The sequence below is a fragment of the Bacteroidales bacterium genome, assembly GCA_016707785.1.
In the GTDB taxonomy this organism is placed as follows: Bacteria; Bacteroidota; Bacteroidia; order Bacteroidales; family UBA4417; genus UBA4417.
Genome location: JADJGZ010000001.1, coordinates 1 through 57,671, shown reverse-complemented (window position 1 = coordinate 57,671; position 57,671 = coordinate 1). Strand labels below are relative to the sequence as shown.

The 57,671-nt window shown below is 41.8% G+C and carries 34 protein-coding genes, 4 tRNA genes and 1 pseudogene (1 of these 39 running past the window's edge); 20 read left to right on the top strand and 19 right to left on the bottom strand.

Features of this window, described 5'->3' with window-relative positions; translation table 11 throughout:
• Together IPH84_00195 and IPH84_00190 are read left to right on the top strand one after the other, a co-directional pair.
• A protein-coding gene (locus IPH84_00195) for an alpha-mannosidase (protein ID MBK7171659.1) crosses the window boundary here: on the top strand, nucleotides 1-849 show its 3' end. Its footprint begins 2,709 nt before the window's first position; only the last 849 of its 3,558 coding nucleotides appear in the window; its start codon lies beyond the left edge, outside the window; it ends in the stop codon at nucleotides 847-849.
• Between the two features lie 109 nt (nucleotides 850-958).
• On the top strand, nucleotides 959-1,456 hold the full coding sequence (locus IPH84_00190; protein ID MBK7171658.1) for a DUF2062 domain-containing protein: 498 nt from the start codon (nucleotides 959-961) through the stop codon (nucleotides 1,454-1,456).
• On the opposite strand, the gene IPH84_00185 is transcribed toward IPH84_00190, so the two are convergent.
• On the bottom strand, nucleotides 1,453-3,990 hold the full coding sequence (locus tag IPH84_00185) for a prolyl oligopeptidase family serine peptidase (protein ID MBK7171657.1): 2,538 nt from the start codon (nucleotides 3,988-3,990) through the stop codon (nucleotides 1,453-1,455). The two genes, IPH84_00190 and IPH84_00185, sit on opposite strands and share 4 nt — an antisense overlap.
• A 406-nt stretch (nucleotides 3,991-4,396) precedes the next feature.
• Between IPH84_00185 and recQ the strand changes: the two genes are divergently transcribed.
• The 3 genes from recQ (at nucleotide 4,397) to IPH84_00170 (ending at nucleotide 7,633) form a co-directional block, all read left to right on the top strand.
• On the top strand, nucleotides 4,397-6,541 hold the full coding sequence (gene recQ / locus IPH84_00180) for a DNA helicase RecQ (protein ID MBK7171656.1): 2,145 nt from the start codon (nucleotides 4,397-4,399) through the stop codon (nucleotides 6,539-6,541).
• 165 nt (nucleotides 6,542-6,706) lie between these two features.
• Entirely contained in the window at nucleotides 6,707-6,964 is a 258-nt protein-coding gene (locus tag IPH84_00175; GenBank protein MBK7171655.1) for a hypothetical protein, read from the top strand.
• 30 nt (nucleotides 6,965-6,994) lie between these two features.
• Nucleotides 6,995-7,633 (top strand): HD domain-containing protein, encoded by a 639-nt coding sequence (locus IPH84_00170; protein ID MBK7171654.1) that lies wholly within the window; start codon nucleotides 6,995-6,997, stop codon nucleotides 7,631-7,633.
• A 91-nt stretch (nucleotides 7,634-7,724) separates the two neighbouring features.
• Here the strand turns inward: IPH84_00170 and IPH84_00165 are convergent, their stop codons facing one another.
• A complete protein-coding gene (locus IPH84_00165; protein ID MBK7171653.1) occupies nucleotides 7,725-7,916 on the bottom strand; it encodes a cold shock domain-containing protein in 192 nt (63 codons plus the stop codon).
• Between the two features lie 373 nt (nucleotides 7,917-8,289).
• Here IPH84_00165 and IPH84_00160 point away from each other — a divergent pair, with 373 nt between their 5' ends.
• On the top strand, nucleotides 8,290-10,479 hold the full coding sequence (locus IPH84_00160) for a glutamine synthetase III (GenBank protein ID MBK7171652.1): 2,190 nt from the start codon (nucleotides 8,290-8,292) through the stop codon (nucleotides 10,477-10,479).
• Nucleotides 10,480-10,560: 81 nt separating this feature from the next.
• Here the strand turns inward: IPH84_00160 and IPH84_00155 are convergent, their stop codons facing one another.
• The gene (locus IPH84_00155; GenBank protein MBK7171651.1) at nucleotides 10,561-11,271 is read right to left on the bottom strand and encodes a YebC/PmpR family DNA-binding transcriptional regulator; all 711 of its coding nucleotides are present in this window, start codon (nucleotides 11,269-11,271) and stop codon (nucleotides 10,561-10,563) included.
• A gap of 150 nt (nucleotides 11,272-11,421) precedes the next feature.
• Between IPH84_00155 and IPH84_00150 the strand changes: the two genes are divergently transcribed.
• Nucleotides 11,422-13,335, top strand: coding sequence for a peptide-N-glycosidase (locus tag IPH84_00150; GenBank protein MBK7171650.1), 1,914 nt, complete (start codon nucleotides 11,422-11,424; stop codon nucleotides 13,333-13,335).
• A gap of 139 nt (nucleotides 13,336-13,474) precedes the next feature.
• Here IPH84_00150 and IPH84_00145 read toward each other — a convergent pair.
• The 8 genes and pseudogenes from IPH84_00145 to sucC form a co-directional block, all read right to left on the bottom strand.
• Nucleotides 13,475-15,884 (bottom strand): annotated as a pseudogene (locus IPH84_00145) (sodium-translocating pyrophosphatase).
• Nucleotides 15,885-16,095: 211 nt separating this feature from the next.
• A complete protein-coding gene (locus tag IPH84_00140; GenBank protein MBK7171649.1) occupies nucleotides 16,096-16,851 on the bottom strand; it encodes a class I SAM-dependent methyltransferase in 756 nt (251 codons plus the stop codon).
• A gap of 130 nt (nucleotides 16,852-16,981) precedes the next feature.
• A complete protein-coding gene (locus tag IPH84_00135; protein MBK7171648.1) occupies nucleotides 16,982-18,487 on the bottom strand; it encodes a T9SS type A sorting domain-containing protein in 1,506 nt (501 codons plus the stop codon).
• Between the two features lie 86 nt (nucleotides 18,488-18,573).
• Nucleotides 18,574-19,488, bottom strand: a complete 915-nt coding sequence (locus tag IPH84_00130; protein MBK7171647.1) for a LamG domain-containing protein — start codon at nucleotides 19,486-19,488, stop codon at nucleotides 18,574-18,576.
• 48 nt (nucleotides 19,489-19,536) lie between these two features.
• The gene (locus IPH84_00125) at nucleotides 19,537-20,598 is read right to left on the bottom strand and encodes a SusD/RagB family nutrient-binding outer membrane lipoprotein (protein MBK7171646.1); all 1,062 of its coding nucleotides are present in this window, start codon (nucleotides 20,596-20,598) and stop codon (nucleotides 19,537-19,539) included.
• Nucleotides 20,598-21,158, bottom strand: a complete 561-nt coding sequence (locus tag IPH84_00120; protein ID MBK7171645.1) for a SusD/RagB family nutrient-binding outer membrane lipoprotein — start codon at nucleotides 21,156-21,158, stop codon at nucleotides 20,598-20,600. The genes IPH84_00125 and IPH84_00120 overlap by 1 nt, the downstream gene beginning before the upstream one ends.
• Nucleotides 21,159-21,203: 45 nt before the next feature.
• Nucleotides 21,204-24,524, bottom strand: coding sequence for a SusC/RagA family TonB-linked outer membrane protein (locus tag IPH84_00115; protein ID MBK7171644.1), 3,321 nt, complete (start codon nucleotides 24,522-24,524; stop codon nucleotides 21,204-21,206).
• A 494-nt stretch (nucleotides 24,525-25,018) separates the two neighbouring features.
• Nucleotides 25,019-26,209 (bottom strand): ADP-forming succinate--CoA ligase subunit beta, encoded by a 1,191-nt coding sequence (gene sucC, locus IPH84_00110; protein ID MBK7171643.1) that lies wholly within the window; start codon nucleotides 26,207-26,209, stop codon nucleotides 25,019-25,021.
• A 145-nt stretch (nucleotides 26,210-26,354) separates the two neighbouring features.
• Between sucC and IPH84_00105 the strand changes: the two genes are divergently transcribed.
• The 5 genes from IPH84_00105 (at nucleotide 26,355) to IPH84_00085 (ending at nucleotide 37,383) form a co-directional block, all read left to right on the top strand.
• On the top strand, nucleotides 26,355-28,790 hold the full coding sequence (locus tag IPH84_00105; protein MBK7171642.1) for a carbohydrate binding family 9 domain-containing protein: 2,436 nt from the start codon (nucleotides 26,355-26,357) through the stop codon (nucleotides 28,788-28,790).
• A gap of 83 nt (nucleotides 28,791-28,873) precedes the next feature.
• Nucleotides 28,874-29,527: an ABC transporter ATP-binding protein gene (locus tag IPH84_00100; GenBank protein ID MBK7171641.1), complete on the top strand. Its 654-nt coding sequence runs from the start codon at nucleotides 28,874-28,876 to the stop codon at nucleotides 29,525-29,527.
• Nucleotides 29,528-29,786: 259 nt separating this feature from the next.
• Complete coding sequence (locus IPH84_00095; GenBank protein ID MBK7171640.1) at nucleotides 29,787-34,502, top strand: hypothetical protein; 4,716 nt, start codon at nucleotides 29,787-29,789, stop codon at nucleotides 34,500-34,502.
• 142 nt (nucleotides 34,503-34,644) lie between these two features.
• Nucleotides 34,645-36,120, top strand: coding sequence for an aminotransferase class V-fold PLP-dependent enzyme (locus IPH84_00090; protein ID MBK7171639.1), 1,476 nt, complete (start codon nucleotides 34,645-34,647; stop codon nucleotides 36,118-36,120).
• 156 nt (nucleotides 36,121-36,276) lie between these two features.
• Nucleotides 36,277-37,383: a cysteine synthase family protein gene (locus IPH84_00085; GenBank protein MBK7171638.1), complete on the top strand. Its 1,107-nt coding sequence runs from the start codon at nucleotides 36,277-36,279 to the stop codon at nucleotides 37,381-37,383.
• Nucleotides 37,384-37,443: 60 nt separating this feature from the next.
• Here the strand turns inward: IPH84_00085 and IPH84_00080 are convergent, their stop codons facing one another.
• The gene (locus tag IPH84_00080; GenBank protein ID MBK7171637.1) at nucleotides 37,444-38,766 is read right to left on the bottom strand and encodes a metallophosphoesterase; all 1,323 of its coding nucleotides are present in this window, start codon (nucleotides 38,764-38,766) and stop codon (nucleotides 37,444-37,446) included.
• A gap of 155 nt (nucleotides 38,767-38,921) precedes the next feature.
• On the opposite strand from IPH84_00080, the gene IPH84_00075 reads away from it, so the two are divergent.
• Entirely contained in the window at nucleotides 38,922-39,320 is a 399-nt protein-coding gene (locus IPH84_00075) for an acyl-CoA thioesterase (protein MBK7171636.1), read from the top strand.
• Between the two features lie 18 nt (nucleotides 39,321-39,338).
• Here IPH84_00075 and IPH84_00070 read toward each other — a convergent pair whose 3' ends face one another.
• The 5 genes from IPH84_00070 to IPH84_00050 form a co-directional block, all read right to left on the bottom strand.
• The gene (locus IPH84_00070) at nucleotides 39,339-41,117 is read right to left on the bottom strand and encodes a 3-isopropylmalate dehydratase large subunit (protein ID MBK7171635.1); all 1,779 of its coding nucleotides are present in this window, start codon (nucleotides 41,115-41,117) and stop codon (nucleotides 39,339-39,341) included.
• Between the two features lie 698 nt (nucleotides 41,118-41,815).
• Nucleotides 41,816-42,226 (bottom strand): hypothetical protein, encoded by a 411-nt coding sequence (locus IPH84_00065; GenBank protein ID MBK7171634.1) that lies wholly within the window; start codon nucleotides 42,224-42,226, stop codon nucleotides 41,816-41,818.
• Between the two features lie 628 nt (nucleotides 42,227-42,854).
• Nucleotides 42,855-42,937, bottom strand: a tRNA-OTHER gene (locus tag IPH84_00060).
• A 554-nt stretch (nucleotides 42,938-43,491) separates the two neighbouring features.
• Nucleotides 43,492-43,566, bottom strand: a tRNA-Pro gene (locus tag IPH84_00055).
• Between the two features lie 27 nt (nucleotides 43,567-43,593).
• A tRNA-Ser gene (locus tag IPH84_00050) sits at nucleotides 43,594-43,683 on the bottom strand.
• Between the two features lie 515 nt (nucleotides 43,684-44,198).
• Between IPH84_00050 and IPH84_00045 the strand changes: the two genes are divergently transcribed.
• Complete coding sequence (locus IPH84_00045) at nucleotides 44,199-44,786, top strand: hypothetical protein (GenBank protein MBK7171633.1); 588 nt, start codon at nucleotides 44,199-44,201, stop codon at nucleotides 44,784-44,786.
• Between the two features lie 306 nt (nucleotides 44,787-45,092).
• On the opposite strand, the gene IPH84_00040 is transcribed toward IPH84_00045, so the two are convergent.
• Both IPH84_00040 and IPH84_00035 read right to left on the bottom strand, forming a co-directional pair.
• Complete coding sequence (locus tag IPH84_00040) at nucleotides 45,093-46,598, bottom strand: response regulator (protein ID MBK7171632.1); 1,506 nt, start codon at nucleotides 46,596-46,598, stop codon at nucleotides 45,093-45,095.
• A complete protein-coding gene (locus tag IPH84_00035) occupies nucleotides 46,595-47,386 on the bottom strand; it encodes a PAS domain-containing protein (protein MBK7171631.1) in 792 nt (263 codons plus the stop codon). Before IPH84_00035 ends, IPH84_00040 begins: the two co-directional genes overlap by 4 nt.
• Before the next feature lie 195 nt (nucleotides 47,387-47,581).
• Between IPH84_00035 and IPH84_00030 the strand changes: the two genes are divergently transcribed.
• The 6 genes from IPH84_00030 to IPH84_00005 form a co-directional block, all read left to right on the top strand.
• Nucleotides 47,582-47,654, top strand: a tRNA-Arg gene (locus tag IPH84_00030).
• A 584-nt stretch (nucleotides 47,655-48,238) separates the two neighbouring features.
• On the top strand, nucleotides 48,239-51,295 hold the full coding sequence (locus tag IPH84_00025; GenBank protein MBK7171630.1) for a fibronectin type III domain-containing protein: 3,057 nt from the start codon (nucleotides 48,239-48,241) through the stop codon (nucleotides 51,293-51,295).
• Nucleotides 51,253-52,350, top strand: coding sequence for a hypothetical protein (locus tag IPH84_00020; protein MBK7171629.1), 1,098 nt, complete (start codon nucleotides 51,253-51,255; stop codon nucleotides 52,348-52,350). The genes IPH84_00025 and IPH84_00020 overlap by 43 nt, the downstream gene beginning before the upstream one ends.
• Nucleotides 52,351-53,620: 1,270 nt before the next feature.
• The gene (locus IPH84_00015; protein MBK7171628.1) at nucleotides 53,621-55,417 is read left to right on the top strand and encodes an exo-alpha-sialidase; all 1,797 of its coding nucleotides are present in this window, start codon (nucleotides 53,621-53,623) and stop codon (nucleotides 55,415-55,417) included.
• Between the two features lie 14 nt (nucleotides 55,418-55,431).
• Complete coding sequence (locus tag IPH84_00010; protein ID MBK7171627.1) at nucleotides 55,432-57,150, top strand: hypothetical protein; 1,719 nt, start codon at nucleotides 55,432-55,434, stop codon at nucleotides 57,148-57,150.
• The coding region (locus IPH84_00005; protein ID MBK7171626.1) for a hypothetical protein at nucleotides 57,084-57,671 on the top strand (588 nt) is incomplete at its 3' end. The genes IPH84_00010 and IPH84_00005, both read left to right, overlap by 67 nt.

Genomic DNA, 57,671 nt, shown 5'->3' with positions numbered 1-57,671 from the left:
GAATTCAGACTCAGGCAACCGATTCAAAATGCTATGATTGAGCAATCCCTCAGGTTTTATCATCAAATAAAACGCATCGATATTAACCTATCACTCTTAAATTATGAAGGAATATTGTACCGGGAGTATAGAATAGCATTCCCATTGAAAATGCAGGAAAATCAATTGAGTTACGAAGTACCTTTTGGAGTTCTGAATGTTGGGCTTGATGAATTCGACGGAGCTGCGGGAGAGCGATATACAACAAAATGCAGTGAAATTCATCCAAGAGGAATTGGTAACTGGATAAGTGCCAGCAATAGCCAATGGGGAGCCAGTTTAAGTTCCAGTGTAGCAGTTGTAGATTATATTGATCCAAGCAATCCAGATTCAAAAAAACTCATTCTTCAGCCTATATTATTATCCTCAAGGCGGAGCTGTCATGAAGAAGGAAATGAATACCTGCAAACAGGTGACCATCATTTCAGTTTCTCCTTGTTCACACATGCTCCCGGCTGGATAAACGGATTCCGGAATGCACAGCAAGCGAATGAAAACCTATATGTAGTAACCGATCCTAATTCCTTTTCTATGGCATCACTGCCTGAAGAGCTTAGCTTTTTCTCCACCCAATCACCCGACTTAATACTTTCTACTGTGAAACAGCAGGAAGATGGGAAGGGTACTACTTTCAGGGTTTACAACATTTCACCTGAACCCACCGAGCTTAATTTCAAAGGATTTCTCCCACTGAAAAAAGCACATCACGCAAATTTGCTTGAATTCCCTGCAAAGGAATTGCTTCCCAAAGAAGGATCCGTAATATTTCCAATCGGAGCCTATGGAATTGAGACCTTTATTGTGGAATAAGAATTTAAGGTTTCATGGATCCAGGTTCCCTCCTATTGAAACCATATCATGATTTAACGCTGGGAATCAGTTATTTATGCAGTAGTATATAAGGGCAGATGACCATCCAATGAAGTTTTTAGATTCGATATATCATAAAATACTACTTCCACTAAGAGTATTGCCAGCCAAAGGTTTTTCAAATGAAAAACTTGCCTTTTCATTGACTATTGGGATACTGGTGGGTTGTTTTCCAATTATTGGAACCACAACTTTACTAGGTGTTTTGTTTGCTGCACTTTTCAGACAGAATCTTGCAATTATACAATCCCTGAACTGGGTACTGGCACCGGTTCAGCTTATACTGATTTTGCCTTTGATACGCTTTGGAGCAATCCTCTTCCAGGCTCAGGATCATAAAATCCAACTCCATTTAATTTTGAATGCTTTTGACCAGGGCATCCTGCATGGGATCGGCTTTCTTGGAATCCTGAGTATTTATGGAATAGTTGCCTGGATGTTGCTTGCTATACCTGCTGGTTTACTATGCTACTATCTGATCCGCTTTCTTCTGAACTCGCGAAAAAAGAAACAGCAATCATCTTCCGATGTCCTTAGTCGCACTTAATTTTTCCCGGCAAATTCACCCTTTTCAACGCTCCAGTCCAGGCCAAAAAATCCGGTTAGAATCACACCCTCTTCACCCCCAGTCATAACCCTGGCATTAAGAACAGTACAATCCGGCAGGCCGATTCCCGGACTTAGGTAGGGTAAACGTGTGCAGATTCTCATACCAGTGAGGCCTGTGCCTGAAACTACCCCGACAAGTGAAATTTCATCTCCATTCCTGGGCCTTACAAACAGGCATGCAAGGTCATTTCCCTTATAGATTTCATCATTCACTTTCACAGATTCTTTTGTAACCTGCACAGGTGAGTTATAGAGCAGCAGATCCCAGGCTTTGTTGGTGTCCCGGTTTCCAAATAGGATGATATTTCTGCCTGCAAAAGCCAGGGTATCAAAATCGGTATCTGCTACTACTTCGATAGACCCATTCCCCTGGTACCAGAACCGTTCTGCATCATACCTTGCTTTATCAAAAGCCCATGTATTTTCTTCAGCATTCCCTCGGGTTCCATATACGAATACCATTCTATTTTTGAAAACATCTTTGAATGTACCATACCGATTAGCATTTTTCAATGCCATGTCAGGTTCACCGACAACATTCCATTTCCCTTTAGACAATTCAAGCCATAATTGTTTTTGTCCCGGCTTCACTATGACTTCAAAAGCTTTGGTCTTATCCAGTTCAATCCAAATCTTTTCTTTACCTGAGACGATATCCAGATCCAATGCCAATCTCGCAATATTCGAGGTTGTACCCGAAAACTTCCCCTGGCCGGGTTCCACCTTAAGATGAGCTTCACTCATTGACAGCTGTTCAGTTTGTGCATCAATCAATAACCAGTGATTTCTGGATGAAACACCGGGATTTGATGTCAGGAAGTCAATATTCAGTACCTGGTCATTGGCAGGAATTGTATGTCGGGTAAAAAAATCAAACATTGGAGGCCAATCTACACAATCTGCACCTGGCTCATCAGATTCATCCCACCAATGCCCTGCCTTAGGCTGATAATGAAACTGATAATCTTTATGACCTATTTCTTCAAGCCTGTTTACCATCATTTTTGCCTGATCAATCAATACATTATCATCATCCTCACCATGAATCACATAGACCCCTAATTGCTTGTAATTTTCAGCAAATAATGGTGTTTCACTTGGGGAAGTAGGTCGGCGAATCATTTTTTTAACAGGAGTAGAATCATTGAGATTGACATCTTTAAATCGGTAGCTCCAGAAACTGATCCATCCTGCGCTGGGCCCAATAGCAGCAAATCGGTCAGGGTACATTGCTCCGAGATGCCATGTACCATGTCCACCCATGGAATGCCCGGTTAAGTAAACTTTGCTCTTATCGATGGGAAACTTTGAAGTAGCAATCTCCAGCACTTCAAGTGCATCCATCCTCCCCCAGTCTTCCCAGTTATACCCATAAGGGCGACGGTTTGTTGGTGAAACAATCATGCCCCAGGTTTTGGGATAATAGGATCCTGACTGATTAATAGCCTCTACAGAAGCACCATGTACTGAAAAGATTAAGGCTGTAGGGCTTTTCCAGTCATAATTTCGTGGAGGATTTACGCTGTAATATTGTACGCTTCCATCTATTTTACTTAGAAATGTCTCCTTATGATTTTCGGATTTGTCCATTACCCTTAATTGAATGCTCACTTCATCCAGTAATTCAAGCCTGTTACCTGTTTTCCTGCTTAACTGCAGTTTAACCGGAACTTCACCTTTCTCCTTATATAAATATTCGGGGAACAGGAATGCACATTTGCGGACTGAAAAAGGCTGAATGACAGGAATTGTCGAAGTCCGGCAACTCCCATTCATATCTATCACTTCCAAAACCAGGTCAGTCCGGGGGTAAGCTGTTGAATTAATGATTTCAATGGCGCCAGGCATTGCAGGTTCTTCTTCAATGAGAAAGTCGGGAAGTGTAAGGTCATTTGGAATAAGTTGGCATAATGAGGAAGGCGCATATAATTTAGCTTTCATCTTTCCCCTGGATACCCTGAAGATAAATTCATTTTTCCCTTTTTTGAGTTTCACCGGTATGGTAACAAAATTCCAGTCTTTTTCCCAGGCAGCGTAGGAATCGCTGGTTCCATAAACATTCCCGGTGCGCGCAGCTCCATTTATATATACCATATCATTGCCCTGAAGACTGATAATCAACACCGTATCTTTCTCCATTTCCAAGGTGGTATACAGGTAATTTACACCCCGGGTGGGAAAATTAAACCACCCCTGACTCCCAGCTTTGACCCTGCTCCATGCATATTTTTTCCCATCCTGTTGCAAAACTTCATCTCCTTCTTTAGGAACTGACCATGTTCCTAATGCCAGGGCAGCTTCAATGGTATTGGTCAGAAGGATGGTTTCCGTTGTCCCCCTGGCCATAGGGAGGGCCAGGCCTTCATTGATCAACAGAGTATCCTTTACGGATGCCCTTAAAAATGAAGCAGGAAACATGAATTGGAAAATGAAAAGAAAATAAAGGAGTGACTTGAAGCTATTCAATTTCATAAGATTACTTTTTAAAGCAGGAAACATGGTTTGCGAGTTGTTCATCATCCACCTTACTTGCTAAGTTAGACATGTTTTTTTAAAATTTTACGTCCTTTTATATGAATCTGATACTTTAAGAGTATGTTTAAAAATTCAATTATTGATAACCATCTTGTGTTTCTTTAATCCAGAAATCAGAATATACGGAATAATCATTCTTCGACAAATAGACAGATATTCAATAAATTCTGAATTCTGACTCCTGAATTCTGAATTCTAAAGAATTAAGAACTAAAGAAATTTAAACAGTCTATAAGATATTAACAATGATATCAATCAGTTTTCAAGTTCTTATCTTTGCAACGGTATTCATTATTATTCAGATAATTTTCAATTATTGGTTACGTTTGCATATCCTTTTATTATGAAAGAAGCTTATCAATTACTCAAACAGTACTACGGGTACGAGCAATTCCGTCCTTTTCAGCTAGAAGCTATTCAGCAATGCCTGAATGGAAATGATGTTGTATTGGTGATGCCTACAGGTGGAGGAAAATCACTCTGTTTCCAGCTACCTTCACTCCTTATGGGGAAACTGGTGGTGGTGATTTCACCGCTCATTGCCCTGATGAAAGACCAGGTTGATAACCTGAGGGCAAATGGATTCGAGGCAGCAAGTCTCAATAGTTCACATTCAGCAACCCAGGAAAGGAATATCCTTGATACCTGCCACGAAGGAAGGATGAACCTTCTTTATATGTCTCCCGAAAGGGCTTTGAATGAGTTATCGATGATCAGCCATTTGAATGTAGGGATGTTTGCCATCGATGAAGCTCATTGTATTTCAGCCTGGGGACATGATTTCAGACCGGAATATACCAGGCTAATCACCTTGAAGGAAAAATTTCCTGATGTTCCGATTATGGCGCTTACAGCCACTGCTGACAAAATAACAAGAAAAGATATCATCAAACAATTGGGGCTAAGCGACCCTTCTACTTTTATTGCTTCCTTCAACAGGCCAAACTTAAGCCTATCAGTGAGGGCAGGTCTTGCATCACGGGATAAGTACAGGGAAATCATCCGTTTCATTGGTGAACATTCCGGACAATCAGGGATTATTTATTGTCTGAGTCGTAAAGAAACAGAGAAAGTCTCTGCATTGGTGCAGGAAACAGGAATAGTGTGCGCTTACTACCATGCAGGGATGGATAATGAAAGCAGGAAGAAGGTACAGGAGGATTTTATTAATGACCGGGTGCAGGTGATATGCGCAACCATTGCTTTTGGACTGGGAATTGATAAGCCTGATGTGAGATGGGTCATTCATAACAATTTACCCAAGAATATTGAAAGCTATTACCAGGAGATTGGAAGATCAGGTCGGGATGGGTTACCGGCAACCACCATTTTATATTACAGCACACAGGATCTGATAATGTTAAGGCAGTTTGCTGAAGAAAGCGGGCAACGTGAGTTACAGCTTGAAAAGCTTCAAAGGATGCAACATTTTGCAGAAGCTGATGTATGCAGACGCCGGATTCTGATCACCTATTTCGGAGAAGCATTTGAAGAAAACTGTGGGAATTGCGACGTATGCCGTGAACCCAGGCAACATATTGATGGTACGACTTTAGCTCAAAAAGCGATTTCTGCTTTATTGCGATTAGAAGAGAAAGTTGGAGTCCACATGCTGATAGATGTTCTGAGAGGCTCCCGCAGAGCTGAAGTACTAGATAATAATTACCATAAACTCAAGACTTATGGGGTCGGAGCCAGTATCAGCTTTTATGATTGGCAGTCGTATATACTACAGATGCTCAACCTCGGAGTATTTGAAATGGCCTATGATGATAACTTTAACTTTAAGGTAACTCCTTATGGGAAGGACATTGTATTTGGGAAGAAGAGCATCGAATTAGTTCAACCTAAACCTATCATTGAAAAATCTATCGGTAAGAGACGCTCTTTTCTTAAAGCCTTTGATATTCAGCTACCTGAGGAAGTCTCACCTGATGATCAATTGAGAGACCGGTTGCGATTACTAAGAAGAAACCTGGCTGTGGAAGAGCAGGTACCACCTTATATTATATTTAATGACACTACCTTAAATGAATTGGTTGAGGAGAAGCCACGAAACCAAATTCAGCTGATGGACATCACAGGAATAAGTACAGTTAAAGCTGATAAATACGGAGAATCAATTCTTTCAATTATCAATCAATCAGCAGGTTCTCATAAAAAAGCCAAAGGTGCTACCTTCATGGAAACCCTTGAAATGCTCAATAAAGGTCTAACTGTTGAAGAAATAGCCTTAGCCCGTCAGCTCAGCACTACAACTATCTTTTCACACCTGGCTGCCATTATTGAGAAAGGAATCAAACTCGATGTCTTCAGATTCATTAGCCTGGAAGAACTTCAAAAAGTTGAGGAGGCCAAGAAAAAGATTGTTCAGACGACTACACTAAAGGAGTACTTCGAATTTTTCAATGGTGAAGTACCTTATGGCACTATTCGTATGGCATTGGCTGAATTAAGAAGAAAGCAAAAAGAAGAAGCATCATTTTAGGATTTCCTGATTTATATAATTTACCTTTCGGTCAATAGTGCACATGAAGCGATAAAGTGTGGTAGAAGCCGTATAGAATGAAGGTCTCTGATTATTTTCACCGGCTAAAATAAGGCGCTCTCATCATTATCATTTATCTTCGTCTTACCTTATCCATAGCTAGCGATGAATCCTGAAATTATTGGTATCACAGCGGGGGTCCTTTCCTGCACTACTTTTCTTCCACAGGTTATAAAGACATGGAAATCAAAATCCATCAAAGATGTCTCCTTATCCATGTTCCTTATTGCTTCATTTGCAACCACACTTTGGTTAATTTATGGAATACAGATTAATAGTATTTCCATTATTTTTACAAATTGTATTGTACTGGCACTATCATTAGTCATGCTCTATTTGTTTTATTTATTCCGTAATCAATAAGGAAAGGTTCTAGTTATGGAAAACCAGGAGATGAACGCCTTACGTCATATGGAGTTAGCACCATGGATACAGAAGGCCACTGCATTAATAGAGCATCACAGGAAAGTGGGTGGAAACCAGTTCAGGCATTGTCTGGCTACCATGACCATACTTATGGATTATCATTTTATTGATAGTGTGCTTCTAAAAGCTGCGATTGTTCATGACTTACTGGAAGATTCAACCCGGGTTACCGAGTATGAGCTCTCCATTATTGATGCAGATGGGCCGGAAGTTGTGAAAGTAGTGAAGGAACTTTCAAGGAATAAGCAACTACAAACAAAAAAGGAATACCTTGAATTTCTACTCAGGAGTGGATCTGCTCAAGCCCGTATCGTTAAACTTGCCGACCGTATCAGTAACCTCACCGACCTTCACCTTTTTGTTTTCAGTAAGGAGAATGCCCAATCCTATATTGAACAGACAGAAATGTATATACTTCCTATGGTAAGTTCCCTTTTGGATGAGCCACTAACTGATTATCAAAAAAATATGGTTATAGAGATGGGAAAAGAACTTCATGACCTGATAGTAATTCGTAAGTTATATGTTCATGAATTCAATAACTATGAATCCATCAGGTTAAAAATCAGGAATAGGTTGAAATCACTTTCTCTCAGAATTTGGTAACAAGTCTCATTATCAGATATCAATTGATTCTGGAGCAAAAAAAAAGCCCTGCGAGAGCAAGGCTTACAAAGAATTATCTTCTAAATATATATTAAATCACTTTAACATTTACTGCGTTTAATCCTTTTTTACCTTCCTGGATATCGAACGATACACGGTCATTTTCCATGATATTGTCAATTAAACCAGATACGTGTACAAAATACTCTTTGTCGTTAGAGTCATCTTTAATAAATCCAAATCCCTTAGAATTGTTAAAGAATTTTACTGTTCCATTACTCATGTTGTGTTTGATTTTAAATTATTATCCGGTAAAGATAAACTTTTATTTACTGCTATCACATTTATTTTTAATTAATTAGCAATTATTATGTTTTTTAGCCTGCTTAAAGCATCTTTTTAAGCCTTTTCACTGCAACTTTTAAGCTTTATAGGGATTAAAAGATAGGGTTTCATTATCCGCAAATGGGATATATATCCAAGAAATTAATATTTCATGAAATACCCTAACATTCTATTTTATTATTCTTTTTTTTTAATACATAGTCTATTTTTTAGGGGTACTAAAGAATATTTATATGTTTTTCTTTAACTTACCCCCTATTATTTTTAATATTTAAAAATTTATTCTATTTTTGCACAAAAATAATTTCATTATGGCAACTTTACGTTTTAAGGCGATTGAAGAATCGTTAAAGAGGAGGCCACTGGAAGTGATTCCTCCTTCTGACAAAATTTCAGATTTTTTCGGTGTATTTGTGTTCGACAAGGTTAAGATGGAAAAATATCTTTCCCAGGATGCGTATGCTGCAGTTATTGAAGCTATAGAACAAGGCAACCGCATTGACCGGAAGATGGCCGACCAGGTAGCGACAGGAATGAAAAATTGGGCAATGAGTCATGGTGTTACCCATTATACTCATTGGTTTCAACCTTTAACAGAAGGCACAGCTGAGAAACATGATACTTTCATGGAGATTTCAGCCAGTGGTCAGGCGATTGAACAATTCTCAGGAAAATTATTGGCTCAGCAGGAGCCTGATGCATCCAGTTTTCCCAGCGGAGGCATAAGAAACACTTTCGAAGCCCGGGGCTATACAGCCTGGGATCCCAGTTCTCCGGCCTTTATCCTGGACAACACCCTGATCATTCCAACTATTTTTATTTCCTATACCGGGGAAGCACTGGATTATAAGACGCCTTTGCTTAAAGCTTTACATACCCTTGATAAGGCAGCTGTTGAAGTTTGCCAGTATTTTGACAAAGATGTTAATAAGGTAATCAGTAACCTGGGATGGGAACAGGAATATTTCCTGGTTGATGAAGCTGTGTATAGTGCCCGTCCTGACCTGATACTTACAGGCCGCACATTAATGGGTCATGCATCTGCCAAAAATCAGCAGCTGGAAGATCAGTATTTTGGACAAATTCCAAGCAGGGTATTGAACTTCATGAAAGAACTTGAGTTTGAAGCTTACAAATTGGGGATCCCGGTAAAGACACGCCATAATGAAGTTGCCCCTAACCAATATGAAGCTGCACCTATTTATGAAGAAACCAACCTTGCCATTGACCACAATCTGCTTATAATGCAGCTTATGCGCACGGTCTCAAGGAAGCATGGGTTCATAGTGCTGTTGCATGAAAAGCCTTTTGCCGGTATCAATGGATCAGGAAAACACAACAACTGGTCAGTGGCTACCAACACGGGGGTTAACCTGCTTTCACCCGGTAAAACCCCTAAATCAAATCTGCAATTCCTTACTTTCCTGGTAAATACACTGGCAGCCGTCCATAAACATAATGCACTTCTGAAGGCATCTATTGCGTCAGCAGGAAATCAGCATCGGTTAGGTGCCAATGAAGCTCCTCCAGCCATTATTTCAGCTTTCCTTGGTCAGCAACTCAACCGGGTACTGGATGAAATTGAGGAACGTGTTTCTGATAAAAAAATGACGCCTGACGAAAAAACGGTAATCAAACTGGACATAGGAAAGATTCCGGAAATTCTCCTGGATAATACCGATAGAAATCGCACTTCACCATTTGCATTTACTGGTAACAAATTTGAATTCCGGGCCGTTGGATCTTCGGCAAACTGTGCTTCGGCAATGACTGCCTTGAATACAGCGCTTGCAGTGCAACTGATGGATTTCAAAACTGAAGTGGATAAACTAATTGAAAAAGGGCTCAAAAAGGATGAAGCTATTCTTCAGATCCTTAGGAAACTCATTAAACAATCAAAGAACATTCGTTTTGAAGGAAATGGTTATAGCGATGAATGGAGAGCTGAAGCAGAAAAACGCGGGCTGGATTTTGAATCGTCCGTTCCATTGATTTATGATGCTTACCTGAGTGAACAATCAAAGAGCCTTTTCAGAAGAGCAAATATTTTCTCTGATATTGAAATGGAGGCTCGTTCAGAGGTACGTCTTGAGTTATTCATCAAAAAGGTTCAGATCGAAGCCCGAGTACTCAGCGACCTGGTAAACAACCACATTCTTCCTACAGCACTTGAATACCAGTCGATGTTAATCGAAAATGTAAACGGGTTGAAAGGATTATTGGGAGAAGTAGAGTTTAAGACGCTCACTGCCAGAAGGCTCGCTCAAATTAAGGATATCTCTGTATCGATTGAAAAAATTGAGCAGTTGATTTCAGAGATGACGGATGAACGCAGGGCAGCCAATAAAATTGAACATGCTCGTGAAAGGGCTATTGCCTATTCTGATAAAGTATTCCCCTATTTTGAGGAAATCAGGTATCATGTAGATAAACTTGAGTTAATAGTGGATAATAAACGTTGGCCACTTCCTAAATACAGGGAGTTATTATTTATCCGATAACTATTTCCCTCAATAAAAAATCCTGCCTTAATTACAAGGGCAGGATTTTTTTTGCTGCTAGCCAGGGGAATACCTGGTTCACTATCGCATATTGTGAAATACATTAATTACATCATCATCTTCTTCAAGTTTTTCGAGTAATTTTTCAACGTCGGCCTGCTGTTCAGGATTAAGTTCCTTTGTGTCATTGGGGATTCGCTCGAAAGCAAAAGCCTTGATCTCAAACTTATTATCTTCAAGATATTTCTGAATGGGACCAAACTTGGTGAATTCAGCATAAATCATGATCTCCCCTTCATCGGTAAATATTTCATCAAGCCCGAAATCAATGAGCTCAAGTTCCAGATCTTCGAGGTCAATCCCTTCTTTTAGTGCTACTTTGAAACTGCATTTCCTGTCAAAGAGAAAATCAGTCATTCCCATAGTTCCGAGGCTTCCTCCCCACTTATTAAAACAACTCCTCACATTGGCAACAGTCCGGGTTGTATTATCCGTAGCTGTTTCAACAACTACTGCAACTCCATGAGGGGCATATCCTTCATAAACAACTTCTTTATAATCACTTGAATCCTTGGAAATAGCTCTTTTAATTGCACGTTCTACATTATCCTTTGGCATGTTTTCACTCCGGGCTGTCTGAATGAGCAGCCTAAGCCTTGCATTCCCTGCAGGGTCCGGTCCACCTGCCTTTACGGCGATTTCGATATCCTTACCCAATTTAGTGAAAACCCGGGACATATTTCCCCAACGTTTAAGTTTCCTTGCCTTGCGAAATTCAAAAGCTCTTCCCATGATGTCAATGTTTGAAATGTCTAAAAGTTATCCTGATATGCCTGAAGCGGGGCAAAATTAGTTTTCTTTGCTGAATATTTAAAAAAAACGGGACAATTTCCATCTGTCTGATAAAAATCGACCTGGAGGGTCCCATTAAAACTCCACCAGATGAAAGTACTACTCATAATTAGCTGTTTATTTCTTTTGCATTCCACCTATGCGATTAGCCCTGATACCATCCGTGTGGTAACCCATAAAAAAGTACTGGTTACTACTGATCCGGCAAAAGGAGAGAAATCTTATCTCTCCTGGGGTTTGTTCCCTGGAAATAAGGAAGATATTCGCAGAATCAGGATGACTGTGACTTTAGGTTGCCCTGATTCCATGCCTTGTGCACACTGGGATTACCTTGACCATATATACCTTCGCCGACAGGGAGGGAAAGATTCCCCTTCTCTGAATTTTGAACTTGGCAGGATGTTAACACCTTACGGAAGTATTTTCGATCGTGGATGGGAATGGGGCTGGAGTGTTGATGTCACTGATTTTTCAAGTGTTTTAAGAGATAGCGTCGAAATTGAATACATGCATTCAGGCTATGAACCTACCACTGTTGGATGGTCGCTTACCATTCATTTTGATGTGATTGGAGGGAGACCTGCTGCAAACCCTTTATCTATTACAAAAATGTGGGAAGGTTCCTTTAGATACGGTGATGCAACCGTAAATATTGAGGATTCTTTATGCCCGAAGTCCTTCAAACCTGAAAGAGGGGCTGGTATTGCCAGGCTGAGGATTCAGCAAACAGGCCACGGAATGGATGAACCAAAAGGATGCAGCGAATTTTGTTCAAGGTACAGGGATATTAAGTTTGACGGTCAATTGATCGACAGGAGAAGTTTATGGAAGGAATGTGGCGATAATCCATTGTTTCCGCAAGGAGGCACATGGATTTTTGACCGTGGAAACTGGTGTCCCGGTGATCTCCAGGAGGCTGATCAATTTGATATGCATATCAGCAAAAAGGAACACAGCTTTGATATTGATATGGAGCCCTACAAGGCAACCGGCAATATTCAAGCCAATGAAAGTATCGCATCATACCTGATTCAGTACAGGAAGCCAAATGAATCACATGATGTCTCAATTGAAGCGATCCTCAGTCCGAATGGTGAAAAAAACCTTCGAAGACTGAACCCTGTCTGCTCTGAACCTCATATTATTATAAGGAATCAAGGCTCAGAAATCCTTAGGTCTTTGGTCATTTATTATGGCACTGAAGGTTACTCCCTGAGGAAACATACCTGGCATGGAAGCCTCAGGTTCAATGAGACCGTTGATGTATGGCTCGAAGGTGCCGTCAGATATAAGAAAGGAACTAACATTTTCATTGCTAAACTGGTTTTGCCCAACGGGAAACGCGATGGCTATGAAGCAGATAATGAGATGAAAGTCTCTTTTCCTTCACCTGTAGTCCTTCCTAATCAGATGATTGTTCAATTCAGGACCAATGCATCTCCGGAAGATAACAAACTGAGTATTATGGATGCCTTTGGTGGTATCCATTATATCCGGGAATCGCATACCATGAAAGCGAATACCCTTTATAATGATACGGTGCAGTTAGTGGAAGGCTGTTATGAATTCAATCTTAGCGACAGTTCAGGAAATGGCCTGGAGTTTTGGTTCGAACCTGAACAGGGACATGGTTTTCTGCGTTTTCTTGATATGCAAGGGCGACTTCTGTATAACTTCGAAAGCGATTGTGGAAGTGGTCAGCACCTGGCTTTCAGCGCTACGCCCTCCTATTCTTATGACACTCTCATCAACCGGTTTGCATTCAGTGTTTATCCATTACGGGTAAAAGAAAAGCTGGAATTTGACTGTGTGGCTTCACGTCCGACCGACATCACAGTGCTGATTAGGGGATCAGAAAATGCTATCCTGGAAAAGCATGAATTCCTGAATCTTCAGAATCGCCTGACAAACCTGGATGTAAGTCATCTGAAACCCGGAAGGTATTTTTTCGAGGTGCAGGTAGATGGAAAAAGGGAATATAAGAAGCGCTTTAATAAAGAATAAGCCTTGTGATCATCAGGCAGGAATGTTGAATAAAGGATTCTTCATAACGAAATAACTCCCTGGAAATCAGCATACCTGGATATATAAAAGTCCCGTTAATCCGAAAGAATTAACGGGACTTTCAAATTTCAGTGAAGGATTAACCTTTTTGTATTCTCATTTTAAAGAAGGATCTGTAAACAAAATACAGGGCAACGATAACGAAGCCTAATCCAACATAAGGTGCTACTGAGAAGAAGTCTTCAGAAATAGCGATCTCCATGGCCAGTAATCCGAATAATGTAGTAAACTTGATAATCGGGTTTAAAGCAACAGATGAAGTATCCTTGAAAGGATCACCTACGGTATCGCCAACAATGGTAGCATCGTGAAGAGGAGTACCTTTTTCTTTCAGGTCAACTTCAACCACCTTTTTAGCGTTATCCCAGGCACCGCCGGCATTAGCCATAAAGATTGCCTGATAGAGTCCGAAAACAGCTATTGAGATCAGGTAACTAACAAAGAAGGAAGTAGCTGCATACATTTGCGCAGGATCAGCAGAGGAAAGATCACGGTAACCTGCCAGGAAAGCAAATCCCAATGCAAAAGAGAAAATCGCCACGAAAATATTGAACATGCCTGTCTGGGCATATTGAGTACAAATTTTCACAACCTCTTTCGAAGTTTCTATTGAAGCGCTCTTACTGGCGGTTTCATCAAGCCTGATATTCTTCTTAATGTACTCAACGGCCCTGTAGGCACCAGTGGTAACAGCCTGTATGGATGCACCGGTGAACCAGTAAACCACAGCACCACCAGCAAGGAATCCAAGTATTGTGAATGGATTGAGGATATTGAGAATCGTTTCAGGCTCAATACCGAACTTGTTTTTGATAACAAGGATCAGGGAGAAAATCATGGTAGTGGCACCCACAACTGCAGTACCAATTAGCACTGGCTTAGCGGTTGCTTTGAAGGTATTTCCCGCACCATCATTGGCTTCAAGGAAGTGTTTAGCTTTCTCAAAATCAATTTTGAACCCAAATTCTTTTTCAAGTTCTACTTTGGCTTCTTTATTCTCCTCGATGAGAGAGAGTTCATAAATACTCTGAGCGTTATCAGTAACCGGGCCATAGCTATCAACTGCAATTGTTACAGGGCCCATTCCAAGGAATCCAAATGCCACCAGGCCAAATGCAAAAATTGATGGATAGATCATCATGGAATCAAGGCCACTTGTGGAAGCAACATACGCGATAAACATAAGGACGATAAATACCATTCCTTTCCAGAAAGCACTGAAATTACCTGCAACGAGGCCTGATAAAATGGTTAATGATGCACCCCCTTCACGTGAAGCAGTTACAATTTCATTAACATGACTTGATTTCGGGCTGGTAAATATCTTGGTAAACTCAGGAATGAGGGCTGCTCCAAGTGTTCCGCAACTAATAATGATGGAAAGGATGAACCAGAGGTTATTCCCCATGGAACCAATCATAAAGTAGCTAACTGCAAAGGTCACAATGATAGAAAGGATAGAGGTAATCCATACCAGTGAAGTTAATGGTTTTTCAAAATCCATATCTTCAGCAGTACGATACTTCATATCACTGAATGCCTTATTGATGTAAAATGCAACAATTGAAGTAATTACCATGAGGATACGCATGGCGAAAATCCAGGTAAGAAGTTGTGTCTGATCAGCGACATTACTAACAGCCAGAACGATAAAGCTAATTAAGGCAACACCGGTAACACCATAAGTTTCAAATCCGTCCGGCGGTAGGTCCTACACTATCACCAGCATTGTCACCTGTACAATCAGCTATAACGCCAGGATTCCTGGGATCATCTTCTTTAATCTTGAAAACAACTTTCATAAGGTCGCTTCCGATATCGGCGATCTTGGTAAAGATCCCCCCTGCAATTCTTAGGGCTGAAGCACCCAGGGATTCCCCGATAGCGAACCCGATGAAACTAGCACCTGCAAATTCCCTGGGGATAAAGAGCAGGATGATAAGCATCATGATAAGCTCAACAGAAACCAATAAAACACCAATACTCATCCCGGCATCCAAAGGAATATTCAGCAATTTGAGCGGCTTTCTTTCAAGGGAAGCAAAGGCCATACGGCTGTTGGCAAGAGTATTCATGCGGATACCAAACCATGCAACACCATAAGAACCTAATATTCCAATAACAGTCCATGAAAGGATCAGCAATACCCCGCCAACACTGGTGTGCTGCAGGTAGCCGAAATAGAAAGCGATACAGGCAGCGATAAATACGAAAAGTATCAGCAGGAATTTACCTTGTTGTATCAGGTATGTCTTGCAGGTCTCAAAGATAATATGGGCAACATCCAGCATACTTTGGTGTGCTTTCAGCTTCTTAACCCTCATAAATTGGTACCATCCGAATACAAGCCCCAGAAGGCATACCATGAAACCTAGCATCAAAAGGTTATTCTGGCTGGCATCGAGTTGAGGAATTTTGAGGTCAGCCTCGCTGGCCATTAATGGAATAGCCACAATAAAAGCAGCTAAAGCAAGTAAAACTCTTTTCATAAATGTGTATAGATTGGTTAATAATATATTCGGTTGGCTCAAATATACATTAGTTTAACCAATAGACAAACCCTGAAAGCCTTTGATAGCCTAAAAACATAAAAACTTTAATCAAACAATTTGATTATCAATATATAAAACAAATAAAAATATTTATATATGTAAATTGAAAGCGAGGGTTAAACCTCTTCTTATCAGTTTACAGACAAAGCTATTTTGTTGCTATTGCAAAAAGGTCAAAACAGCTATCCTGCGCCATATCTAAATAAAAATCAGCAGTTGTTACTTCTTTCACCAGGCTGTTATTATCATCCATTAACCTGCGACGGTTCAGGCGATTCATCAAATCGTAAGGTATTTGCAGGATTTGTCGTGGAAGGAGATATTGGAGGTTCAGAAGATCAAAGCGGGTGATGCGTTTTACTGATGCTTTATTCTGCTCATGGTATTCCATCACTTTTTCTTTCCCATAAACTCCTTTCATTTCGACCCTGGAAAACACTTTCTGCATCATGGCTTTAAGTTCATCAGCAGTATATTCTCTAATATGCCATGGGTTCCGGGTAAGTGACATTTTACGGTTTGGAGTAGTGGCAAGCAGTTTACCTCCGGGTTTGAGCACCCTGTGGATCTCAGCAATAAAAGTTTTGTCGTCTTTGATATGTTCAATTACCTGGAAGGTCACTGCATAATCAAAAGTATTATCAGCAATACCCTTAAGTGAGGGAAGCAGCATTTTCCTGAATTCAACCTTTGAATCATCCGGCAGTTCCGTATCGAATTTATCAATTGCAAGGTAATGGCTTGATTTCGGTGAAAGCACCCTGATCCCATATCCTTCTCCGCTACCCAACTCAATGATACTACCCCCTACAATGGTGGCTGCAGCTTCATATGCGAATAAACAACGATTGTAGATTACATGTTCTGAAGGGTCGTGTCCTGAACTTCTCTCTGCGGTCTGCATGAAAACTGTTTTGGTTAAGGCTGCAAAGTTAAATAAATCCACCTAACTCAAGATACTGTCATAAATGCGTATCGCCCTGGTATAGTCTGAACCTATTACCAGGGCGATATGTGAATAAAACAGTAAATAGTTATTGAAGGATGAGTTTCTTTATTTCACTCCATCCTGGTGTTACAACTTTCATCAGGTATAGTCCTTTGGGATGATTACTCAGATCAATTTGCGAATCGCTCCCATCCCAGGGCATCTGGACAACCAACTTGCCCCTGTTGTCATAAACTGAAACAGAAGAATTCCTGTAAGGCTCACTTGAAGAGGTTTTTATTTCGAACACTGCAGAGGATGGATTTGGTGAAACAGTAAGTAGTCCGAATACCCGCCTGCTTGGTTCAGTCCCCACAACAATAAACGGGCTATCAGCAAATGATACCAGGTTACAGGCTACATCAAGAGTCGGGTTGAAGCCATCCGAGCAATCGGTACAAGTCACACCGGTCACGCAATTGGGATTATTTGGATGGCATTGATCCACATATTGATCATAGAATTTATACATCAGCTCAAGATCACCACCACCTACAAAAGAGGTGAGATCGAAGTCGAACCACTTGGCAATGGAACCCGGGCACCATCCGGCCCTGTCGTAATACCAGGTTCCATTCTGTGGCTGACAAGCGTCAGGATTGGGATTACAATCAGTCCAGTTCACCTGGTTAAAAGTATTCGCTCCATTCACCCAGATTTTATGAGTAGCATTGTAAAACTCCGCGGCATTGCTGGTATTGAGTGTACCCCAGCCATGTCCTGTTGAAACAAGTTTCAGCTTAGAAGCAACCGTATTTGGCGGGAATTGATAAGCAAAAGTATCGACAGGCTGCATATTGGCATAATCACCGAATGGGAAAATTTCCTTCCAGACTTGAGTCAGATAGCTGTATTTATGAGCCGGTGTTCCTTCCCTGTAATTCAGTGTCAGGAAATAGAGATAGCCATTATCAAGTGTTCCGCAGTTGACCCTGAAACTAATTTTTCCCTGTAAGATGGACATATAATCCGTGAGATCAATGGTGTGAGCACAAGGAACGCCGTAGGGAGTAATATAGCGGATTATCTCAAACCATCTGCCATCATGGCCTTTGGCATCCACGCTGGCTACCCTGTCCCATTCACCACATCCACCGGAAGGGCATCTTACCTCAAGAGTAGCTGTAATTTTATCGAATGCTCCCAGGTAGGAAGGCAATTCGGCTTCAACGGTAGCAGTAGCAATATAAGTATTTAGCAGGATATTACTGACAGCTTCCACCTCCATATCGTCAGCAGTAGGAACAATAGCAATATTTACGGTTTTTGAAGATGTTGCGCCATAGTTGTTGGTTGATAAGATCTGCAAGGAGTAGGATCCATATGAAGGGGGTGTCCACCATGCAGTATAATGTGTGTTATAGAAATCCTGAGCCTGGATCGTTTGTCCATTGATTTTAAACTGGAGTCCGGAAACATGGAAGAGATCAGGGTAGGAAATAGAACTGATGGCTGCCAGTTGAATCTGGGAGAGAGAAGGAACATACACATCCCCGGCCAGGGGGCAACGGACTTCAATTTCAGGAACATGCAAATTCGGATCCAGCACCATGAAAGAGTTGATTACAGGATCGGCCGGATCATATTGAGTGTTTCCTGGCTGGGAAGCTTCGATATAAACCCTGCCAGTATCCCCGGTTAGGGTAACAACATTCCCACTGAGGTTGCAGGTCCTGATAACAGTGTATATTCCACATCAAGGCCGGAAGTAGCTGTGGCATCCAATGTGAAAGGAGGATAGCTGATCAGCTTGGCAGGGATTTGCGGGAATGAAATGGCCTGGTACGTTGAATCAAGGGTGCCATTAAAATTGGAAGTGGGGCCGTTCATGGCAAAATTCATCAGGTCACCGTTTCGGTCAGGTGCGTATATCTCTGTAATAAGCTCTGTGATAGAGATATTATTTCCTCCGGGTACTCCCTGGTTGAATTTGTAATACATCTGCAAATCTGTTTCATTGCCAGTAAGTTCATTGTTCATAAGATCCTGGATTTCAGCCTGGGTGAGGCCTTTTTTCCAGACAGATACTTCATCAGACCTTCCTCCAAAAACAAAGTTGAAACCACCGAGAATGCTTTTCCCCACTGCAAAGGGTACTGCTGCGTCTGTCATCACCCCGGATGCAGCTTTTGACCCTTTTAAGGTGCCGTTTACATACAGTTTTATTGCCGTTCCGTCAAATACCCAGGCCAGGTGCTGCCATACCTGTGGAATAATGGTATTAACGGGTCCGACATACTCATAAAACCCTGTCGAACTTTTATATCTGCACTCCAGTTTCCCATCCCCAATCTGAATGATATAAAATTCAGTAGCTCCTCCTCTGAAACCCATCATTCCCTGGCCATAGGAAAGGTCATCAGAATAAAACCATCCGCACATTGAAATGCCCTGGGTTGAGTTCGTAATATAACTGGCTCCATTTTCAATGACTACATAGTCATCCACACGATCGAAATGCAGGTACTGATTCGATTGTGCAAACAACATCATACTGGAAATCAAAGAAAAAGAGATCAGTATGAACCTCAATGATCGGGTAAATGTTTTCATGGGATTGTTATTTAAGTGGTTTGAATAATTGCATTTATTATCACGTATCTATAACGCCCACCAGATTTTAGCCTGTGGGGAATCTCCTCCCTGGTGCGATTTAGCCTGTTCACAATTTTCAGCGTTATACATATTTTCTGAAGGAGGGTAAGGTAAACGGAAATGGTTGATAGCAGGCCCTTCCCGTGGAGTCATCCCTGTACGCCGGGTTTGGGCATATGCTTCCCAGGGTTGACGGAAAGCATCCAGCCAGCTTTGGGTATAAATAAAGGTAAGCTTTTCTTCTTCACTGGCTGCATTCCAGGAACCAAAATGATTCAGGACGGAAGCGGCACTGAGTTGTTGCGGAACAGTAATCATATCAATGAATTTCAATCCCGACAAAGGCAATTTTGAACCCGACATAGTAGCACCCCACCAGTCAATAGAAGCATTGATTCCATTCATATATTCGATATCAGCCATATCCTTGTCGGTTGGCACACCAATACCCCTGAAATAAGCTTCTGCCTTTAGAAAATGTACTTCTGCACCCGTCATCAGAATTATCGGCATAAAATCCTCATCGCGAATCAGGAAATAGTTGAAGGGGGAATAGTTACAATTCTCTCCTTTGAATGAAAAATAAACGCCATCATCCCTGAGTGTGGCATAAGGGATGCCTCCTGAGGATGGAGTGGTTGCTTCCGGCTGCTGAGGGAAAGGTGTCCAAAGATTTTTACCATCAGGCTCAAAGAAATAATAGAGCCTGGGGTCGAATATTCCGCTGCCATCTGGTGAATCAGTGGAAGAGCATTGTTTCCATATATTGGAACCTAACCTCAATCCATTATGTTCCCTGAAGGACCAATTCAGGCTTTCATTTTTAAAACCACTGACGATTGGCCAAAGACAAGCTGATTCAAGCAACGGGCTGGTGAAATCATAACCAATAAGTACCGGACGATTGTTCAAAATAACATCAGCAATCACATCCCCTGCCAGTTCGGGCTCACGGTTCACCATCCTCATTGCATAACGTAATCGCATTGAATTGGCAAGTTTTCTCCATTTCAGCATGTCGCCAGCAAAGAGCTTATCAAAATTCTTAAAACTGAGGAAAGGTTCCACTACATGGTTGTGTCGTTGATCAAAGAATCTGCTATTCTGAGGTTATTGAGGAGAGTCAGGTAAATATCTCTTTGTGTATCATATGCCGGATGAACCAGGTCAAGGTCCTGAAATCCATACCCCGCTTTACTAAATGGCATGTCTCCAAAAACATCCGTCATTTTAAAAGTTTTGTATGCCATTGTGATCATCAGCATCGCTTTCATATTATTCATGGAAGCAGATGGAGTGGCTTCGTCAAATCGTTTTTCCAACTCCCTGAATGAAGGCATGGCCGCGTAATAATTGGTCCACATCTCCTCTGTGCCAATGGTAAAATTTCCCCAGGCATCCTGGGTCAAAGCAGCGAGCTGACACTGTTTGTAGAGGATTTCATTATTGATATAGAATTGTTCATTGCCTGAAAGTACCAATGATTCAATAATACCATTGAAAATTGATCCATCAGAAGCCGTGGTAAAGCCATGAGGATTGGTATTGATATCTTCAAAATCCCGGGAACAGGAAACTAAAAGGTTGATTATTATCAGGAAAAAGAAGTAAAACCTTGCTTTTTTCATTGTTCAGATTTTTTCTGCTATGGTAGGGGTTGATAATAAAGTAAACTAGAAACTGGCTTTTAATCCGAATGTTACTGACTGAACGCCCGGGTAGGAGGCCCATTCAAAACCCTGGGCATTCCCTGACCCCATAATTCCTTCAGGATTCAGATGATCGGGAAGTGTAGTATAGATGTAGAATAAATCCCTTCCAGTTATATTAAGACTGAGTTTCTGGAAGACCTTGGTTTTCTCCAGGAAGTTGGCAGGCAGCTCATAAGCAAGAGATATTTCCCGCATTTTCACCCAGGAATTTTCAAGAATACCGGGTGTAGAAATGATTTTTCCCCAACCTCCTGCATTGGGCAGGTATTTATAATAATAATGAACCACTTTATCATTTTTTCTGCCATCCGCATAAACCCCATCGAGGATCACACCTACATTCCTGACATTTCCTTCAGGATCAGTATAAGGCAAGCCTCCTCCATCGCGTTCCAGCAGTGTTGAGGGACTCTGACCCGATTGAAGTGAAATGACATAGGAGCCGCAATAAATATCGCCTCCCCATTTGGTATCAATCAATGCAAATAGTTTAAAACCATGAAAGCTAATTTCAGCATGGGCTCCTCCCGTAAAATCAGGAGAAGCATTTCCAATAGGCACCCGGGTATCAGTTATGAGGTATTTGGTTCCTTCGTCGTTCAGAATACGTTCCCCATTTTCGTTGTAGACATAATCGTAGCCGGTAATGGTTCCATAATCGTCACCTTCCTGCAAAGTCATGGCCGGGCCATTCAATCCCCAAATATCAGCCAGTTCATATACATCTGAATAATTCCCCAGGCTGATGATTTTATTCCGGTTCCTGGAAAAATTCAATCCAGCTCTCACAATCAGATGCCTGGTATGAACAGGGACTGTATTCAGAATAAATTCAACTCCCCTGTTAGAAAGGATCCCTTCATTAATTCTTATTCCCTGTGCACCTGATGTTGATGGAAGCGGAAGGTCAAGAATCTGGTCAAATGAGTATTTATAATAATAGGTAAAATCTACATCAATCCTGTTTTCAAAAAAGCCCATATTCACGCCTGCTTCATAGGAATTTACCCTTTGAGGTTTAAGGGCATAGGGTGGTATCAGGTTCGGGAAAAATGAGGCTTGTTGTCCGCTGAAGAATCGGGTAGTGTAATAGAAAGCAGTCTGATATGGATCTGTACCAGAGGCTGTTTGGGCAATACCTCCCCTGAGTTTCAGGAAGTTAAACCAGGGCAGGTGATCCTGCAGTTTAAAGGCTTCAGATGCCACAAAGCTTAGGGAAACAGAAGGATAGAAATATGAATTATTGTTAAGTGGAAGCGTTGACGACCAGTCATTGCGTCCTGTCAGATCGAGAAAGAGATAATGATTATAATCAAAGTTCAGGAAGGCATAGACTGAATTATTTCTGATTCTGCTGAGTCCTTCTATTGCAACAATATCAGATACGCTATTTCCCAGTTCATCAATCATGATGTTTCCATCATCATCCACCAGGTAGGTCGATGCAGTATAATTAAAGAAGGTGTACATATTTGGATAGTACCAGTTTCCTGATCGCCCATAGATACTGTAATAATTGTTATCCCAGCGGTTGGCCCCTGCTGTGAGAACTACATTCAACTTCGAATTGAAGATTTCTTCTTTCCTTGCACTAAGTACTACTTCAAAATTGTCGCTATAGTTCCTTGACAAGCTACTGGAATAGGCTCCGTTCATCAATCCCAGCACATCAACAGGTTTACTTTTAGCTACAATATTCTCTATGGTGTAATCTCTTCCGGCTCTTCCAACCAGGTTCATCCAAGGAGTGATATCATAGTTCAGGGAGAGGGCTCCGGAATATTTATCCCTGTTAAGGATGGTATTATTATTAAAATAATTCCACCAGATATAGTGATCAACATATAAGAATGGATATCCTTCCAGTGAATTTCTTGATCCATCCTCCAACTCATAATTATTCATATCGATTCCCTGGTAACTTCTTGGCCAGGAATAAAGGAACCCTTTGCTGAAAGAATTTCCATCTTCACCAAGCACAGGGCTGTTCAATCTGTTAAACTTAACATAAGTCAGTGTGGCATCCGCAGTTAGTTTTTCTGAAACTTTCAGAGTCGTTCCAACTGTGACTGTTGTCCTGTCGAAATTGCTGTTTTTGATAATGGGTTTATGATCCTGCCGTGTCAGGGATATGCGCAGAGATCCTTTCTCATTGCCCCCGTTGGCAGCGATATTGTGAGTTTGTGTGAAGCCATCCTGGAAAGGCATTTTATAATTATCAGGTTGCGGGGAGTAGTTTCTCATTTCGCCATCCCACCATTTTATAAGTTGACCATTCATTTCCGGCCCCCAGGAAACAGCAGAACCATAATAACCAAATTCCTCGGCAGTTGTAGAGGTTGTACCTTCCTGGTTGATAATCAGTTTATCGGTGCCATAAATCCCGGGGTAGCCGGGGTTACCTTCATCATCCAATGGAAATGCGGGTTCAAGGAAAGAGATAGGCCCGCCATGACCATATTTATTCTGTACATCCCGATACCTGTATGGATGCGAGATTTTATGTTCGACATTATATTCAATCCCTAAGCCCTTTTGTTTCTTCCCTCTTTTTGTAGTTATCAGGATCACTCCATTGGCTCCCCTGGCTCCATAAAGAGCTGAAGCAGGACCTCCCTTAAGAATAGTATATTCAGCAATGTCCAGTGCATTCAGGTCAGAAATTCCATTGCCCCAATCTACTCCACGACCCACATTTTCAAGGCCGGGTGTATTTTCCATCGGGACATTATCTACCACTATTAAAGGCTGATTATTCCCATTCAGGTTATTATTTCCGCGAATAGTGATGCGGGTGGACCCCCCTTCTACCCCATCATTCTGCGATACCAATACCCCGGCAGCACGACCTACTATTGCATTGATGACATTGGGAGAACTGGCCCTGGTAATATCATCGGTTTCTATTTTTTCAGTTGAATACCCGATTTCCCGCTTCTGTCGTTTTACTCCGAGAGCAGTTACAACAAATTCATCAAGGCGGGTAACTGATGACTTTAATTGAATTGCAAACTCTGTTTTACCTTGCACAATCACTTCCAACCTGTCAAAACCCAGGCAACTGATAATCAGAGTAGCAGAAGGATCGACCCCTGCCAGTTTAAATTTTCCTGAAATATCCGTTGTAGTTCCCCTGGTAGTACCTTTTATCAGAACAGACACACCAGGTATGGTAGTGCCATCGTCTGATGATATCACTGTGCCACTAATATTGAGCATCTGTGCCTGGGAAAATGACATCTGAAAAAGAAAAACGAAAAAGAGCAGTATAACTCGTCTCATTAGTAAGTTTTTAATATTTGACTCTTACTTTATTCCGGACCTGAATGTTAAGCAGGTTATGATTAATGATGGTTCATTAACTTTTGAAAAGCTTTCTATCTTTAGATTTTATTAACCCCGGACCATTGCAGTATTGCATTCAAGGAGTGAATAATGTAAAATTACATTTTTATGATTAGGATGAAAAAGAAAATAGAAATACTCTTAGAGGTTGATTAAATTTCGAAAAAGACTGTTTAATTTTAAATAGAATTCAAGTCCCACCCCCCCCCCCAACCCCAGCCCCCCCCGGGAAACCAAATCCACCAAGGCTTCCTTGGGAAATAGAATCCAGAAATTGAGTAAATTATTTCTGGATTCTTCGGGAAATAGCATTTTCAGGCAATCTCCATGTCTCTTACTGGTTATAAAAAAATCCCCGGAAGGCAATTTCTTCCGGGGATAGAGTGAAGTAAACAGAATATCTAACTCGTTGAAATTCTGGTTGATAAATTTTAATTAAGCACTTTATTCACAAGGTCAGCAGCTTCCTGAAGGGAAACAGCCGAATACACTGCTAATCCGGATTGACTGATAAGTTCCTTCGCTTCCAGTGCATTGGTTCCTTGCAATCTGACGATAATGGGAACATGAATATCTCCAATGTTTTTATAGGCATCAACGATACCCTGTGCTACGCGGTCGCAGCGGACGATACCACCAAAAATATTCACCAATATGGCTTTCACGCTATGGTCTTTTAAAATAATCCTGAAGGCTTTTTCGACGCGTTCGGCATTGGCAGTACCTCCTACATCAAGGAAATTAGCAGGTTCTCCCCCACTCTGCTTGATGATATCCATTGTAGCCATGGCCAGTCCGGCTCCATTCACCATACAACCTACATTGCCATTCAATTTCACATAATTGAGGTTATACTGTCCGGCTTCCACTTCAGCAAAATCTTCTTCATAGATGTCGCGCATTGCAACATAATCTGCATGTCTGTAAAGTGCATTCTGATCAAGCCGCATTTTGCAATCGACAGCCAGTATTTTATCATCGCTGGTTTTGAGGACCGGGTTTATTTCAAGCATTGCGAGGTCAGCGCCCATATAGGTATCATAAAGGCCTTTGACGAATTTTACCATATTTTTAAAAGCTTCACCGCTTAATCCAAGTGTAAAGGCTATATTCCTGCATTGAAATTGCTGAAGGCCAACTTTACGGTCAATGATTTCCAGAAAAATCTTTTCAGGTTTGGTTTCTGCTACTTCTTCAATATCCATTCCACCTTCAGGAGAGTACATTATCATAACTTTACCTTCCGCCCTGTTAAGGAGCAGACTAATATAAAATTCACGGGTTTCAGAGGCTCCCGGATAATACACATCTTGTTGTATCAGCACTTTTCGTACTAACTTTCCTTCTTTACTGGTTTGAGGAGTAACCAACATCATCCCCAGAATCTGGGAGGCTTTTTCACGGACTTCATCCAAAGATTTAGCCAGCTTTACCCCACCGCCCTTTCCACGGCCACCGGCATGTATCTGTGCTTTTACAACACAGAATTGCGACCCTGATTGCTCCTGGATGATTTTGGCTGCCTCCAGTGCCTGTTCAACTGTTTCAGCCATGATACCATTTGGAACTGGTACACCAAAGCTGGATAGAATTTGTTTTGCCTGATATTCGTGAAGATTCATGATAATTGGTTTTGATTTCCGAAAAAGTAGTAATTTTAGATTTTCAAAAATAATGGTTTTCTGAACAGGCATATATCAATTCCTAAATATATTTACACACCTTAAAGGCAATTCAAAGAGGTAGTTTGACGATAACAGTAGTATTATGAAGGTTTTTTTTATTTTCTTTTTCACATTTATAGTATTTTCAGTAAATGCGCAGGTTGACAGAAAAAAGTCGAATGCTGCCAGATGTGAAGTCCCACCCAGGATTGATGGTGTTCTCAATGATGCTTCATGGGCAAATGCTGACCCTATCATAGATTTTACACAATTTCTTCCACTTTATGGGACAAAACCCAGTCACCCGACTGAAGTCAGGATTTTGTATGATGATTATGCCATCTATATTGGCGCAAAAATGACGGATCTATATCCTGATAGTATCCCTATGCAATTAGGCAATAGAGATGATGAAAATATGAATGCTGATTATTTTGAAATCCAGTTTGATACCTATGACAATCAACTTGATGCCTACACCTTTAGTTTATCGGTTGCAGGGGTGCAGGTTGATTCCAGGGTAACGGATGATACCTATGATGGTGTTTGGCTAAGTGAGGTGAAAGTTGCAGAAGATGGTTGGATAGCTGAAATGAAGATTCCATATTCCGCACTCCGTTTTCCTAAAACATCCTTACAGAATTGGGGTTTACAAATAACCCGGTCCTTCAGGAGAAACAGGGAATTTGATCAATGGTCACTCGAAAAACAGGGAGCCAATAATAAACTCGTCCATTGGGGGACACTTACAAACATTTCAGATATTGAGCCACCGGTCCGTTTATCCCTTACTCCCTATTTTGCAATGGCTGCCGAACATTATCCCAATGATCCGGGAAAAGATATTTCAACTTCTTTTGGTGGAGGAATGGACCTAAAATTTGGACTCAATGAAAGTTTCACCGTTGATATGACTTTATTGCCCGACTTCAGCCAGGTCCAATCGGACAATAAAATCAAGAACCTTACAGCTTTTGAAACAATTTATGATGAGCAGCGGCCATTCTTTAATGAAGCGGTTGACTTGTTTGAAAAAGGGGATATATTCTATTCCCGGAGAATTGGTAAAACACCTTTGAATTTTCTTCATGATTCCAGTCAATTAATGGATGGAGAAAGAATCATCAAAAACCCGGTGCAACAGCGGTTAATTAATGCCACTAAACTTTCCGGCCGAACCAGTTCCGGACTGGCGATTGGTTTACTCAATGCAGTTACAGCAAATACCTATGCCATTGTTGAGGATACCGGGGAACAACAAAGGAAAATCCTTACCGACCCGGCAAGCAATTACAATATGATTGTACTTGCACAAGCACTGAAAAACAACTCAGAAATATTTATTAGCAACACCAACCTGGTAAGGGCAAAAAATTACAGGGATGCTAATGTAACCGCTGCCGGTATTAAGCTTAATGATAAATCAAATACTTATTCTCTCAATATCAACGGAGGGGTCAGTCAAATTTTCACCCCTTCCGAAACAGGAGAAAACAAGAATGAGGTAGGATATAAATTCTATACCGGGCTCGGAAAATATAACGGAAACTTCCTCTTTTCCATCATAAAAGGAATGATGAATGACACCTATAATGCTAATGACATGGGGGTGAACTGGTATAATAATTACCATATGAACTATGCCAGTATTTCCTACAATATTTACCAACCCTGGTGGCGCCTGAGAGATTTGCACAACTCTCTGGTCCTTCAGAATGAAAACAATTTCACTACATCTAAGGTACAAAAGGCATCAATAGATTTGAAATCATATGGTTCAACAATGAAATACCTGACTATTTGGGTAAATGCTTCCTATGAATTCCTTTCCACCTATGATTATTATGAGCCCAGGGTTAGTGGCAGATTTTACCGTAAACCGACTTCCTTAAGTGGTAATATTGGGTTTTCAAGCGATTATAGAAAGCCCTTTGCCCTGGATGGTACTTTAGAAGTCTCAAATACAGCCATTAACCACACTTTCCAGCGAGCAGTCAGTATTCACCCTATCTTCAGAATCAATAATCATTTTGTTTTTAATTATAGTTTTACCTCTGACTACACAGCTAACCAGGTTGGGTATGCGCATCATTTTTCCAATCAAGGAATAGATAGTATTATTTTTGGTAAAAGAGATATTACAACTATTATCAACGCCTTATCCGGAAAATACCTCTTCAGAAATAATTTATCGATCAACCTTAATACTCGTCACTATTGGTCGAAAGGAGTCTATAAATCTTTCTATACTTTAAATACAGAAGGCAACACAGTCGAAGCCCCCTCCTATTCAGGAAAGCATGATTTCAATTTCAATGTTTTCACTGTGGATATGGTGTTTTCATGGGTATTTGCCCCTGGCAGCAGTTTGAATATTGTATGGAAGAATGCAATTAACCCTCCTGACAGTAATATTCCTGTACCCGACTTTTTCACCAATATCCGTAATACTTTTAACTCCCCGCAAAGCAATACTGTTTCGTTCAAGGTACTTTATTACCTGGATTATCAGCAATTGAAAAAAAAGCGTCATCCATGAGAAACCCCATGGAATTAAAGAGGTAAAAAGATACTCTGTTCTGATTCCCTTATCTTCATACCTTTGCACTTCAACAAAATAGTATGATTACCGGGATAAATATTCGTAAATCATTCGGGACGCTTGAAGTATTGAAAGGAATTGACCTCCAGATACACAAAGGTGAAATTATTTCGATTGTTGGTGCCTCAGGTGCCGGGAAAACGACACTTTTGCAAATCATCGGCACCCTTGATAAGCCAGGTTCAGGGAAGTTATTTATTGATGGGATAGAGATATCAGGTCTGAATGAAAAGAAGCTTTCTGATTTCAGAAACAGACATATAGGTTTTGTATTCCAGTTTCATCACCTCCTGCCTGAATTCACTGCTTTGGAGAACCTTTGTATTCCTGCTTATATTGCAGGTTCCGGAAAAAGCCAGGCTACAAAAAGAGCCTCCGAACTTCTGGAATTCCTTCACCTTTCGAACAGGGCCTCACATAAACCTTCAGAACTCTCCGGCGGTGAACAGCAGCGTATTGCAGTTGCACGAGCATTAATGAATAATCCGTCAGTAATACTTGCTGATGAACCTTCAGGCAACCTGGATTCATCAAATGCCAAAGAATTGCATGAGTTGTTTTTCTCATTGCGTAAGGAATTCAATCAGACTTTTGTGATTGTAACCCATAATGAAGAATTTGCAAACGGTTCGGACAGAAAACTTACCATTGTCGATGGATTGATTGCAAGTTGATGCATTTATCAGTCGGTATCAAATCACCAGATTTCTTCCTATTTGAATAACCGGTGACATTTTTAAAAGTCATCCATTAACTATTAAGAGATCTCATTCTGGTTAAAAAAACAGAACATACAAATAAAACATGTCTTTTAGCGTTACCAACCTAAAGGTTGGTCAGAGCCAATTTTTGATAAAGCGAACTAAAAAACCAAACAGAATCAATTCTGATACCCAAACAAAAGCTGCTTGCCGGCATAATGAACAGAACAATATGAAGTTTGTCCAAACTAACCCTTTCCATAAAAACACATTTTTCATTCTTTTCATCTTTATTCTTCTCATACATTTTATGAGTCCCTTGCAGGCCCAAAATGTAAAGAATGATGAGTTTACGACATTGGTAACTTCAGCTGAAAATTTCAGCAAAACAAATGAGTATGAAAAGGCTATCGATTCCTACAACAAAGCCCTGGCATTAAAGCCTGGCGACAAGGTGATTATTGTCAAAATCGCTGAATTAAAGAAGCTAATCGAAGAATCGGATAAAACCAGGCATCTTTCCTTTGAAGATGCTGTCATACAAGGAGAAGACGCTTTTAAACTAAAGGAATATCCAAAAGCAAAAAAATTATTCGAACAAGCCCTTGATCTGGATCCTTCTGCGAAATACCCAAAAGACAGGTTAGCAGCTATCAGGGCAATCTATGTTGATCCAGCAGATGTTGCCAGGTTTAATGATGCCATGGCCAAAGGCAACCTGGAGCTCTCAGCAGAAAATTTCGATAAAGCAAGAAATTGGTTCGAGATGGCAGTTGCGGTGCAGCCGGATTCAAGACCTGCTAAAGATAAAATTGCAGAAACTGATCGAAAAAAAGCTGATGCTGCTTCAAAGAAACAGCAATACCAAAAGTTGATAGCGGATGGGGATGTGCTTCTGAAAGCTGAAAAGAGGGATGATGCACGTAAACTTTATGAACAGGCTTCGGTATTACTTCCGAATGATGCAACAGCAAAGCAAAAGATCCAGGAAATAGATAATTTCCTGAATGCAAAAAAAGCAGTCCAGGCTAATTATGACAAAGCCATAGAGGCTGGAGATCAATTCTATATCAACCGCGACTTTGTGAATGCGCGTGTTAAATATGAAGAAGCGCTTAAAATTAAACCTGAGGCCCGGTATCCCAGGGAGATGCTTGATAAAACAGGAAAAGGATTAACCCAGGTTCTTTCAGACAAGGAACGATATGATGCGGCAATTGCCTCTGCAGAAGCCATCTTAAAAACAGGCGACCTGGAAGCAGCCCTTTCAGGATATCGTACTGCTTTGAGTTATTCTTCCAACGACCCTTATGCCACCGGTAAGATAGGAGAAATAGAAAAAATTATTCAGGAGAAAAACAGCCGCAAGGAAGCTTTTGACATTGCCATAAATAATGGTGACCAGTCCTTTGATGAAAAAAAATATGAGATTTCTTTAGGACATTACCGGAATGCCTTAACCCTCCTACCTGATGAGAAATACCCTAAAGAACGGATAGAGACGATCAATTCACTGTTAGGAAACCAGAAATCACTGGAAACAAACTATAAAAAAGTGATCTCTGAGGCCGATGCCAGGTTCGCAGAAAAAAAATACCCTGAGGCAATTGCATCCTATGAAAAAGCATTGCAACTCAAACCTGAAGAATCGTACCCTACTGGAAAAATCACAGAAATAAATGGTATTCTTGAGGGAAACAGGCAGAAGAATGAAACTTACAGTGATGCTATTAAGCGCGGAGATGTCGCATTTGGAGAAAAACAATATGAGAATGCTCTCTCAGCATTTAAGGAAGCTGCTTCTATTAAAACCAATGAAGCCTACCCAAAAGAAAAAATTACTGCAATCAATGTGATTTTGGCAAAAAGCAAATCCGAACAGGATAAATATGACAACCTCATACTCCAGGCAGATAAATCCTACTCCCAGCAAAACTATTCCCAGGCCCTTAGCCAGTATCAGAATGCTTCATTGTTAAAACCCAATGAACAGTACCCTGTGGACAGAATCACAGCCATTAACCTGATCATGAAAGACACCAAGGCCAGGCAGGAAATGTACACGCAGGCCATTACTACTGCTGACAGGCTTTATACTGAAAAACAATACGACAGGGCCCTGGCCACTTATAATGAGGCAAAAAGCATCAAACCGGAAGAAACCTATCCTTCTCAAAAGATCAATGAAATCAACCTAAAACTCAATTCAATTCAAAAAACGGAATCTGATTATTCAAGATTGATTGCACAGGGTGATTCCATTCTTCAGACAGGAAATCTGAATAATGCTGTGTCCAGCTACCAGGCAGCCTTGAAGTTGAAGCCAGCCGAATCTTATCCAAAAGACCAGATCACTTTAGTAAATAAGCAGATAGCTGATAAAAAACAACTTGATGAAGATTATTCCAAAACCATTCTTCTGGCGGATAAAGACTTGCTTGCCAAAAACTATTCACTTGCATTCACAAAATTTGAAAAAGCATCGGAATTGAAGCCTTCAGAAGCTTATCCGAAGGAGAAGATGCTGGCCATAAATCAAATTCTACAGGAACTCAAGAACAAGGATGAACTCTATGCTGATGCCATTACAAAAGGTGACCTGGCATTCTCAGAAAAACATTTCCAGGATGCTGTAGATTCCTATACTCAAGCCTTATCAATTAAACCTGCTGAGAAATATCCTTCTGACAGGAATGCAGAAGCCAAAAAAATCATCGCTGCAGAGAAAGCATTGCAGGATAATTATGAAAAAGCCATTTCAGATGCAGATGTATTATTGAAATCAAAAAAGTATTCAGAATCGATTGCTGGTTACATCAAGGCATCGTCAATTAAACCGGAAGAAAAATACCCTCAGGAAAAAATTGTTGAAATAAATAAACTGCTGGCTGATCTGAAACAGCAACAGGAATCCTATACTAAAGCTGTTGAAGAGGGAGATCGGTTATTTGCACTGAAGGACTTCAATGGTTCATTGACTTCATTTGAGAATGCAAAGGCCATCAATTCAGATGAAAGCTACCCTGTTCAAAAAATTGCAGAGATCAATAGCATACTTGAACAGATTAAGACCGCCGATCAAAACTATACTAAGGCAATTGCTGATGGCGAGCGGCAACTTACCGGCAAGAATTACCAGTTGGCCCTGGAAGCCTTCAAAGATGCCTTGGAGATAAAATCATCTGAAGCCTATCCTGCTCAAAAGATCAAAGATATCAATGAAATTCTCCTCTCTATTAAGACCAATGACGATGCTTTTGACAAAGCCATTCTATCTGCAGATGAACTTTTCTCCAAAAAGGAATATGAATCTGCTATTGCTGCCTATGAAGATGCACTAAAACTGAAGCCTTCAGAAAAATATCCTGCAGATCAAATTACTGAAGCCAGGAAATTGATAGCAGAAAACCAGGCAAATCAGGTAGCTTATGATAAAGCCATAAATGAAGGAGAGAATTTCTTCAGTACCAAAAAATATGAGGAAGCACTTGAATCATTCAATAATGCATCAAAAATAAAACCCGGTGAAAAGGATCCCATTGAAAGAATTGCTCAGATAAATAAAATTCTGGATGACATCCGCATTAATAATGAGAATTATGCGAAAGCCATAGCTGATGGCGACTTCTTTTTCAATCAGAAAAAATTCAGGGAAGCACTGGAACCTTACGAAAGAGCTTCAACCTTGAAACCAGAGGAATCCTATCCAAAAAAGCAAAAAGAGTTCATCAATATTGCCCTTGCTGATCAAAAGAAACTGGATGATCAGTATACCACGGTAATGGCTGATGCAGAAGCTCTTTTAAAGGCAGAAAAGTACCAGCAATCACTTCAGAGGTTCGAAGATGCAGCTGCCTTGAAAACAGATGAAGTCATGCCTAAGGACAAAATAACGGCCATAAAATCTATACTGTCTGAGATTCAGGCTAAGGATGAAGCTTATAACAAGGCACTGGCTGAAGGTGATGCTGCACTGGCATCAAAAAACCTTGAGTCAGCCTTGAAAGCTTTTAATGAAGCCTTGCTAGTAAAACCTTTAGAAGCTTACCCTGCATCTAAAATAAGCACGATAAAAACTGAATTAAAAGCCATTGAAGACCGTTATAATCGAATCATTTCAGAGGCTGATGCCAATCTTGAAAAAAGAAACTATTCTGAAGCGCTGAACCTTTATCAGCAGGCCATTGACATTAAACCTGCAGAAAAATATCCGTCTGATAAAATCTCTGATATAAATAACTTATTGGTTCAGCAAAAGGAAGAACAGGAAAAATTATACTCTGCATCTATCACAGAAGGTGACCAATACCTGGCGCAATTGAATTATATAGATGCCAAAAGGGCTTATGTGAAAGCCTCAGGTATCAAACCTGCAGAAAAGTATCCTAAAGATAAGCTTATTGAAATCAACCTGATTCTCGATGAGCGGAACAGGGCATTGAAGGATGAATATGACAAAGCCATTGTAGATGCAGATCGTTTATACCAGCAGAAAATCCTGGACCAGGCAATTGAAGGCTACGAAAAAGCAGAAAATATCAAACCTGATGAAAAATACCCCGGAGAAATGATTCGTAAGATCAAGCAGTATATTGCAGATCATTCGATTCTTGAGGTGAATACAAGCACCATCCTGATTCCGGCCGGAGATGAGAAAAAGTTTAATTTCAAGGGCATAGAACCACGGTTGAAGAACAATAACTATGTCATGCTTCGTGCAAAAGCAGTCGGGAATGTGATTCCAAAGGTTTACTTCAATTATGGCCGTGATAACGCCAAAAATGGAGGGATTGTTCTTCGGACCATTAGCACCAAGGAAGGCGTTGATTATCTGATTCGCCTGGCCGGACAGGATAAATGGTATCGTGAGGATAATAACTGGATCAGCCTATATACTGAAGGGTGCGACCTGGAAGTTAGCAGGATAGAAATTTCCCAGGGAGAATAATCTGCATCAAGGATTTAGATACTTTTACGGCAGATAGTAATCTTGTCTTCATATCATCTTTTTTCAAAGCATAAAGGCATATGAAGTCTTTATAGCAAAAAGGAAGTTGATATCTGCGCAACAAATCAAACAACTGGAAGCAATGACTGATATTTCAAGGCATTTTTTATCATTTCGTGAAGGGATTATTGGTAATGAACTGGAATATTCCACTGCTTATGGCAAACAAACTATGGTTTATGCTGATTGGGTGGCTAGCGGCCGGCTTTACCAACCTATTGAAGACAGAATCACTCAAACCATAGGGCCCTGGGTAGCCAATACTCATACAGAAACCTGTGAAACAGGGCAATTGATGACAAAAGCCTATCATCATGCCCAGCAGATCATCAAGAAACATGTAAATGCGTCTCCTTCAGATGTTCTTGTAACAACCGGTTTTGGTATGACTGCTGCCCTGGTAAAGTTTCAGAGAATCCTTAACCTGAAATCCTGTGGTTTGAAGCATGGCAGGGATTGTATCAAGGAAGAACAGCGTCCTGTGGTATTTGTCACCCATATGGAACATCACTCTAATCAAACTTCATGGTATTATACGATTGCTGATGTGGAAGTAATTCCTCCTGGCGAGGGCTTACTGGTTGATCCGGAAAACCTTCGTGTGCTGCTTGAAAAATACAAAAACAGGGAATTGAAGATCGGCTCTTTCACTGCCTGCAGCAATGTTACCGGCATCGAAACACCTTATCACGAGCTGGCAAGGGTAATGCATGAAGCAGGAGGATATTGTTTTATAGATTTTGCCGCATCGGCCCCTTATTCTGATATTGATATGCATCCTGCCGATCCGATGGAAAAGCTTGATGCCATCTTTTTCTCTCCTCACAAATTCCTGGGTGGACCTGGTTCTTCCGGCATTCTGATCTTTGATTCATTGCTATATAAAAGGGAGGATCCTGATCAACCCGGTGGAGGAACTGTTGATTGGACCAATCCCTGGGGTGAGTTCAAATTTGTTGATGATATTGAAACAAGAGAAGATGGAGGCACTCCCGGTTTTCTGCAAGCTATGAGAACTGCGATGTGCATTCGGATCAAGGAAAAAATGGGGGTTAAGCTGATGCGTGAGAGGGAAGACCAATTAGTGCTCTCAGCATTTTCGGCAATGGAGAAAATTCCAGGCTTACATATTCTCGCAGATAATGTCAGGAACCGTTTGGGTATTATTTCATTCTATATTGACAATATTCACTATAACCTCGTGGTGAAACTTCTCAGTGATCGTTTTGGTATTCAGGTTCGCGGTGGTTGTGCCTGTGCAGGAACCTACGGACACTTTCTCCTGGACGTGAGTTACGAACAATCGAAGGAAATCACCGACCGAATAACTCATGGTGATCTGTCCCAAAAACCCGGATGGATAAGACTCTCTTTGCATCCAACTATGACAGATAAGGAACTGGACAATGTGATGATTGCTCTTCAGCAAATTTCTGTTAACCACAAATCATGGGTGAAGGATTATCTATACAATAAGCACACAAATGAGTTTATCCATATTGATGAGTGGCATCAGAAAGACGAACTGGTTTCTACCTGGTTCACCTTTGAAAAATAGCTTATTGACAGAGCTCTTCCCGGTACTTTATTCAGATTCTTTATGAATTAGGCTGTTTTTACAGGCTCACAGAAGTTTTTCTATATTTGCCTGCCCTGGCAGGTTATTGACCTGTAAGAGTTGTATTGTCATTTTGTTTTCAATCCAACCCACCCTATGATCAGTAATACCATCAGCGATCCACGCTTAGCTTCAAAGTTCAGAGAATTATGGCGAATTGTCGGCAACTCTCCATTACTTGTGATTAGTTTCAGGTATAAGGGTGAACCCAGACTTCTGTATGCTAAGATGGAACAATTCAATATTACAGGAAGTATCAAGGACAGGATGGCTTTGTATGTTCTGCAAAGAGCCTATGAAACAGGTCAGATTAAACCCGGCGACACCATTGTTGAAGCCACTAGCGGAAATACCGGTATTGCATTTTCTGCAATAGGAAAAGCCCTTGGACACCAGGTGCAGATTGCTATGCCGGATTGGATGAGTAAAGAACGGGTTGATATTATACGCAGTCTTGGAGCAACGATTATTCCTATTTCAAAAGAACAGGGAGGATTCCTGGGGAGCATTAGAAAAACTGAAGAAATTGCACAAACGCAACCCAATATTTTTCTTCCCAGGCAATTCTCTAACCAGGCTAATGCTGATGCTCATCACGATACCACTGGCCCTGAATTATATTGGCAAATGTCGGCACATGATCTCAAACCGGATGCCTTTGTTGCAGGTGTAGGAACAGGTGGAACCGTAATGGGAGTCGGGCACTTTCTGAAGGAAATGAATCCACTCATCAAGGTACATCCACTTGAACCTGCAGAATCCCCTACCCTGACTACAGGATGTAAAATAGGAAATCACCGGATCCAGGGTATTTCTGATGAATTCATTCCCGACCTGGTGAAGCTGAATAAATTAGACCAAATCATCACCTCACATGATGGAGATGCTATTCTTATGGCACAGCAACTTGCCTCAAAATTGGGACTTGCAGTAGGAATTTCATCCGGAGCCAATTTTATTGGTGCATTAAAAGTACAGAACCAGATGGGAAGCGAGGCTGCTGTTGTAACTGTCTTCTCCGATAGTAATAAAAAATACCTGAGTACCGATCTCATGAAAAATGAACCGGTAAGAGAGGGATATTTAACGCCAGATGTTGAATTGCTGGATTATTCCGTATTCAAGAGGGTATGCAAAACATGCTGTGATGTAGTGAATTGCAATATCAAATCCATTAAAACTGAATGCCATAGTTGTGGATAATTTGTTCGCTTTTAAAATTCTTTCAGGTATTCCCCGGTATATTTAAGCTTCTTGCCAGGGTTATTCTTTTCGCAGAATAATAACTGTAATTTCCGGCTTAATTCCTATTCTTCCGGGAAAACCGATATGTCCCAATCCCCTGTTAACATAGAGGTATTGCATATTCCCGTTACCTGACTTATTCTCATAAATACCGCCCCATTCGTTGAACAACCACTTCGCCGGACTCCACCTGTGCTTACCGAATTCCCAACCCATTTGCATGGCATGTGTGTGACCGGAAAGGGTTAGGTCGATCCCTGGGAATGATGGAATTACTTCCGCTTTCCAATGAGTCGGATCATGAGACAATAAGATCATAGTTCTGACATCTTCAACACCTTGTAGTGCTCTGGCCAGATTACCCTTCTGCCCCCAAATCGCTTTGGCACTCCAATTTTCAACACCTATCAATACAATAGAGTCACTATCTTTTTTAATAATGCTATGACTATTATTTAAACAATTCCAATTAAGTTTATGATAAAAATCCTGCAGTTGTTCATTATTCTGAAGATGTTCCTTTTCCGATTTCCAACTTACATAATCGCCATAATCATGATTTCCCAGGATGGCATATACACCCATAGGTGCTTTTAATTGATTGAGGACAGGTTCGAAAGGATAAGCCTCATCGGTGACATAATTCACCATATCCCCGGTGAAAAGAATCATATCTGGTTTTTGAGCCTGCACCATTTCAACAGCTTTAATGAGGGGCCGGTCTGAATACCAACTACCGAGATGAATATCCGAAAGCTGAACAATCCTGAATCCTTCAAACTTTTCGGGCAGCCCTTCCAATTTCACTTCTATCGTCCTGACTTTGAAGTCATAAACCCAAAAAATAAAACCAGAAACCATAAGTACTGACATCAATGTGGCGATCACCAGGCCAAAGGAAATCATGAACCGGGACAGTTTATAATTATTCTGACGACTTTTAGTGAGCCAATGGAAAAAATGGAGTAGAGCCGAAAAGATCACTCCAAGTAACATACTTATCACCAGGATCAATTTCCAGATAAATAAGGGGATGAGCATACCCGGAAAGTAAATCCGGAGAATAGCCGGCCAATTTTTCATAGGCCAGATGAATGAAAGAATGATAAAAGAAATAAGAAAGCCCAAGGGCACCCAGTAAGCAATCTTCAACAGTTTTGAGAAAAATTGTTTTTTAGATGGGAGATTAGAAATAAAAACATTCCAGAGTGAAATATCCAGTAACAGGAAAAAACCAAAACCCATCAATCTTGAAGTATACCTGGGATAAAAATTTCCACCTACCCACATCCCTCCCATGACAAGAATTATCAAAACCACAAACCAGATTATCTTCTTCATTTTCATTGTGTCGTACAACTAATTTATTCCATTTATATATAGAGAAATCCAACTACAAAGGTAAATAAACAATGCAGGATAGCAGGAAGTTTGAAATGGCTGTTAAAGGATTCATCGAAGTTGTATATTTGAAAATTATAAACAACTATCCAGCGATGAGTATTGATTTAGAACAACGAAAAATCATAACGGAAACCCGTCAGAGCAAAATTATTTTCCCCAACTCATTGAATGACCATGCTACCCTCTTTGGAGGCGAAGTACTGAAGTGGATGGATGAGGTTGCCTATATTACAGCAATAAGGTTTTGTCGACAGGAAATGGTAACAGTATCTGCTGACAGGATAATATTTCGAAAACCAGTGCCTGCCGGGAGTATACTTGAATTAGTCGGGAAGGTCACCCATATGAGCCATGCAAGCATTACTGTGACCATTGAAATTTTCGCAGAAACATTTCTTGATGATCATAAAGAAAAAGTATTAGAGGGAAAATTCAGGTTTGCTGCAATTGATGATAATCACAAGCTTACAAGAATTTCCCCTCCTTTATAATCACTTTGCTTCCTGAAATCAGGTAGCTTGCTTCACAAAGTTCACCAATCCCTTGGCTTTAAATATTCCCACGAGTTTATCGGGTAGCGGAGAAAAATGATAGGCTTTCCCGCCAATAATAACTTTTCCTGCCTCGAAGTCGATATCTACCTGGTCACCTTGTTGATAGGCATCTACAGCTTCAGGAAGCAGGATAATGGGAAGTCCCTGGTTTACTGAAGAACGATAGAATATACGGTTAACACTTTTGCAGATGACCGCTTTAATTCCGGCAAAAGCTAATCCGACAGAAGGATGCTCTCTTGAGGAACCACATCCAAAATTGGCACCAGCTACAATAATATCACCTTCTTTAACACGTTCAGAGAAGCTATCGTCAAAACCTTTAAATAAGTGAGGCATGATTTTCTCTGCTTCAGAACTTTTAACATTATAGGTAAGATTGCCAGCAAACATCTGGTCGGTGTTGAGATTATCAACGTCGGAGTAGTTCCAGGTACCATTGGCAAACCTATCTTCGCCCTGTTGAATATCAACAGTTTTGCTTTGTTCGATTGTATAAGGGAATGTATCTGCGGCATCTGTTTCCCTGGGATCAGCAATCTCGCCTTTTAAGGCAGAATAAGCAACAACAGCGGGTGAAGCCAGGTAAATTGAAGAATTCTTATTCCCCATCCTTCCTTTAAAATTCCGGTTAGCTGTAGAAATGATGGTATAATTATCTGCCGGAATTCCCTGTCCGGTGCCTAGGCATGGTCCGCATGAAGGAGATAGTACGCTAGCTCCTGCTTCCATAAATGTACGAATCATACCCGACTCCATTGCTTGAAGGTAAATATCCTGAGAAGCAGGAATCACAAGTAATTGAAATCCATCCGGAAGTTTCTTGCCTTTTAGAATTTCGGCAGCCAGGCGAAGGTCTTCAATACGTCCGTTTGTGCAGGTTCCAATCATCGCCTGATTAAGTTTTGTACCCTTAACAGAAGATAATGATTTTACATTATCCACATGGTGAGGAGCCGCTACTACAGGGAATAACTCGCTGAGATTGATTTCAATTTCTCTGAAATACCTTGCATCTGCATCAGCCCATGTTCCATTAACCTGTCCACCGAAATGCTTTGACAATACTTCATCGGCAGGGAAAACTGCATTTTTGGCTCCCATTTCAGAAGCCAGGTTGGCAATGGTCATACGATCGGAAATAGAAAGGCTTTTAACACCTTCTCCATGGTATTCGATGCTCATATAGTCAGCACCACTTGATCCCATCATTCCAATAATCCACAATGACAGGTCTTTCCCATATACACCGGCAGGAAGTTTTCCATTCAAGGTGATCTTAATAGATTCCGGAACCCTAAACCAGGTTTCACCTTGCTTCCAAAGGCCGGCAGTCTCAGTCCGGTCGATTCCAGCTGCAAATGAATTAAAGGCTCCTGCAGTACAGGTATGACTGTCGCTTCCAACAATAATCATTTTGGGCTTAGCATATTCAGCCATAATCTGGTGGCAAATGCCTTTGCCTACATCATGGAATTTAGTGATACCCTGTTCTTTTACAATGTCCCTGATTTTCTGGTAATCATTAGCCAATTCAGCATTTGTTGGTGGAGCATTATGATCAAGTACGATGAGGAGTTGATCAGGATCATACACTTTTTCACCTCCCATCTTTTTAAAGGTATTTGCGATACTGGCCGTGTTATCATGGGTGAGGATGATATCCGGTTTCCTGAAAACGATGGCACCTGCTTCGGCACCCAGAATTTTTTCGGCAAATGTCTTTCCGCTCATAACTATGATAATTTGATTACTAATGATTTACTAAGAATTCAAGCCCTAAAGCCTCTTTAATTTTCGACATGTAAATTTCGAAAAAAAGGAATACAAAAATTGAATTTGAAAATGAGAAAATTTGAAAATTTGAAAATTTGAAAATGTTTCAAAAGGAAGACTTCGACTTGAATTCTTCATGAAAAAGCATTTAGAAACTATCTCTAAATATTTGTGATTATTTGTCCGCCAGTTTTGAGATCATTTGTGGAAGTATTTTTATGCTTCATTACATTACTTTCTATCAATAAGAAAATAAGGAAATAACGCAATTATGGCGAAAAAAAAGAACACAAAACACACAAATTAATCACAAATTAACTCAAATCCAATTCACTTGCAATTTACATAGCGTTCTAGTTCAATGACTTAGGGTTAGTGCTGGGTGCTGGGTGCACAGTGGCAGATGAAAAATCCAAAATCATAAATCCGACATCATACACCCGCCTGACCGTCAGGTTCATGCCTAAATTTGTAAATATAATGAGTTGGGCAGGTCCGAAATCAAAAATCCGACACCCGCCTGACTGACAGTTTCATGCCTAAATTTGTAAATATTATGAGTTGGGAAGGTCCGAAATCAAAAATCTGAAATCAAAAACATCAAACATAAGACATCAAACATCAAACATCAGACATCAGACATTAAACATCAGACATTAAATATGATAACTTTGAGTCACATTGATCAAATGCCTCATAATTTCAGCATTCTGAGCTGGATACTCTGCACCATATTTGCGGACAAGAATATTAACTACATGAGTAGCCGGAGGTAATCCGGTAATCGGAACATGATCAAATCCAATAATATCATTATGCGCAAGGCGTTTTGCAATCAAAGGGATCAGGCTGCGAATTAGAAGTGACAAATTATGATGAGGGGAATGGTGGGCACAATGGAGACATGCATAAAGGTTTCCACCATTTAACATAAATTCATAGTGATAACTGGATCCTGGAAATTTCTCACTCTGGATCGGGCTGCTTTGTTTAAACACTGCTGAAGTACCACCAAGAGTAATACCATGTGCGGGATTTAGATTGTATTCATTGGTGGATTGGAGCATTTAGAATATTTTAGTAATTGTCAGAACTTCAGATGCAAATGATGGTGTTAATTACTCACCTAAATACACTCACATTGGAAATATCAAAGGTAATCAATATATCTATGTAGAATCAAGTCAGATCCATCAGGATGACAATGAAATATTGATATATATCTTCTTGAACCACTGATCATTTGTGTTTGATAAAGCATTTTTCTCACTCTTTGACTTACATGGAGGCCCTATGAGTCTTTTCAGAAACGCGTTAAAGTGAGACCTTTTTTGACCACAATTTTGGAGAATATCTCTCTTTGTTGTCGGGGTAAAAAGATTCGAACATTCTCCCGTCATGGATGACGGGACCAAAGGGCCACCCTGGTGACGGCTAAACCGGACTGCGCTACACCCCGAACTATATTTTTGACCTATTGGTCTTTTGGCGGAGAAGGGGGGATTACTCATTCACGCTGTGAATTTCGTGAGGGCTGCGCCGTTCGAACCCCCGGTACCGTTACCAGTACGACAGTTTAGTCCCGTCACTTGTGACGGGATTGGTTTCAGCCACTCACCCACCAATTTTCATCTTTAAGATTTTTTTTGCGGAAAAGGCATAAAAAAAGAGAGACTGAAAAGTCTCTCTCTGTTGTCGGGGTGAAAGGATTCGAACATTCTCCCGTCATGGATGACGGGACCAAACCAGGTGCGCTAACCGGACTGCGCTACACCCCGAACTATATTTTTGACCTGTTGGTCTTTTGGCGGAGAAGGGGGGATTACTCATTCACGCTGTGAATTTCGTGAGGGCTGCGCCGTTCGAACCCCCGGTACCGTTACCAGTACGACAGTTTAGTCCCGTATTTAATTCGGGATTGGTTTCAGCCACTCACCCACCAATTTTCATCTTTAAGATTTTTTTTGCGGAAAAGGCATAAAAAAAGAGAGACTGAAAAGCCTCTCTCTGTTGTCGGGGTGAAAGGATTCGAACATTCTCCCGTCATGGATGACGGGACCAAACCAGGTGCGCTAACCGGATCTCGCTGCATGCGGGGCTAAACCCCGAACTATATTTTTGACCTGTTGGTCTTTTGGCGGAGAAGGGGGATTACTCATTCACGCTGTGAATTTCGTGGGGCTGCCGCCCCGACCCCCTCCGTTACCAGCGACAGTTTAGTCCCGTCTTTAACGGGATTGGTTTCAGCCACTCACCCACCAATTTTCATCTTTAAGATTTTTTTTGCGGAAAAGGCATAAAAAAAGAGAGACTGAAAAGTCTCTCTCTGTTGTCGGGGTGAAAGGATTCGAACCTTCGACCCCCTGGTCCCAAACCAGGTGCGCTAACCGGACTGCGCTACACCCCGAACTATATTTTTGACCTATTGGTCTTTTGGCGGAGAAGGGGGGATTCGAACCCCCGGTACCGTTACCAGTACGACAGTTTAGCAAACTGTTGGTTTCAGCCACTCACCCACCTCTCCAATGGAAAAATCGCTTTATTTCTTTTATTTATTCTACCGTTACCAGTAGGACAATTTAGTCCCGTCACTTGCGACGGGATTGGTTTCAGCCACTCACCCACCTCTCCAATGGAAAAATCGCTTTCTTTTTTTATTTTATTCTACCGTTACCAGTCCGACAGTTTAGTCCCGTCACTTGCGACGGGATTGGTTTCAGCCACTCACCCACCTCTCCTGATGGACAATTGCTGATTATGTTGATTTTTGCAAATCGGACTGCAAATTTACACTTAATTGTATACTCTGCAAATTTTTATCGAGTTTGATATTAAAACCTTCATCACATCTAAATCACAGGTAAATAGTGCATTAGATTAAAAATCTACAAAAATGATCTAAAAATGAACCAGGTTTTATTTCAAACAATCAGTTTTTTAGTCGTAGATTCGTTCAGAATAATGTTGAAATCACATGCAACCTTTTATCTTGTGGCATATCCTTTGATAAATATCGGTTCCAAAATAAAAACCATTTATATGAAAAAGATTGTTTTTCTTATTGCAATGATCACTGCTGCCTATGTCAGCAATGCACAAACCCAACCTTCTTCCTCATCAGAAACTTACAGGAACATTTACAAGGTGTCAGCTTCCATGTTCACAAGGAATACCTTTCAAATGGGGTTTGAGCATTTTTTCACACCCACTACAAGTTTACTAATCAATGTCGGCATGAACTTCAAGGACTCAGATAATGAAAGATTCTGGGGTTTTGGTGCAGAAGCGCAATTAAAGTTCAATGTATATACCCAAATCAATCCAAAGAATAGTCATCGATTATATTTTGCCCCTTATATCATGAATAATTATGAAGAGGTAGAAAGGACTTACTGGAACAACATGGGCTATGATGAATGGAAAACAGATTCATTTGATGCTGTTGGTACCGGCGTAGTATTTGGTTGGTCATATTCTTTTGCGAATCGGATCAACCTGGATATTTATACCGGGGGCGGTATCAGAAAGGCGTTTGATGCTGAGAATGAGTATTATAATGGCATCTGGGATTACAGTTATAGTGGAATTGCTCCACGCTTAGGCATTGATGTAGGATTCTGGTTCTGATCACCACTATTCGTTTTTATAGCCTGAATTGAAAATATAAATTGCTGAAGTGCTCACAGCTTTCGTTGGACTTCGAAGCATTGTTGAGCAGATCCTATTCAATCTTCGAATAAACAGATCATAATTAAGCATAAGAGCCGGGTTTGTGCCCGGCTCTTATTAGTTTATGATAAGTGTATTCAGTTGTAGTAGTAAATGGTAAGCGTTTCAATTAGTCATGGTCAATGTACACGAGTAAACTCCAAAGCGTTCATTTTGTAATAGTCCAATATGGGCCATTCCATGGGCTTCGAATTAATTACTAATTCAGGAGATCTTGGAACGATATACCGGCATATTTCCTGATTGAGTAGCAATTTGCTGATCAATCTTTTCGAAATAGTCTGTCAGGGTATTGAGTAATTGTTCCCGACGGATGGGTTTAGCCAGGTATCCTGCACATCCTGCAGCATAACAAGCTTTCACATCATCAGGTAAAACAAATGCCGTTTGTGCAATAACAGGGAGGTCGGGACGTAGTTTCACAATTTCACGGGTGGCACTATAACCATTCATGATAGGCATATGTATGTCCATCAGTGCGATATCAATGCTAGGATTGACTTTCACCATTTCAATGGCTTCACGTCCGTTTTGTGCCCAAAGAACCCTTGCTCCGGTACGGCGGAGTACGGCCTCTATGTAAAGAAAGCTGAAATCAATATCCTCAGCGATCAGGATTGTGCGTCCCTTCCAATCATAAGGGAAAGCGGTTTCATTTGAATTCACGTTGCTCATTTCAGTTTGTTTTGGAGTTGAGTATGGTATAGTAAAGTAAAAGACTGTTCCATGTCCGGCTTCGGATTCTACCCAGATATTTCCTCCGAGTAATTCCACCAGGGCTTTACTGATGGCTAATCCAAGTCCGAAACCATTTTGATTTGGTGTATCAGGTCTTGTTACCTGCCGGTAACGATCAAAAATATAAGGTAAGTTTTCTTCTGCCATTCCGATTCCGGTATCTTTCACCCAGAATACTGCCCGATCCCCCCAGCGTTCCAGTGCAATCTCTACTTTACCCTTATTGGTAAATTTTAGTGCATTGGTGATAAGGTTAACCAAAACCTGGCGGACACGGAAAGGATCACTGATTAAACATGCATCTGAAAGCTCATCACTGGCCATCCATTTCAAGGATAATCCCTTATGGGTAACCATTGGATCCCTTGCAAATTGAAGTTGAAGTTCCCGGATCAGTTCTGCAGGATAGAATTCCTTTTCCTGAATTTTCATTTTTCCAGCTTCCAGCTTAGAAATATCAATGATATCTGTAAGAATTGAAAGCAAGGCAATTCCATTATTTTTAATAATATCTATATAACGTTCCCTTTCATGGGTGGTAAGATCCGGATCAGCCAGTAATTCGGAAAATCCAAGGATACCATTAAGTGGAGAACGTATCTCATGTGACATATTAGCCAGGAATGCTGTCTTATTCAGGTTTGCATTGACGGCCTCTTCACATTTCAATTCAAGTTCATGGCTCTTTTGCTTTTGGTCGGTTACTTCGTAGGCAATTCCAACATGTTGAATCACCTGGCCTTTAGCATCAAGATTTGGAGTAAGTTTCACCCGGAACCAGCGTTCGTCATCTCCATCCATCACCATCATTTCTTCATCAAACTGATGGGTAACCTGGTAAAGGGCAAAAGATGCCAGCATATTGGCACGGTTGGATTTATCCAGCGCTTTGAACATAAAGTATGGCCGATTCATCAGAATTCCTAACGGCATCCTGACCAACTGCCTGCTATTCGGACTGATATAAATCATTCCTTTTCATCCCACATCCAGAAAAAGGTGTTAGTCTTATTGAATGAATCAACAAACCAATCAGTTACAGATAACTGGCTGACTTGATTCACATCCTTTTCCCTGGCATAGAAGAGGCAAATATCATTTGGATTTGCACTGGAATTCTTATTCCCGGCAATATACACTTCAATCTCCCTCCCATTTTCACAGGTAAAGCCAATTCCGAGTATTCCCGGGGCTTCATTCTGAGGGGTACGAATCAATGATGCATATTTAAGGATATCCTGGGGGACAATGAATTCAACAAAATCTTTTCCAATAATATCGACTGCTGAATAACCAGTGATCTGGCAAAACTCTTTATTGATGAACATGATCTTTCCATCGGCGACCATAATCATTCCCTTATTCCCGGCATTTAAACTTGAAGTTCTTGATTGTGGAGTCTTTGAAGAAGGTGTATTTTCAACAGGATCACCAGTCATTAGATCAAAATTGTCGGAAAACAGAAATGAACCAGGAGAAGTAATCCGGGAAACTGCAAACCAGCTGGAAGCAAAAATGGGTTGGACCGAAAGGCCAAGTATAAGGGAAAGAAAAAGAAGGAACCAATTAAAGAAACTGTGGGTTGAATTAAAGGAGAATAAGAGATCAGTGGCAAAACCAAGAATCGGGAGTCCAACCTGAAGAGGGCTGTTTTGCATGCTGTAAACCAGGAAGATAACAAGTCCGGCTAGCATGTAAAAACCCAAAGGGGCTAGAATGAGTTTCTTGTAGTTGAGTACCAGTTGATGAGTTTTGTACACAGTGGGTAGTATTTTTGAGTACACGAGTTGTATATTCTCCTAACATCTATTTATTGATCTTTCATAAAAAAGTAATATACTCAAAGAGAAATCCTATTAAAAAAAGTTTTTATTTAATAATAAATAGCATTTTGTACTTTTGCAGCCCAGAAAAAAACTGTGGCCTTTTATGGGTACAACAGTTTTCTTTCTTCTGGCCTCGTAGCTCAGTGGATAGAGCAGCAGCCTTCTAAGCTGCGGGTCGAAGGTTCGAGTCCTTCCAAGGTCACTTATTTTTATTATACCTAAAGTGGAATAGGATTGCGATCCGTTAAATGACGGACAATTACTACACCCTGAATAACATATTATATTAGCTCCCACCGGCTAAAAGATTGCAAACCTGCCAAGAATATATATTTGACTGAGTGGTTTTGAGATTTTTTAATTCTTAGTCAATTAGTGGTATCCTCCCCCGACACATAGTCACAAAGAAAGAAAAGCAATCTATTTAGTTTTGATCTATTAACTGTATAATTTTATCGATCTCCTTTTAACAATTTATCCTATTCAATACTTACAAGTTATTAACAGTCAGTATCATTTCTAAATATTCATTTGTTTTATATATATAAATATTGTATATTTAGAGAGATTTCTTACAGATTTACTGAAGCTACCCTATCCAATTCACAGAAACTACTGTGTTACTCTACAATATCTTCAGACTTCACATCATTCTAGAATACATCAATTTCATTTTTTCCTGCCTTTCCTGGTATTAAAAACCTGGATTTGTCGCTTTAAATGCATTCATCGTATGACTTGATTTTGCTTGGTCAAAAATTGAACCAGAACCAAAACGAGACACATATGAAACCAATCCTACTTTTTGCTGCGTTACTGTTATTTCTGGCAAACAGTGTTCAGAGTCAGACTCCGTTAAATTCCTACATTTTCCAGAACTACGTCGGAGCATATCCAGAAATCAATGGAGGTATTCTCCTGGGAACTGAAGCGAACGATGACCAGCGTTTTGTTGATCCTGCCAACCCAGCCGGTGGCACTGCAACCATTGGTCCCGGATTCCCCATTGGCTTTAATTTCATTTTTGGGGGCGTAGCCTTCGACCGCATTGCGATCAATAACAATGGCTGGATCAGTCTTGGACAATCGGGATTAACCCCCTCCGTGAATATTGCCACCTCCAGTGCCTATTTACCAATCTCGTCTACAATCAGCATTAGTCCTGGTATCCTGGTAAGCAGGATTTCAGCGCTGGGACTGGACCTGCAGGGACAACCCGGTTCGGAATTGCGCCTGGAAACGGTAGGAGCATCTCCCAATATGGAATGTGTGATCCAGTGGAAAAACTACCGGGAATACGGTTCAACCGGGCAACTATTTAATTTCCAGATCCGTTTACTGGAGAATGGAAATGAAATCCGCATGATGTATGGAAATTTCATCAATAATGCAGGTTATACGGCCCAGGTAGGACTCAGAGGCGAACCTTCAACACCAGCCACAAACTACCACAACAGGACGACCACAACCAACTGGATGGCCACCATTCAGGGTGGAACTGCGACAGCCAACTGCACACTTTCAGCGACTGTTTTCCCTGCTCCCGGTACGACTTTTGTATTTACGCCCCCTTCAGGCCCTCCGGCTTGTGCCAACCTGGTATCTCCGTCTGACCTGGCCAGTCAGGTTCCCATTACAGCATCCTTGAACTGGTCGGCAGGAACAGGTGGAGTTCCTGACTACTATAAATTATTCTTAGGGACAGACAATCCTCCCACAAACCTTCACAATGGGACCATTGTCGGGATGGCTACCTCGTATGATCCCATCCCCGACATGAATTACCTTACCCCCTATTTTTGGAAGATTGTTCCTGTCAATGCCAATGGTGAAGCTCAGGGCTGCCCCATCTGGTCATTTACAACCGGACCTGATCCTACTATCCTGGTTTTCCCTGCATGCGAAAGCTTCGAAGTCCCGCTATTTCCCCCATATGGCTGGACCAGTATAAAGACTGCCGGCACCGGGAATCCGGGTACATGGGACCGGCAAACCAGTGGAACATACCCTGCATGCGCACCGCATACAGGAGCAGGGATGACCCGGTACAACAGTTATAACCTGGCTAATGGAACAGCCGGAATATTGGTCTCCCCTCCCGTCAATTTCCCTTCTGACCTTTACCGGGTTGAGTTCTGGATGTACCGCGATGACGGCTATCCCGCCTACAACAATGAACTGGTCAATGTTTACTACAATCTCAGCCCGGATTTGAACGGAGCCACACTCCTGGGCACCATCCACCGTTATTTTGGCTTTGACCCGGTTGAAAGTACGGCCAATCAATGGTATAAATATCATTTCGACATGCCGCCGGGCTCCATGGGAATGAACAGGTATGTAGTTTTCGAAGCAGTAAGCCAGTATGGGAACAATATGTTCATCGATGATATCTGTCTTGATGTCCAGCCTTTATGCCAGGAGCCAACTTCCCTTTCAGTAGCAACAACCGCCCACACAGCTTTACTGGGATGGAACAGCAGCGGCACCCAATGGGAAATAGAGTATGGCGCTACTCCCTACATTTTTACGGGTAATCCAACATTCACAACCGGATCTAACCCGCATCTCCTGGGTAACCTGGCGTCGAATACCTCTTATGTTTTCAAGGTCAGGAATGTATGTCAGAACGGGATACTAAGTCCCTGGTCGGTACCTTATCCCTTCACTACCAGTTGTGACACAACCATAATTCCCTACACTGAAAACTTCGACAATGTAATTGCTCCTGCTGTGCCGGTTTGTATCACCGTTACCAATAACAACGGCGATGCTGTTCTGTGGAAAACAGTCACTTCAAACCCCGCATCGTCACCCAATGCGATGAATATCAGCTATAACACCACACTTGCCATGGATGACTGGTTTTTCTCCCGTGGCTTATGGCTCAATGCCGGATCAACCTATGAAGTAAAGTTCAGCTATAGGGCACAGAGTGCAACGTATCCTGAACGTCTGCAGGTGTTATGGGGCACAGCACCGGATGCAGGAAGCATGACCGGTGGAATGATCTGGGACAACAGTTCCATTACCAATGTGACCTATTCCCAGGCTTCAGGAACAATTACCCCGGCAACGAGTGGTACTTATTATGTTGGCTGGCATGGGTACAGTGTTGCGGATATGTACCAATTGTATGTGGACGATATCTCGGTCACTCAACGCAGGTATTACTCAGTACACGAGGTTTATACCGATATGACCCTGCAGGATGGAGATTCCATATGGGTGACAGGTGATTGTTCCAATCCGGAAGATTCCTTATTGCTTGAATCATACATGGATTTTATTGCCGACACACCAATGCCGCCGTATTCATCTTTGCTGCTTGAAGGAGCCTCACTGCCTGATGAAGCCTGGTATGGAGGATACGTGGCTTTAAAAGGAGCTGTCAGGTTTATTCCGAATCCTGACCCCTACCCTTCCAGTGATACGATAAGAGCTATTTTTACTGTGGCAGAATATCACATTTATATAGAGGGATATGATACAATGGCAGAAGTTGTCCCCCTCAACATACAACAGTCAGCGCCAGCAGAAGCCTGTGATCCATGCAAATTTGCCATCATGATCAGTGGTGGAGTCAATACATCCGACAACCATTCAAAATACTTCAAAAACCTCGCTGAACTTTACAAATACAAAGTTGATCATGATAAGTATTGCCCTGAAAATATTTTTGTGCACTATTTCCAGGGAACATCTGCTGACACAACAAAAATTCCTCAAAGCAGGGTGATCAGGGCCGACAAACCAAAGATCCAGGCATCTTTTGCTGAGGTAGCAAAAAGAGTAAAAGCATGCGACAGGGCAGGAAAAAGGCTACATTTCAAAAAATGGTAACCAATCATGGTGCTGAAAACGGGGATATCTGTTTACTGGAAGGAGAACCCTGGATCCAGCCTTCAGAAATGAAAGCTATGCAGCAACAGATTGTTGACTCATGTTGTTCCACCATTTATGATGAATTTATTCAATGCTATGCCGGATATGCAGTAGATGAGGTAAACAACCTGAACACCAATGTAGTAAATAATAATCCCAACAAAGTAAAGCCTACCATTTATGCAAATTCCCCAGCAGACAAATCCTGTGGATGGAGCAATGGAAAGGGCTCCCGTTTCCTGATGGCAAAAATAGCAGCCCTGAAGGCCGGGTATTCATATGCTGCAGCTGTAGCCTATGCACAGGCTGAATATGACAAGTTCCTTAAAAAACTCCTTCTCACAAAATTGATCATTAAGATCATCCTGGAGGCTGATTCGGGCAAGACGATTCCTAACCATGGCACAAAAATAACAGAGACACAAGAACATATTGATGATCTTACCAAAGGTGTAGGTTCTGCAAGGAATGTCACCGTTTTCCCCATGAGCAAGTATTGTGAATGGAAAATTGTTGTAGTACCTCCCGGAGGGCAATTGGTCCTTGACTTTAAGGGTGAACGCGGCAATTGCGGGAATGTGACTGTTTACAAGGAAGACAGCACTACAAAGGATAAAACAAAGATCCGGGTTTGGAACTATAATCTTCCCGGATCAGCGAGGTATGCAGATAAGAACGCAAAACGGGTGTTCAATGGTGATGAAAACAAGAGCACAACCTTCTATATTCACAACGATAATGGTGAATTCAAATTAACAGCGTCCTGCAATATAAACAGAAAACTTGCTCAATCGGAAACAATGCACTTATTTACCCTGGCTTTTCAATGGGAGGCAGGGATGGCTTATCAACCGAGTTCTCCCCGATCAATCAACCTTCTTATTTTGTATCCAACATCGACCAGATCCCGTTCTCGCTGCGCGATTGTCCGGCCAGTCTGGGAGCGGGTCATGTTGAAACATTCAGCTTTACGTTTGATATTAATCCAACTGATACATTGTGGACAGGGATGATGCTCCAGATGGATGTAGCTGAAGTATTTCAACCGGGGATCCTCAGAGTACTGTGCGACAATAATGGAATGGGTCCCCTGCAGGTGAACATTACAGAACCCGGAACCTATACCCTCCCTTTGGGTAACCTAACGCTGGCAGGAACCGGGGGCTATATGCAGTTTATGACTGCGGAACAGCCTGCAAAGTCAGTCATTCCTGCATCTTTCTCCCTGGATGCCTGGGGTATTCACTCAACAGTGAGGCTTCCACTGGGAGAAATGGACCTGGGAGATGCACCGGATCCTAACTATCCTACGCTTATCAATAGTGATGGAGCCCGTCACCTGGTCGTTCCCGGGATACAACTGGGAGCCCTGATTGACGGTGAACCGGATGGCCAGCCAGACTCCCAATCTACAGGTGATGATCTGAACCTGCCCGATGACGAGGATGGTGTTGCTTTCTTATGGCCATTAACACCGGGAAATCCCTGCAAGATCAAAGTGAATGCCTCAGTAGGAAATGCCTTACTCAATGTATGGATCGACTACAATGGCAATGGTTCCTGGGGGGATCCGGGAGAACAGGTTTTCACTGACCTGGGAGTATGGTCCGGTGATAATTTCCTGACCTTTATCGTGCCATCGAATGCAGTTCCCGGCCTGACCCATGCACGGTTCAGGTTCAGTCATCAGCCTGCCTTGTCATTTACAGGCTATGCTTTCGACGGGGAAGTGGAAGATTATATGGTCTCTATCGCTGCAGGAGCCTATAAATGGCAGCAACTTCCTGACCTTGCCCTGCCTGGCACCCATGCCCATGACAACCTGATGGCTGCAGATGACTTTACCTGTAATGGTGGTCAAATAACCCAGATAGGCTGGTGGGGAAATTATGAGTTGAATGCAGCACAACAGGAAAAGCGTGGACAAGGCATTAACCATTTCATGGTGAATTTATATACCGATATCAACTGTCTGCCTTTTGAACCACCCATTATGAGTTTCATTATTCCGTTCACCCTCATAACTGAGACCAATACAGGGCTTTTCAACAATGAAGGGTGTCCCGTTTATTACTACGTCTATAATCTTCCCTTCCCCTATCCCCAGATCCAGGGCAGCAATTACTGGGTTTCTATCATGGCAATGCCCAATAATCCAGCAGTCCGGCTATCTGGAGGTGGCAGGAAGCCAACCGCTGGTATTACCCGATATTGTGTGGTGCAGCCAACAGAAGCAGTATTCTTCCATGGCAGACCATTCTTTTTGGTGCTCCGGTTAAAAGCATGGATCTTGCCTTCCACATTACCTCAATGCAGGCAACCGCTGAAGTGGATCCTGATCCGATGGACAGTTTCGTTCAGAACGAAATATCGATGGCGATTGTACCAGGAAATGTTCCGGGCATCCCATCCGCTCTTGTTGCAGCATACAATGACGAACCCTACCCTGGAGGACCAGGTTTAGGTGTAAGCCATAGTTTTGACGGAGGTGCTACCTGGACAGCACAGCAACTTCCCTACCCGCTCAATCCTGCGGGAACACCCTACCTGGATGCCTTTGATCCGGCTGCAACAGCCGATGGCAATGGGAATGTGTATGTTGCGCATATTTCCACCGATTACGATTGGACGAACGGCCAGGAGAGCGGTTTCTACATACATAAGTCAACCGATGGAGGGGTGAACTGGACAGGTCCCTACCTGATTTCCTATGATTCCAAACCGGTTTCCAACCCTGACACGAACTACCGTTTTAACGACCGTTGCCAGATTGTTGCAGATATCAATCCTTCCAGTCCTTATTACAATACGATTTATGCAGTATGGATTAAAGACAGGGGATGGCAGAATCCGGTACCGGAAAGTGATATCTATTTTTCAAGTTCTTCCGATGGAGGCATCACATGGACTCCCATAATAACCATCAATCAGCGCATCCATAACCTTGCCAATATGCCCAATCATGCCATTGCCCCGGATGGCACCATCTATATCTGCTGGATGGATTATAATGTCACAACAGGAGGCTCCGGAACCATATACCTGAATAAGTCAACCGATGGTGGTTTAACCTGGATGGCTGCGGATCATCCTGTGATAACCATTCCATTGCCTCCCCTTCGACTGAATGGGGGAACCGATGTCCTTGCAAAAGGAGCTCCGGTCATTGAAACATCCCCGAACAATTCACAGGAGCTTTACCTGGTGTTTGCTCAATTCGCAGGACTGGATGAGGCTAATATCGTATTCGGTAAATCAACGGATGGAGGACAGACCTGGCTTATAAATTTCAAAATCAATGATGACAACAGCCTGAACGACCAGGTTTTGCCCTGGATGAGTGTAAAACCTAACGGAACCATAGACATAATCTGGTATGATCGCAGGAATGACCCGGCTGACATGAACTGGGATATTTATATGACAAGCAGTACAGATGGTGGCAACAGCTTCCAGCCGAACACGAAGGTGAACACTAATTCAGCCCCTTCACCCCTTACACCTGTCAGTGGATTTTGGATGGGTGAGTACCCCGGACTCGCTGTTGATGATGAATATGCTTATATAGCCTATACTTCAAGTCTGACTGATACCAAGGGGGATATCTTTTTCAATAAGATCAAGAACCCGACGTCCAATATTGATTACGGAGATGCACCGGATCCGGCTTACCCAACCCTGAAAGCCGGAAATGGTGCGTCCCATATCATCAATCCGCTGGTATACATGGGAAACATGGTAGATCCGGAGAATGACGGTTTGCCGAATGCAATGGCAACCGGTGATGATACGAATAACCTTCTTGATGAAGATGGTGTAATGTTCAATACAGGACTGGTTCCGGGTCAAATGGCATCGCTTACCATCCAGGTTTCTGCTACCGGTTTGTTCCTGCAGGGCTGGATTGATTTCAACAACAACGGGAACTGGGCTGACCCGGGAGAACAGATCATAACCAATGCACTGACAAGTGCCGGTTTCATGTCCTTCTCATTCAATGTACCCTCCTTTGCAATCATCGGCAATAGCTTTGCACGGTTCCGCATCAGCTCACAACAGGGTTACCCTTCTTCGGGGTAGCACCCGATGGCGAAGTGGAAGACTATAGGGTCCAGATAATACAGCTGATGGATTATGGAGATGCACCGGATCCTACTTATCCAACTCTCTCTGCTAATAATGGTGCCAGCCATATGGTTGTTCCCGGAGTAATGCTGGGCAACCTGATTGATGTTGAAACCGAAGGTCAGCCAAATGCAAGTGCTACAGGCGACAACACCAGCAACCTGAACGATGAGGATGGTGTATTATTTAATACCCCCCTGATCCCGGGACAATTTGCAAACCTCACCATTTTCTCGACTGCCGGGTTCTTCGTCCAGGGATGGATTGATTTCAATGCTGACGGCGACTGGATGGATCCCGGTGAACAGATACTGATGGATGCACCTGTAGTTCCAGGTCCCAATCCATTCCCCTATTTTGTTCCACCCACCACAAGCACTGGTCCAATCTATGCGAGATTCAGGCTGAGTTCAATGCAGGGACTTCCCTTCTCCGGACCTGCTCCCGATGGTGAAGTAGAAGATTACCGGATACTGAACATTCAGACAGGTATGGACTTTGGTGATGCTATGGAGCCTCCCTATCCTACCCTGCTTGCCAGCAATGGTCCGCGTCACCAGTTGATCCAGGGAATACAATTCGGCCCGCTCATTGATATGGAAACCGATGGGCAACCTGATCCGATGGCACTTGGAGATGACATCATCTACTTGCCGGATGAGGATGGAGTCTTTATCAGTTCGCTGATTCCCGGGCAAACCGCCACGGTGACCTTATTGCCTTCGGCTGTGAACCTGTTCATGCAAGGCTGGATCGATTTTGATGGCAATGGCAGCTTTACTGATTACGGAGAGCAAATCATCACCAACATGGTATCAACAGCCGGACCGAATGTTGTTAGTTTCACAGTGCCGCCCTATGCCCTGATTGGGCCAACCGCTTCAAGGTTTAGGATCAGCAGCATTCCCGGGCTCACTGATATCGGTCCTGCTCCTGACGGTGAGGTGGAAGATTACATGGTTACTATTGAGAGCGGACAACCGGAAGAACTCGATTTTGGAGATGCTCCGGATCCAACATATCCAACCTTACTGGGCAGCGATGGCGCACGTCACCTGCTAAATGGCGCTATCTTCCTGGGCAACCAGGTAGATTCCGAACCGGATGGATTGCCAGACCCCTTATCGCTTGGTGATGACAACAACAACCTTCCAGACGAGGACGGTATTGTTTTCAACTGGCCATTGTTAAAGGGATCGCCGGCAATGATCACTGTAACAGTTGCCGGAGGAGGCCTGTTGAACGGATGGATCGATTTTGACAAGGATGGAACCTGGATGCAACCCGGTGAACATATCTTCACCGATCTTTATCTCAATCCCGGCATCCACCAACTCAATTTCATGGTACCTTCTGCTGCGATGGTTGGTCCAACCTATGCCCGTTTCAGGATTAGCACTCAGCCGGGCTTAAGTTTTACCGGGCTAGCCTCCGATGGAGAAGTGGAAGATTACATGGTGAACATGAATGAGAACCCTGAACTCAAATGGCAGCAATTACCCTCATCCTCCCTTCCCGGTTTGCATTCTAATGATTATATCAATTCACTGGGGAATTATGAAGCAGTAACCAAAGCAGATGACTGGCTCTGCAACGGGGGAAGGATCACAAGTATCAAATGGTGGGGAAATTACGAAACTACAGGTGCAATCGAAAAAGAGGTTCAGGCATTGCACAGTTCAAAGTAAGTATCTACCTGGATAATCCGATGGGGGTATGCTTGCCGGCTAATACTGCTGTCTGGAGCATTGTTGTTCCATTCAATTCAATCACAGAGCAGTTTACAGGAACATTCAACAATGAAAACTGTAAAATTTACAGGTATGAATTTGTCCTTCCATTTCCTTTCAACCAAATTGCAGGTACCAGGTACTGGCTCGAGGTAAATACGGCATCTGTCAATCCGAATAATCCGGCTATCTGGAGATGGCAGGAAGCCTTCAGGGGCCAGGCTCCCATACTCTGTGGTGCCACAGAAAAGATCCTTCCAATTCCGGGGTCATGGTACACCATTCAATGGACAGCTCCCGATCCCGACCACTTCAGCGATATGGCCTTTGCACTCACCAATACACCTGACAAATCGCTCAACCTGAAACTTTACCTGGAAGGACTGTACAATGGTGGCGGTATCATGAGCAAAGCACAGGATGAATATGGAGATCATTTTGCTGCGGATACGGCTGACCTGGTTTCCATTGAACTGCAC

What these genes read in the sequence shown, in the direction of transcription:
- IPH84_00190 (MBK7171658.1), top strand. Translation starts at nt 959, where the DNA reads ATGAAGTTTTTAGATTCGATATATCATAAAATACTACTTCCACTAAGA.
- IPH84_00185 (MBK7171657.1), bottom strand. Translation starts at nt 3,990, where the DNA reads ATGAAATTGAATAGCTTCAAGTCACTCCTTTATTTTCTTTTCATTTTC.
- recQ (MBK7171656.1), top strand. Translation starts at nt 4,397, where the DNA reads ATGAAAGAAGCTTATCAATTACTCAAACAGTACTACGGGTACGAGCAA.
- IPH84_00175 (MBK7171655.1), top strand. Translation starts at nt 6,707, where the DNA reads ATGAATCCTGAAATTATTGGTATCACAGCGGGGGTCCTTTCCTGCACT.
- IPH84_00170 (MBK7171654.1), top strand. Translation starts at nt 6,995, where the DNA reads ATGAACGCCTTACGTCATATGGAGTTAGCACCATGGATACAGAAGGCC.
- IPH84_00165 (MBK7171653.1), bottom strand. Translation starts at nt 7,916, where the DNA reads ATGAGTAATGGAACAGTAAAATTCTTTAACAATTCTAAGGGATTTGGA.
- IPH84_00160 (MBK7171652.1), top strand. Translation starts at nt 8,290, where the DNA reads ATGGCAACTTTACGTTTTAAGGCGATTGAAGAATCGTTAAAGAGGAGG.
- IPH84_00155 (MBK7171651.1), bottom strand. Translation starts at nt 11,271, where the DNA reads ATGGGAAGAGCTTTTGAATTTCGCAAGGCAAGGAAACTTAAACGTTGG.
- IPH84_00150 (MBK7171650.1), top strand. Translation starts at nt 11,422, where the DNA reads ATGAAAGTACTACTCATAATTAGCTGTTTATTTCTTTTGCATTCCACC.
- IPH84_00140 (MBK7171649.1), bottom strand. Translation starts at nt 16,851, where the DNA reads ATGCAGACCGCAGAGAGAAGTTCAGGACACGACCCTTCAGAACATGTA.
- IPH84_00135 (MBK7171648.1), bottom strand. Translation starts at nt 18,487, where the DNA reads ATGGTGCTGGATCCGAATTTGCATGTTCCTGAAATTGAAGTCCGTTGC.
- IPH84_00130 (MBK7171647.1), bottom strand. Translation starts at nt 19,488, where the DNA reads ATGAAAACATTTACCCGATCATTGAGGTTCATACTGATCTCTTTTTCT.
- IPH84_00120 (MBK7171645.1), bottom strand. Translation starts at nt 21,158, where the DNA reads ATGAAAAAAGCAAGGTTTTACTTCTTTTTCCTGATAATAATCAACCTT.
- IPH84_00115 (MBK7171644.1), bottom strand. Translation starts at nt 24,524, where the DNA reads ATGAGACGAGTTATACTGCTCTTTTTCGTTTTTCTTTTTCAGATGTCA.
- sucC (MBK7171643.1), bottom strand. Translation starts at nt 26,209, where the DNA reads ATGAATCTTCACGAATATCAGGCAAAACAAATTCTATCCAGCTTTGGT.
- IPH84_00105 (MBK7171642.1), top strand. Translation starts at nt 26,355, where the DNA reads ATGAAGGTTTTTTTTATTTTCTTTTTCACATTTATAGTATTTTCAGTA.
- IPH84_00100 (MBK7171641.1), top strand. Translation starts at nt 28,874, where the DNA reads ATGATTACCGGGATAAATATTCGTAAATCATTCGGGACGCTTGAAGTA.
- IPH84_00095 (MBK7171640.1), top strand. Translation starts at nt 29,787, where the DNA reads ATGAAGTTTGTCCAAACTAACCCTTTCCATAAAAACACATTTTTCATT.
- IPH84_00090 (MBK7171639.1), top strand. Translation starts at nt 34,645, where the DNA reads ATGACTGATATTTCAAGGCATTTTTTATCATTTCGTGAAGGGATTATT.
- IPH84_00085 (MBK7171638.1), top strand. Translation starts at nt 36,277, where the DNA reads ATGATCAGTAATACCATCAGCGATCCACGCTTAGCTTCAAAGTTCAGA.
- IPH84_00080 (MBK7171637.1), bottom strand. Translation starts at nt 38,766, where the DNA reads ATGAAGAAGATAATCTGGTTTGTGGTTTTGATAATTCTTGTCATGGGA.
- IPH84_00075 (MBK7171636.1), top strand. Translation starts at nt 38,922, where the DNA reads ATGAGTATTGATTTAGAACAACGAAAAATCATAACGGAAACCCGTCAG.
- IPH84_00070 (MBK7171635.1), bottom strand. Translation starts at nt 41,117, where the DNA reads ATGAGCGGAAAGACATTTGCCGAAAAAATTCTGGGTGCCGAAGCAGGT.
- IPH84_00065 (MBK7171634.1), bottom strand. Translation starts at nt 42,226, where the DNA reads ATGCTCCAATCCACCAATGAATACAATCTAAATCCCGCACATGGTATT.
- IPH84_00045 (MBK7171633.1), top strand. Translation starts at nt 44,199, where the DNA reads ATGAAAAAGATTGTTTTTCTTATTGCAATGATCACTGCTGCCTATGTC.
- IPH84_00040 (MBK7171632.1), bottom strand. Translation starts at nt 46,598, where the DNA reads ATGATTTATATCAGTCCGAATAGCAGGCAGTTGGTCAGGATGCCGTTA.
- IPH84_00025 (MBK7171630.1), top strand. Translation starts at nt 48,239, where the DNA reads ATGAAACCAATCCTACTTTTTGCTGCGTTACTGTTATTTCTGGCAAAC.
- IPH84_00020 (MBK7171629.1), top strand. Translation starts at nt 51,253, where the DNA reads ATGCGACAGGGCAGGAAAAAGGCTACATTTCAAAAAATGGTAACCAAT.
- IPH84_00015 (MBK7171628.1), top strand. Translation starts at nt 53,621, where the DNA reads ATGGATCTTGCCTTCCACATTACCTCAATGCAGGCAACCGCTGAAGTG.